We start from the raw sequence: 47990 nt of genomic DNA on the forward strand, positions 1-47990 counted from the left end.
GGGCCCGCGAAGGGTCCGCACGTGCTCCTGAAGCCGGCTCGCCTCGCCGCCGTCGTCCTCCTGCTCGGATGCGGCGCGGCGCGGTCGTCGGACGCCTGCCCGGCGCTGTTCGCCGACGACCGAGCGCCGGAGCTGACCAACCCGAAGCTCGCCTCCAGGACGCTGGCCCTATGCTTCGATGCCTACGCGGTGCTGCATTCCGGCGTGGCGCGAACGCCGCTCTACGCCGCGGAGCACCTGACGCGAGCGAGCGTCGCGGCGGCGCGGCTGGTGGAGCGGATCGACGCCTTCCACGACGAGGACCGCGTCCCGCCGGACGACCGCGCGCGGCTCGACGACTACGTCCGCAGCGGCTTCGACCGCGGCCACCTCGCGCCGGCCGGCGACATGCCGACCGGCGAGGCTCAGGCGCAATCCTTCAGCCTCGCCAACATCGTGCCGCAGGATCGCGTGCTGAACCGGAGCCTGTGGGCCGCGATCGAGGAGAGCACCCGCCGGCTCGCGACCCGGCGCGGGCAGCTCTTCGTCGTGACCGGGCCGGTCTACGCGGGCGATGGGCTCGCCTCGATCAACGGCCGGGTGCTGGTGCCGACGCAGATGTTCAAGGCGATCTACGATCCGGTGGCCGGGGAGGGCGGTGCCTGGCTCGCGCCGAACGACGGCAGCGGGACCTTCCAGTCGGTGTCCCTCGCCGCGCTCCGCACCATCGCCGGGATCGACGCCTTCCCGTCGCTGCCGCCGGGCCAGAAGGCCTCGGCGATGACCCTACCGGAGCCGCGCGCCTATTCCCGCGACGACATCGCCAACCATCGTCCCCGCGGACGGGAGCAGACCTGGCAGGACTGGCTCGGCCACGAGGCCGTGCGCGCGCTGCACCGTGCGCTGCGGCAACTGCTCCGCGCGATCTTCTGAGGATCAGCCATGAAGAAATCCAAGGACGGCGAGGCCGCCTTCGAACCCTTCGCCGACGGGGCCGCGGTGAGGACCATCGGGGCGCTCGCGTTCGAGAACGGCCCGGAGACGATCGCGCTCCACGGCTCCCTCGACCTGACGCGGGACGCGGCGGGCTTGGCCCAGGCGCGTGCGCTCAAGGCCACGGTCGACGCGATCGTCGCGTCGCTCGAGGCGGCGGACCTGCGGGGCGGGGTCGCCGAATCGAAGACGGAACCGACCATCGTGAAGAACCCGTTCGCCTGACGACGACGGCGATCCGCTCGCTCAGGCGATCCGCACGCTCGTCAGCGCCTCGGCAGCGCGACGGACCTCGGCGGCGATCAGCTCCTCGCTCGCCCCGTCGATCGGCATGTCGGCCAGGAGCACCGCGACGTCGCGCTTCACATCCTCTCGAACCTCGGGGTCCTCCTCCGACAGGCGCCCGATCAGCACGCCCATCACGATCTCCATCGCCAGCATCTTCGCGTAGAGGCGGGAGACGGCGTCGAGGGGCTCGTCGTCGGGTTCGGACATGGGGTTCCTGACTGTTGTGGATCGCGGTGGCACGAAGGCCCGGCAGTGCCGCGCCGTGCGCGTGATCGGCCGGAGCGGGAACGCCGCGCAAGCCCCGCCGGAGATCAACCCCTCGGTCTCGCCGGACGAGGCCCGATCGTCACGGGGCCTGCGTGGTGGGAGAGGGACCCGCCTCCGTCGCTTGCGGCTCGGCGCCCGGCGCTTTGCGCGACACGTAATACAGGTCGATCGCACGCCAGAAGGCGCCCTGCTCGTCCGACGTGCGACGCGCGAGCGCCGCGTCGAGAAGCGACATCGCTGCACGGGCGGGCGCGTTGCCCTTCACGTCTTCCAGAAGGCTGGCGAAGGTCAGCATGGGGGCGCCTCTCCCGGACGAATGTTTCGAGGAAACGCTCAAGCTCGCGGAACGATCCGGCATGACGGTTCGGCGAGGGCGACGCTTCGGCGAGCGGCTTCGTTCTTGCCTCGTAGGACGGCCGGCCTACCATGCGGCCGGCACGCCGCGCCGCGGCGGTCATGACGAAGGATTGTCGATGCTGTCTGTCAGATCCAGCCGGTGTGCCGCGGTCGCGGCCGTTCTCCTGGCGAGCCTGTCGCTGCCGGGGGCGGCAATCGCGCGCGAGATGCCCGACGCGGCGGTCGAGGCGAAGGTCGGCAAGACCAACGTGGTGATCCTGGCCACCGGCGGCACCATCGCCGGCGCCGGCGCGGATGCGGCCAACAGCGCGACCTACCAGGCGGCCAAGGTCGGCGTCGAGAAGCTGATCGCGGCGGTGCCGCAGATGTCGGCCATCGCCAATGTCCGCGGCGAGCAGGTCTTCCAGATCGCCTCCGAGAGCTTCACCGACGCGCAGCTGGTGCAGCTGGCCAAGCGCGTCTCGCAGCTCGTCAAGCAGAGCGACGTGGACGGCGTGGTCGTCACCCACGGCACGGACACGCTGGAGGAGACGTCGCTGTTCCTCAACCTCGTGGTGAAGACCGACAAGCCGATCGTCGTCGTCGGCTCGATGCGCCCGTCCACCGCCATCTCCGCCGACGGCGCGCTCAACCTGCTCGACGCGGTCGCGGTCGCCGGCAGCAAGGAGGCGATCGGCAAGGGCGTGACGGTGACGATGAACGACCAGATCCAGTCCGGTCGCGACGCCACCAAGCGCACCAACATCGTGCCGAGCGCGTTCTTCAGCCAGTGGGGCTCGCTCGGCATGGTGGTCGAGGGCAAGACCTACTTCTTCCGCAGCCTCGACAAGCGCCACGGCACCAGCTCCGAGTTCGACATCGACACGATCGACAGCCTGCCGCTGGTGGCGATCGTCTACGGCTCGGGCAACATGTTCCCCGGCGCCTACAAGGCCGCGGTCGATGCCGGCGCCAAGGCGATTGTCAATGCCGGCACCGGAAACGGCTCGGTGCCGGGCTATCTCGTCGACACGCTGAAGGACATCCGCGCCAAGGGCACGCTGATCATCCGCTCGTCGCGGGTGCCCGACGGGTTCGTGCTGCGCAACGCCGAGCAGCCCGACGACACCTACGACTGGGTCGTCGCGCACGACCTGAACCCGCAGAAGGCGAAGATCCTCGCGGCGGTCGCGCTGACCAAGACCAGCGACACCAAGGAACTGCAGCGGATCTTCTGGCAGTACTGAGGCTCGACGCTCCGGCTTCCCCTGCCGTCTTGCCCGTCGCCGCCATCTTACGGTCGGGCAGCGGGCCTAGACGTTCGCATCACGGTCGGCTCACCCGAGCCCGACCACGGACAGGACGGTCTCGGAGCGCTTCGGCTCCGAGCCGTCGAGAGGGCATGCGATGACAGAGATTCATCCGGTGGTCGCGGCGGTGACGGCCCGCATCGTCGAGCGCTCGCGCGACTCGCGGGCCGCCTATCTCGACCTCATCCGGCGCGAGCGGGATTCGGGCGTGCACCGGCCGACGCTGGCCTGCGGCAACCTCGCCCACGGCTTCGCGGCCTCCGGCGAGGACAAGGCCGCGATCCGCTCCGGCCGCGCGATGAACATCGGCATCGTCACCGCCTACAACGACATGCTGTCGGCGCATCAGCCCTACGGACGCTACCCCGAGCAGATCAAGCTGTTCGCCCGCGAGGTCGGCGCGACGGCGCAGGTCGCGGGCGGCACGCCGGCGATGTGCGACGGCGTCACCCAAGGCCAGCGCGGCATGGAGCTGTCGCTGTTCTCGCGCGACGCCATCGCCCTGTCGACGGCGGTCGCGCTCAGCCACGGCATGTTCGACGGGGCCGCCCTGCTCGGCATCTGCGACAAGATCGTGCCGGGCCTGATCATCGGCGCGCTGCGCTTCGGCCACCTGCCGACGATCCTGATCCCGGCCGGGCCGATGCCGACGGGGATCGCCAACAAGGAGAAGCAGCGCATCCGCCAGCTCTACGCCGAGAACAAGGTCGGGCGCGAGGAGCTGCTGGAATCGGAATCCGCCTCCTATCACGGGGCCGGCACCTGCACGTTCTACGGCACCGCGAACTCCAATCAGATGATGATGGACGTGATGGGCCTGCACATGCCCGGCGCCTCGTTCATCAATCCGGGCACCAAGCTGCGACAGGCCGTGACCCGCGCCGCGATCCACCAGCTGTCGGAGATCGGCGCGTCGGGCAACGACTACCGGCCGCTCGGGCGCTGCATCGACGAGAAGGCGATCGTCAACGCGGTGGTCGGGCTGCTCGCCACCGGCGGCTCGACCAACCACGCGATCCACCTGCCGGCGATGGCGCGTGCCGCCGGCATCGTTCTCGACTGGGAGGATTTCGACCGGCTGTCCGGTGTGGTGCCGCTGATCGCCCGGGTCTATCCGAACGGCTCCGGCGACGTGAACCACTTCCACGCCGCCGGCGGGATGAGCTTCGTGATGGCGAGCCTGATCGACGCCGGCCTGCTGCACGACGACATCCTCACCGTGTCCGGTTCGCGCCTTCGCGACCACGCCCGCGACCCGAAGCTGTCGGGCGACGCGCTGACCTTCGAGGAGGCGGTGCCCGAGAGCCTCGACGACACGATGCTGCGCAAGCCCGCCGCGCCGTTCCAGGCCGATGGCGGGATGCGCCTGGTGAAGGGAAACCTCGGCCGCGCCACCTTCAAGACCAGCGCCGTGGACGAGCACCGTCGCACGATCGAGGCGCCGGCCCGCGTCTTCGACGACCAGGACGACGTGCTGAAGGCGTTCAAGGCGGGCGAGCTCGAGCGCGACGTCGTCGTTGTGGTTCGTTTCCAGGGCCCCCGCGCCAACGGGATGCCGGAACTGCACAAGCTCACGCCGCAGCTCGGCGTGCTGCAGGACCGCGGCCACAAGGTCGCGCTGGTCACGGACGGCCGGATGTCGGGCGCGTCGGGCAAGGTGCCGGCGGCGATCCATCTCAGCCCGGAGGCGCTCGGCGGCGGCCTCATCGCGAAGATCCGCGACGGCGACATCGTGCGGCTCAGCGCGGAGGAAGGGCTGCTGCAGGTGCTCGTCGACGACGCGGAACTCGCCGCCCGCGACGAGGCCGCGGTGCCGCCGGCGGCCACCGGGACCGGGCGGGAGCTGTTCGCCTTCATGCGCCACGGCGCCGACGGGGCCGAGCAGGGCGCCTCGGCGATGCTCGCGGCCGCCGGCCTCTGATCACGAAACGGGAGATCCAACCATGACCGGCATCGACGCGCTGATGCGCTCCGTCCCCGTGATCCCCGTCCTCGTGATCGAGGACGTCGAGCATGCCGAGCCGATCGCACGAGCCCTGGTCGAGGGCGGCCTGACCGCACTCGAGGTCACGCTCCGCACGCCGGCCGCCCTCGACGTGATCCGCGCGATGTCGCGGGTGGAGGGCGCGGTGGTGGGGGCGGGAACGGTCCTCAACGATCGCGACCTCGACGCGGCGATCGAAGCCGGCGCGACGTTCATCGTCAGCCCCGGCCTCACCGCGCCGCTCACCGAGGCGGCGTTGAAGCGCGGCATCCCCTACCTGCCGGGGGTGGCGAATGCCGCCGACATCATGCGCGGGCTCGACCACGGGCTCGACCGGTTCAAATTCTTCCCGGCGGAAGCGTCCGGCGGGATCAAGGCGCTGAAGGCGCTGGCCGCCCCGTTCGGGCAGGTCCGGTTCTGCCCGACCGGCGGCATCTCCGAGGCGACGGCGCCGGACTGGCTCGCGCTCGACGCCGTTCTCTGCGTCGGCGGAAGCTGGGTCGTGAAGCCCGGCGCGCCGGACGTGGACGCGATCCGCAAGGCCGCCCTGGCGGCGACCGGCCTGCGGCGCTAGGCGCACGAAAACGCCCGCCCCGGTTTCCCGGAGCGGGCGCAACGTCTCGGATCGGATCGATGCCGATCCGCTATACTGAATCAGCAATCGTTCTTGGCAGCCTGCGCGGCGGTCGGGTTGCCCTTATCCTGAGCGTTGACGTCCGCCGGCGAGGTGGCTCCGGCGGCGGAACCGGCCTTGTTCATCGCGCCGACGGTGCCGGGCGACTCGCCCTTGGCGCCGGGGCTGGTGTTGGCGGTGGCCTTCGGATCGACCGTCGAGGCCTTGCTGGCGTCCTTGTCGGGGGTGACGGTGGTTCCGGTCGAGCACGGCGCGGCGAACGCGGCCGACGACATCAGAACGAGGGCGGCGGCACCGGCGAAAGTGGTGATCTTGGTCATGCGTTTCTCCGCAGTTTCTTAAGGCGGGTATCAAACGTCAGGACTGCCGGAGGGTTCCTTTATTATTTCAACCTGGCAATGCGGACGGGTGAACCCTCCCGCATTGCTGTACGGCGACTTCAGGCGACGACGATGAGCCGTCTAACGTCGGTGTCTTACGTTTTGGAGTCGGGACTATTCCGCTGGCGCAGCGGCGCGAAGCTCGCGCGGGCTGAACCGGCCGTCCCCCGTGCTCTGCATGTCGACCCGGCGCTGATGGTGCTCGTGCAAGGTCGAGCGATGGCCGATCGAGACGATCGTGGTGTTGGGCAGGGTCTCGCGCAGCATCCGGTAGATGCCGGCCTCGCTCGGCTCGTCGAGGGCGGCGGTGGATTCGTCGAGGAACAGCCATTCGGGCTTGGCCAGCACCGCGCGAGCGATCGCCAGGCGCTGCTGCTCGCCGCCGGACAGGCGCTGGTCCCAGGCGTCGACCTCGTCCAGGCGATCGACCAGGGCCGGCAGTTGCGCCGCGACCAGCGCCTCGCGGATCGCCGCGTCCGGAAACTGGTCGGTGGTGTTCGGGTAGCACACGGCACCGCGCAGCGTGCCGAGGGGAATGTAGGGCCGCTGCGGCAGCACCAGGGCCGATTGGCCGGCGGGCACGTCGATCCGGCCCTTGCCGAACGGCCAGATCCCGGCGATCGCGCGGAACAGGGTCGACTTGCCGGAGCCCGAGGGGCCGGTGACGAGCGTCGACGCGCCCTTCGTCATCGCAAGGCTGTCGGCGGTGACGATCGTCCGCCCGTCGGGCAGGGCGAGCGTCAGCCCGGTCGCGGTCACGTCGGACCCGGTGGCGTTGCCGTGGCCGAGCCCGTCGGAGGCGGCGGAATAAGCCTCGGCCAGCGTCATCGCGCGCTTGAACGAGGCGAGACGGTTGGTGTTGGCCTTGTAGGCCGCGATCGTGACGTAGGAGTTGATGAAGAACGACAGCGACGACTGCACGCTGGAGAAGGCGTCGCCGGTCTGCTGGAACTGTCCGAGGGTGATCTTCTTGAGGAAGTAGCTCGGCGCGGCGAGGATGTAGGGAAACACCACGCTGATCTGGCTGTAGGACAGCGTGAAGCTGCCGAGCTTGATCCGGCGGTAGATGATGCCGAGGTAGTTGTCGATGATCTCGCCGAACAGGCTCTTCAGCCTGACGTTCTCCGCGCGCTCGCCGCGCAGGAGCGCGATCTGCTCGGAGTAGATCCGCGAGCGGGCGAGCGAGAAGCGGAAGTCGGCCTCGACCTTCTCCTGCCGGAAGTCGAGCCCGATCAGCGGGCGTCCGATCAGGTGCGTCAGCCAGGTGCCGACCAGCGCGTAGCCGACGACGAGCCAGACCAGGAAGCCCGGGACCACGGTGTCGGTGAACGGCAAGACGAAATCGCGCGACAGGCCCCACAAGATGACCATGAACGAGACCAGGGTCGCCGCCTGTGACAGCAGGCGGATCGAGAGCGTCGTCGTCTGCGAGATGAACAGGTTGACGTCGCTCTGGATGCGCTGGTCCGGGTTGTCCGCGTGCTCGCCGGTGAAGGGGATGCGGTAATGCGTGCCGCCGTCGAGCCACCGCTCGTAGAAGCTCCGGGTCAGCCAGGTCCGCCAGCGCAGGTGGAGCGACGCGTCGACGAAGGTGTCGAACATGCCGACCACGACCCAGATCGTGGCGAGCGGGGCGAAGATCCAGACGAGCTGGTACCAGAACGCGTCGGCATTGTACTCCTGCAGCGCATTGAACAGGTCGCGGAACCAGAAGTTCAGGCGCAGCTGCAGCGCCACCTGGGCGAAGGTGATGAAGATCGACAGCGCCACCAGCCGCTGCCCGACCTTGCCCTCGGTGTTGCCGAAGAAGCGGAACGGGCCGATCTCCCGGGTCGGCGCCTCGCGGCTGGCGAAGTACGGATCGGCGATCAGGGTGATCGCGCGGATCGGCTTCAGGTAGGAGATCGCCAGGACCAACCCGCCGAACACCACGGCGCCCGTGGCCGCGAAGTCCGGCGGGAGCAGGGCGGCGAGCGTCGGCGGCAGCGCTCCCATCGCGGCCAGCGTCTTGCCGCCGGCGAGGACGAGGTAGCCGATCCCGTAGACCGAGACGAAGACCTTCAGGTAGGCGGAGAGGTTGGCCGAGGCGAGCAGGATGCCGGCCATGGCGAAGCCCGCGAGCGAGACGTAGAGCGGCGGGGAGGGGACGCCGGGTGCCGCCAGCAGCGCGAGGGCGGCGAGCGCCGTGAGGACGGCCTGCAGGCCGAGCCCGCTTCGAAGTGCGGCCACGCGCGTCTCCCGGAAATCTTGACGATCGGCTCCGTTCGCGAAGCCCTTCCCGGCGGCAGTGACCGCGGGTCGTGGCGAGATCGTGGCACCGGCCAGGGCGCGACGCTCAACCGCGCGTGAGCCGGCCGCCTACCAGTTCCATTCCTCGAAGCCCGGCTCGCGACAGCGATAGCCGATCGGGCATTGCGGGTTGTCGCGGGTGGGCACGAGGCGAAGCTCGGCGATCTCGGACAGGTCGCAGAAGCTGCGGTCGCGCACGATGCGCTCGGGCTGCGCGCCGCCGACCGCGATCGTCACGTCGCCGCCGCGCTTGACCATCTCCATCGCGTCCGCGCAGGCGATGCGCGGTGTCGCCTGCCGCGTCTGCGCCGAGGCCGGCCCCGACGCGAGGGCGATCACAAGAGCCGTGGCGAAGCATCTCATCGCTGGGAATCGGGCGCCTCGTTGGCTCGCCCTAAAGGGAGCGGCGCGCGAGCATGGCAGTGAATCGGCGCACCCGCCATTGCACCGATGCAACGCCGGAAGTGTCGCGTCGAAGACCCACCTGCGATCCGTCGCCGCCGCAGCGCCGTATTCGCGCGTTTAGGGATTTCGCGCCGCGCAAGACTTGTTAAGATTTCGTCGCCCGCGGTGCGCAGTCTGCGAATCGCTGGATCTTCGAGGCGGCGTCCCGGCGGACCTTCGGCATCTCCATCGCTCCCGCGTCGCGACGGACGGGCGCACGGAAGATTTCGGCGTCGGATGCGTGCGGCCCACGAAGGGGAGGGCGGGATGACGATGGCGGCGGGGCTCGAGGCGTACCCGACGGAACAGAGCAGCGGAGCGGGCCGTCCCGTTTCGAAGCGCTGGGTCGCGCTGTTCGTCGCGCTCGCCGCCGGCTGGGGCACCCTGTTCGGGTACAGCGTGACGTTCCTCAGCGAAGATCTCCCGTTCAGGCCGGCCGCAGCCGCCCCGCCGGAGGTGCCCGCCTTCGGCTTCCCCCCTTGCCGCAGACCATCGCGGTCGCGGCCGCGACGCCGGTGCCCGAGGTACAGGTGCCGCGCGTCGTCGAAGCGCCGGCTCCGGTCGTCGCGGCGGTCTCGGCACCGGCCGCTGCTCCGGTGCCCGCATCGCCGCCGCGCGTGGAGCGCGCCGAGTACGTCGGAACCTGGGGCCCGACCGAGGCCGCCTGCGGCAAGCGCTCGCGCCGACGCGGCTACATCCCCGCGACGATCACGCCCGAGCGCGCCAGCGCCGGGCGGACGATCTGCAGCTTCCACGACGGCCGACGCATCGGGAACGCCTGGACCATGGCCGCGGACTGCGCCGAGCGCGGCCGGCGCTGGTCCTCCCAGGTCCGCCTCGTCGTCGACGGCGACCGCCTGACCTGGACGAGCGGCAAGGGCACCGCATCCTACGTCCGCTGCGGAAAGCGGGCGGGCTGACACGGCGCGTCGTCGATCGCTCCTGTCGTCCTTTTTGCAGTATCGCCGCCGCGGCTCTCGTCGACTTCCCGGTTAGAAGGCCTGAAGCGCGTCGCGTCAGAGCCTCCCGCTTAGGATGTCCGCGGGGCGCCGCGCGCGCGCGCGGCCAACGTTCGAGACAGATCTGCTGCAGGCTTCACCGAAGCCGCCCGAGCCCGCTCTTCGTCCAAGCGTCCGATCGCCGATCGTCGCGCAGGCCTCGGAAAGACGGCGCCGACCCGGGCCCAAGCGCAACGAAAAAAGGGGCCGCCTCGCGGCGACCCCCTTCCAACGTTGCAATGATGGCTTGGACTTAGAAATCCATCCCGCCGCCCATGCCGCCCATGCCGCCGCCGCCGCCCATGGGGGCGCCGCTGTCCTTCTTCGGAGAGTCGGCGATCATGGCTTCGGTGGTGACGAGCAGGCCGGCGACCGAGGCCGCGTCCTGCAGGGCGGTACGCACGACCTTGGCCGGGTCGATGATGCCGGCCTGGATCATGTCGACGTACTCTTCCGTCTGGGCGTTGAAGCCGTAGGACTCGGAGCTGGTGTTGTCGGTGATCTTGCCGACGACGATGGAGCCCTCGACGCCCGAGTTCTGGGCGATCTGACGGATCGGGGCCTCGAGCGCCTTCAGCACGATCTTGATGCCGGCCTGGACGTCGGGGTTGTCGCTCGAGAGGGCGGCGACCGCCTTCTTGGCGCGGAGCAGGGCGGTGCCGCCGCCGGGGACGATGCCCTCTTCCACCGCAGCGCGGGTGGCGTTGAGCGCGTCGTCGACGCGGTCCTTCTTCTCCTTGACCTCGACCTCGGTCGCGCCGCCGACGCGGATGACCGCGACGCCGCCGGCGAGCTTGGCCAGGCGCTCCTGGAGCTTCTCACGGTCGTAGTCCGAGGTGGTCTCCTCGATCTGCGCCTTGATCTGCCCGACGCGCGCCTCGATGTCGGCCTTCTCGCCCGAACCGTCGATGATCGTCGTGGTCTCCTTCTCGATGCGGATCCGCTTGGCGCGGCCGAGCATCGGCAGGGTGACGTTCTCGAGCTTGATGCCGAGATCCTCGGCGATCATCTGGCCCTGCGTGAGGATCGCGATGTCCTCGAGCATCGCCTTGCGGCGATCGCCGAAGCCCGGCGCCTTCACGGCCGCGACCTTCAGGCCGCCGCGCAGCTTGTTGACCACGAGGGTGGCGAGCGCCTCGCCCTCGATGTCCTCGGCGATGATGACCAGCGGCTTGCCGGTCTGCACCACGGCCTCGAGCACCGGCAGCATCGCCTGGAGCGACGACAGCTTCTTCTCGTGGATGAGGATGTAGGGGTCCTCGAGCTCGGCGACCATCTTCTCCGCGTTCGTGATGAAGTACGGGGACAGGTAGCCGCGGTCGAACTGCATGCCCTCGACGACGTCGAGCTCGGTCTCGGCGGTCTTGGCTTCCTCGACGGTGATGACACCCTCGTTGCCGACCTTCTGCATCGCGTGGGCGATCATCTCGCCGATTTCCTTGTCGCCGTTCGACGAGATCGTGCCGACCTGGGCGACCTCCTCGGACGAGGCGACCTTCTTGGAGCGCGCGATGATGTCCTTGACCGCGGCGGCCGTGGCGAGGTCGATGCCGCGCTTCAGGTCCATCGGGTTCATGCCGGCGGCGACGTACTTGGCGCCTTCGCGGACGATCGCCTGGGCGAGAACGGTCGCGGTGGTGGTGCCGTCACCGGCGATGTCGTTGGTCTTCGAGGCCACTTCGCGCACCATCTGGGCGCCCATGTTCTCGAACTTGTCGGAGAGCTCGATCTCCTTGGCGACGGTGACGCCGTCCTTGGTGATGCGCGGCGCGCCGAAGCTCTTCTCGATCACGACGTTGCGGCCCTTGGGGCCGAGCGTCACCTTGACGGCATCCGCGAGGATGTCGACGCCGCGGAGCATCTTGTCGCGCGCGTCGGAGGAGAAACGAACGTCTTTCGCTGCCATGTGCAGGATTCCTTTTCGTTGGTGGAGAAGCCCCAAGACCCGGGCGGGCCTCGAAGGGCGGTTACGTCAGGTGTCCGAAGACCTCAGGCGACGACGCCCATGATGTCGGATTCCTTCATGATCAGGAGATCCTGACCGTCGATCTTGACCTCGGTGCCCGACCACTTGCCGAACAGGACGCGGTCGCCGGCCTTGACGTCGAGCGCGTTGATGCGGCCGGCCTCGTCGCGGGCGCCCGGGCCGACGGCGACGATCTCGCCTTCCTGCGGCTTCTCCTTGGCGGTGTCGGGGATGATGATGCCGCCCTTGGTCTTCTCTTCGCCTTCGATGCGGCGGACGACGACCCGGTCGTGCAGCGGACGGAACTTCATGAGCTGCCCTCTTGTTTGAATTCGCAAATCGGCGTTGATGCCGCGGAGACCCGCGTCCAACCCTGGCCGTTAGCACTCGTGGAAGATGAGTGCCAAGGCTGCGGGCGAGATAGCGGCGGCCCCTTGGCGAGTCAAGTCTGTCGCACCCCGCGGCGGCCGTCGCGCGCCGGGTTTCTCCCCCTCATCGCAAGCGCCGACGGAATTCCCTTTCATGCTCAGCCTGCACGGCCCCGAGGGCGCGCTCGCGCCGAGCGACACCGGCGGCCGCGCGGCCGTCCCGACCCAGACCGTGTGGATCGACCTCAACGATCCGACCCCCGAGGAGGCCCGGGCGGTGGAGGAGGCCACCGGCATCCGCGTGCCCTCGCGCAAGGCGCTGTCCGAGGTCGAGAGCTCCAGCCGCCTGCGCCGGCTGAAGAACGGCCTGTCGCTCTCGACGCCGATGGTGACCTTCGAGAGCACCGACTCGCTGCTCAAGCCGCTCGGCTTCGTCCTGACGCCGGACCACCTCGTCACCGTGCGCTTCCACGAGCTCCGCGCCTTCACCGAGGTGCGCAAGCGGATCGACGAGGGGGAGGTCGCCAAGACCGGGATCGAGGTCTTCCTGCTGCTGATGGAGGAGCTGGTCGACAGCCTCGCCGATGCGCTCGAGGACATGGGCGCCGAGCTCGACGGCCTCTCGACGCGGATCTTCGACTTCGACGTGCGCGCCCGACCGTCGAAATCCGACGAGAAGGCTCCGCCGCGCCGCCGCGACCTGGCGCTGAAGCGCATCCTGCGGGGCATCGCCCGCCGCGGGAAGGTGCTCGGCAAGATCCGGGCGAGCCTGCTCGGCCTCGAGCGCATCGTGCCCTTCGTCGCTGGAGCCTGCGAGCAGGTGCTGGCCCAGGAGGAGACCGATGCGCGCTTCGAGACGATCCGCCGGGACATCGAATCCCTCGACGAGTTCGAGACCCGGCTCTCGGAGAACGTCCAGTTCCTCCTCGACGCGGCCTTGGGCCTGATCAACATCGAGCAGAACAACGTCTTCCGCGTCCTCACCGTCGTCTCGGTGGTCGGCGTCCCGCCGACGCTGATCGCCTCGATGTACGGGATGAACTTCAAGCACATGCCCGAGCTGGATTGGGCCTACGGCTACCCCTACGCGCTCAGCCTGATCCTCGCGAGCGCGATCATCCCGATCGTGGTGTTCCGTATCAAGGGTTGGTTCTGAGGCGGCGCGTCAGAGGACATCGCGCCGCTCGATCACGGCGAGGATCGTCTCGCGGACGCCGTCGAGGTTTTCGTCGATCTCGGCGTTGGCGATGCGGACGACCTCGAACCCGCATCGTCCGAGCCATTCGGTCCGATCGGCATCGGACGCGATCGCGGCCTGCGATCTATGCGTCGCACCCACGACCTCGACGACGAGCTTCGCCTCGATGCAGGCGAAATCGACGACGTAGCGATCGATCGGCCATTGCCGCCGGAACTTGCGCCCGTTCAGCTGCCGATTGCGGAGGACGCGCCAGAGCCGTGCCTCCGCACCGGTCTCCGCCGCCCGCAAATTCTTCGCACGCTGCGTCGGGTTCGGCATGCCATGACCTTACCTCACACGCCGACGCGACCTCGCGGATGCGCGACGCACTCCCTTTCCCGTTCGGGAGAGGGTTGGGGTGAGGGGACAGGTTCATCCGGAGAAGTCGCAACCCTCACCCTGTCCCTCTCCCGGACGGGAGAGGGGACCCGCGCTTCATCCTATCGGAAGTGTAGATCGTCCTGCCCTTCTCCCCCTGGGAGAAGGGACCCGCGGTTCACCCCACGATCGCTGAGAAGTCTGCGACTTCGCGGGTTGCGGCGCGCAGCGCATTGAGGAGGGCGAGGCGGTTCTCGCGAAGCGCCGCGTCGTCGGCGTTGACGGTGACGTGCTCGAAGAAGGCGTCCACCGGGGCGCGCAGGTGCGAGAGCGCCCGCATCGCGCCGGCAAAATCCTCCTTCGCGACCGCCGCCGAGGCCTCGGCCCGCGCCGTCGCCAAAGCCTCGGCCAGCGCCCGCTCCTCGGGCTGGCCGGCGGCGGCGAGCGCCGCATCGGGCTCGGCATCGTAGGCGCGGCCGTCCTTCTTTTCCTCGATGCGCAGGATGTTCGAGGCGCGCTTCACGCCGGCGAGCAGGTTCCTGCCGTCCTCGGTGTCGAGGAAGGCGCCGAGCGCCTCGACCCGGCGGACCACCATCAGCAGGTCGTCCTGGCCGGGCAGCGCGAAGACCGCATCGATCAGGTCGTGGCGGGCGCCCTTGTCGCGCAGGTAGACCTTGAAGCGATCGGCGAAGAAGGCCAGCAGGTCGGCGACGCGCTGGGCCGACGGGCTTCGGTCGGCCTCGCCTTCGGTCTCGACGATTGCGGAGAAATGGAAGCCGGCCGAGCCGAGATCGTCCTCGCGGATGCTTGCGGGCTCGGCGGAGGCGGCCGGCGCGCCACGGGTTTCCGCGATGGCGAACTGTCGGTTGGCGACGCTCGAAAGCGGCAGCCGCAGGGACCGCTCCAGCGTGGTCCGGATCACCCCCAAAGCCGCCCGCCGCAGCGCGTACGGGTCCTTGCTCCCGGTGGGCTTCTCGTCGATCGCCCAGAAGCCCACCAGCGTGTCGAGCTTGTCGGCGAGCGCCACCGCCACCGAGACCGGATCGGTCGGCACGCGGTCGCTCGGCCCGACCGGCTTGTAGTGCTCCTCGATCGCGGCACAGACGCTCGGGTTCTCGCCCTGGAGCGCGGCGTAGCGGGCGCCCATCAAGCCCTGCAGCTCGGGAAACTCGCCGACCATCTCGGTGACGAGGTCCGCCTTGGCGAGCCGCGCGGCGCGCTCGGCGAGGTCGGCATCGGCGCCGACGAGGGAGGCAAGCTCACGCGCGAGCGCCGCGATGCGCTGCACCCGCTCGCCCTGCGTCCCGAGCTTTTCGTGAAACACGATGGTGTCAAGCTTCGGCAGGCGGTCCGCGAGGCGGATCGCCTTGTCGGTCTCCCAGAAGAACTTCGCGTCCGAGAGCCGGGCGCGGACCACGCGCTCGTTGCCCGCGGTGATCGCGGCGCCGCCGTCCGTGGCGACGAGGTTCGAGACCAGGATGAAGGCCGGCGCCAGCGCGCCGCCGGCGTCGCGCACGACGAAGCATTTCTGGTTGGCGCGGATGGTGGCGCGCACCGCCTCGCCCGGGATGTCGAGGAAGCTTTGGTCGAAGGTGCCCATCAGCACCACCGGCCATTCGACGAGGCCTGCGACCTCCTCCAGCAGGCCCTCGTCCTCCACGAGCTCGAGGCCGCGGGCGAAGGCGAGGTCGCGGGCGTCGTGCAGGATGATGTCCTTGCGGCGATCCGCATCGAGCACGACCTTTGCGCGCTCCAGGCTCCGGACGTAGTCGTCGAAGCGACGGACCTCGATCGCGCCGGGCGCCAGGAAGCGGTGGCCGTAGGTGGTGGTGCCCGACGTGATGCCGCCGACCTCGAACGGCACCAGGTCCGGCGTCTCGGTCTCCGGGCCGAAGGTCGCGACGATCGATTGCAGCGGGCGCACCCAGCGCAGGGCGCCCGCCTGCGCCGAGGCCGCCCCCCAGCGCATGGATTTCGGCCAGGGGAAGCTCTTGATGATCGCCGGCAGGATCTCGGCCAGCACGTCCAGCGTCTCGCGGCCGGGCTTTTCGATCACCGCGAGGTAGAACTCGCCCTTCTTCGGGTCGATAATCGTCCGCGCCTGGTCGAGGCTCGTCAGCCCGGCGCCGCGCAGGAAGCCCTGCACCGCGGCGTCCGGCGCGCCGACCTTCGGTCCGCGCCGCTCCTCGCGCAAAGCCTCGCCGCGCGCGGGCAAGCCGGCGACGTGGAGCGCCAACCGGCGCGGGGTCGCGAAGGCCTTCGCGCCGTCGTAGAGGAAGCCGCGCTCCACAAGCGCGTCGGTGACGAGCTTCTTCAGATCCTCGGCCGCGCGCCGCTGCATGCGGGCCGGGATTTCTTCGGAGCGGAGTTCGAGCAGCAAATCGGGCATGGCCGCGGGAATAGACGCCCGCTCCGCGTCCGTCGAGACGGAGCGTGGGGAGAGGCGCGGGATGCCGCCGCTGATCTGCGCGTCGCGCTCGGGCTAGGGCAGCTTCGCAGAAAGGATCGTCACGAGATCCCAGGTTTGCGCCGTCGTCGAGCGCACGTCGGCGATCAGCCAGCGCCCGTTCTCGCGCACGAGATCGTAGCGCAGGTCCTGCGGCGTGCCGTTGTGGAAGGTCGCCTGCACCTCCGCACGCGCGTCGTCGGATGCGAGCATGGTGAGCTTCAGGGTCTTCTCCCAGTTCACCTCCGTGTCCTGCCCGTTCACGTAGAAGGCGAAATCCAGTCGGCCGACCTCGTTTCCGGCCTCGCGCCGGTCCCGCTCGTAGAGCGAGCGCAGGCCCGCGGCATAGAAGCCGACCGCGCCGATATCGTCCTTGGCGTAGAACGCGCGCACGGTCTCGACCGGGTCGGTGGCGGACTGGGCGAAGGCCGGAGCAGCGCCGAGGGCGAGCAAGGCCAGGGCGGCGAACGCGAACCGGTTCATGCCGCCGCCGGCGCGCCGCCAGCCTCCGTGAGCAGCCAGGCCGCGCCGCAGGCCTTGGCCAGCTCGCGCACCCGCAGGATGTAGCTCTGGCGCTCGGTCACCGAGATCACGCCGCGGGCGTCGAGCAGGTTGAAGACGTGGCTCGCCTTGATGCACTGGTCGTAGGCCGGCTGAACCATGCGGTGGCGCGCGCCCGCGCGCTCGGGCGCGCCGGCGTCGAGGTAGAGGCGGCAGGCCTTCTCGGAATCGGCGAACTGGCGGAACAGCATCGCCGTGTCGGCCGCCTCGAAGTTGTGCTGCGAATACTCCTGCTCGGCCTGCAGGAACACGTCGCCATAGGTGACCTTCTCCGCGCCCGCCCCGCCGTTGAAGTTCAGATCGTAGACGTTCTCCACGCCCTGCACGTACATCGCCAGGCGCTCCAGCCCGTAGGTCAGCTCGCCCGCGACCGGTGCGCATTCGAGGCCGGCGACCTGCTGGAAGTAGGTGAACTGGCTCACCTCCATGCCGTCGCACCAGCATTCCCAGCCGAGACCCCAGGCACCCAGCGTGGGGCTTTCCCAGTCGTCCTCGACGAAGCGGATGTCGTGCAGGGCGAGATCGACGCCGATCGCGGCGAGCGATTCGAGGTAGAGCTCCTGCAGGTTCTCGGGGTTCGGCTTCAGGATGACCTGGAACTGGTAGTAGTGCTGCAGCCGGTTCGGGTTCTCGCCGTAGCGCCCGTCCTTCGGCCGGCGCGAGGGCTGGACGTAGGCGGCCTTCCAAGGCTTCGGGCCGAGCGCGCGCAGCGTCGTCGCCGGGTGGAACGTGCCCGCCCCGACCTCCATGTCGTAGGGCTGCAGGATCACGCAGCCCTTGGCGGCCCAGAAGCGCTGCAGGGTCAGGATCAGGCCCTGGAACGACATTTTCGGGCTGAGATCGGCATCGCTCGGCATGGGCGCTTCTTCGTCGTCGGGCAGGGGAGGCGGCAGCGTTTAAGCGCGGGCGACCGCATTGGGCAACCGCGACGCCGGCGCGGGTCCGGGCGCACACCGATTGCGGCGCAATTTCGGCAGACAAGCGGAACCGTATCGCGACGGCCAAGTTTATTGCCCAACACTGGGATATCGGCCGCCCGCCCCGGCCGAACGCGATGGAACAACAGTCATGCGCAGCCTCGCCAAGAAGAACGTCACCGTCTTCGCGGTCCTCGTCGCCGCCTCGCTCGTCGCGACGCCGCTGGTGATGAGCGCCAGCAGCGCACTGGCAACCGTGGACGACGTCTCGGCGGTGGCCGTGCCGGTCGCGGTGGTGCCGGTCGAGGTGGCGCCCGTCGCCGCGCCGGCCGTCAAGGCCGAGGGCTGCACCCGCAAGGTGCGGGTGGTCTACAGCGGGTACGGCACGCCGGACGCCGCCTGCCTCGCGCGCTGAGCGCGCCGTCGTGTGGCGGCCTTGCGGCCTCCGCGCGACATCGCCTCACAGGCCGTAACGCGCCCAGGCCGCACGCTCCTCGATCGCGGCGATGGCCTCGTCGGCCACGCCGATCCCGCCCGGCGCCCCGCGGCGCAGCAGGCGGGCGACGAACGACCCCTTCGCCTCGGCGATCAACCTCAGGTCGACGCCCTCCCCGAATCGGGCGCGCAGCGTCGAGCGGATGTCGCCGATCGCGTCGACGAGCCCGAGCTCGAGAGCCTGCCGTCCCGTCCAGATCGCCCCCGTGAACAGGTTCTCGCCGGACCTCAACGTCGGGCGACGCGTCGTGACGAGACCGGTGAACAGGTCCTGCACGTCGGCCTGGATGCGCAGCAGGCGCTCGACGTCGGCCGGGTCCTCCGGCCGGAACGGATCGAGCATCGCCTTGGCGTCGCCCTGGGTGTGGACGCGGCGCTCGACGCCGATGCGTGCGAGCAGCTTGTCGAACCCGAAGCCGGCCGAGACGACACCGATCGAGCCGACCACCGAGGTCGGGTCGGCGACGATGGTGTCGGCCGCGCAGGCGATCATGTAGCCGCCCGACGCCGCCACGTCCTCGACGAAGGCGTAGACCGGCAGGTTCTTCTCCACGGCGAGATCTCGGATGCGCCGGTGGATCAGGTGGGATTGCGCCGGCGCGCCGCCCGGCGAGTTGATCACGATCGCCACGGCGACCGCGCCCGGCACCGCGAAGGCACGCTCCAGGCTGCCCGCCACCGTGGCGATCGAAAGGCCCGGGCGCAGCGGCGAGACCGCGCCGATCGCGCCGTTCAGGCGCACCACGGCGACGCGCGGCCGCGTCTTGCGAAAGCGCGCCGGCAGGAGCGCACGCACGAAATCCGGAACGGCGAAGGACATGGAGATCCGATGGTGGGAGAAGGCCCGCGTCGTGGGAGGTGGTCATCGCCGGCCCCGCGGCAAGGCTTGCGGAGCAGGGCGCGTCGTTTCGCGGCCTGCCGATCGAACCGAATCGCGCCGGCCACCGTTTCCGGCGCGGCGGAGCGTTCTCCGCCCGGGCGGGGCCCGACCCCTCGCCCGTCCCACAGGCAAGGAGAGGACGTCTCGATGCGATCCTGGAGATTTCTGATGGTCGTGCTCGCGCTGCTCGGCGGCGCGACGGGCCTGAGCCTCTCGGCGAAGGCCGCCCCGATGACGGTGCCGATCACCGCCGCGCAGAACGATGCCGCGCCGCTGGTGCAGAATGCCCGCTGGCACGGCCGCCGCCATTGGCACCGCCACCATCGCTGGCACCGGCATCACCGCTGGCACCGTCACCATCACTGGCGCCGGCATCATCACCACCACCATCACGGTCATCATCGCCGGCTGCGGTTCTACTGAGGTTTTGCGAGGGGGGCGTCCGGGACGCCCCCCTCTTTTCATGCGTCGCGGATGATTTGCGCCGCATGCACCTTCACGCCGGCCAGGGCCGGCCACGGTGCAGGGCGTCCGCCTCGGCGGTGAAGCCGCCGTCCGCCCCCTGCAGGACGAGCGGCGGATGCAATTCGAGCGCGGCACGGCTTCCCTTGGTCGCGCGCACGAGGATGCGGATCGCCGGACGCTCGGCGCGGGCGTGGACCGGACGGATCGCGACGCCGCCGAACCGGTTGCGCAGGGCTTCGAGGCAAAGCGGCAGGGCGTCGGCCCGGTGGATCAACCCGAGCCGACCGTCCGGTCGAAGCAGGTCGGTGCAGGTCCGGATCCAGCGCTCCAACCCGCCCACAGGGAAGTCGTGGGCGGCGGCCTTGCCCGCGTCCGGCGACGGGCGGTGACGTCCCGCCTCGAAGAACGGCGGGTTGGTGAGCACGATGTCGGCGCAACCCGTTGCGAGGCCGGCGCTGCGGCGATCGGCACCGGAGGCGAGCACGTCGGCCTCGACCACCGTCACCCGAAGGGCCATCGCGTTCAGCTCGGCGTTCCGGCGCGCCAGCGCGGCGATCTCGGGCGCGCGCTCGACCAGCACGATGCGGCTGCCGGGTGCGCGGATGCCGACCGCGAGCCCGACCGCCCCCGTCCCGGCCCCGACGTCGCAGACGACGTCACCCGGCTTCGGCTCGATCCACCGCGCCAGCAGGACCGCGTCGGTTCCGGCTCGATGGCTGCCGCGCGGCGGCTGCAGCAGGCGCAGGGTTCCGCCGAGAAAGTCGACCGGCACCTCGGCCATGATCAGGGCTTCGCATCGCGAAGCTCGTGCGCGAGCCCGGCGTCGCGCAGGAGCCGGCGCGCCTGCGCGGCATGATCGCCGGGCACCAGCAGGCGCCGGGGGAAGGCGCCGATCGAGCCCTCCATCAGGCTCATGTGGTTGTCGGCGACGAGCACCGGGATGTTGGCGCCTTCGAGCAGCGATTGCGCGAAGCCGATCAGGACAATGTCGTTGGTGCGGATCAGCTCGGTCATCACAACCCTGTTCGCGGTGGAGGGCGCTTTCGTCGCGTGCGCGCTGGCGTGCGCCGGCACCATATCCGGTTTCGCGGACGCATGTTGCGGTGCCCTCAAGCGCATGCGAAGGGGTGGCGCATCGCGCGCTGCAGTCGAAATCGGTCTGGAGGCATCGGACCTTGGGTGTCGTCGTTTCCATCGAAGAAGGCCGCCCCGACGCGGAAGCGAGCCTCGCCGACCTCGTGGCCCTGGTGTCGGGCGGCATGGAGCGGGTGAACGCCCAGATCCTGTCGCGCACCGGTTCCGACGTGGCGATGATCCCCGAGGTCGCCAACCACCTGATCGATTCCGGCGGCAAGCGCCTGCGCCCGATCCTCACCCTGGCGAGCGCCGACCTCTGCGGCTATTCCGGCCACGACGGGGACGTGAAGCTCGCTGCCAGCGTCGAGTTCATGCACACCGCGACCCTGCTGCACGACGACGTGGTGGACGGCAGCGACATGCGCCGCGGCCGAGTCGCGGCACGGATCAAGTGGGGCAACGAGGCGAGCGTGCTCGTCGGCGACTTCCTGCTTGGGCAAGCGTTCCGGATGATGGTCGAGGTCGGCTCCCTGCGCGCCCTCGACATCCTCTCGGCCGCCGCCACGGTGATCGCCGAGGGCGAGGTCATGCAGCTCACCGCCGCCAAGAACACCGGCACCTCGGAGGACGCGTACCTCGCGGTGATCCGTGCCAAGACCGCGGAGCTGTTCGCCGCCGCCTGCGAGGTCGGTCCGGTGCTCGCCGGGCGCCCGGTCGCCGAGCAGGAGGCCTGCCGCGCCTACGGCATGAACCTCGGCATCGCCTTTCAGCTCATCGACGACGTGCTCGACTACGGCGGCACCAGCGCAGCGCTCGGCAAGAACGTCGGCGACGATTTTCGCGAAGGCAAGATCACCCTGCCGATCGTGCTCGCCGTCCGCCGCGGCACCGAGGAGGAGCGCGCCTTCTGGCGCCGGACTCTGGAGCAGGGTGCGCTGGAAGACGGCGATCTCGAGACCGCGCACGCGATCCTGCGGCGCCACCACGCCCTCGAGGAGACGGTCGCCCGCGCGCGCGACTACGGCACGCTCGCACGGGATGCGCTCGATCCCTTCCCCGAAAGCCCGATGAAGTCGGCGCTGCTGCAGGTCGTGGATTTCTGCGTTTCGCGCGTCCACTGATCCGCACGCGGCGGCCCTCGAACCACTCCACAGATCCTCTCGACGCTTCCGCCCGTCCGTCAGCGCAGGTAGGTCGCGACCGTCCACCACGTCGGCTGCGTCGAACCGATCGCGCGCGCGGCCCGCGACGCCGAATGACGATCGGCGAAGACCGCGAACACCGTCGCGCCCGAACCCGACATCCGCGCAAGCCGGCAGCCCGCCTGGGTGCGGAGCGCCGCGAGCGCGGTGCCGATCGCCGGCGCCACGGTCAGCGCCGGGGCTTCGAGGTCGTTGCGCGCCGGCCCGATCGCCGCGACCAGAGCCTCGACCCCGGATCCCGGGCCGATCTCAGGATGGGGCACGCCGTTCAAGGCATCGCCGACCCGGAGGCCGAGCGCCTTGAACACCGGTGCCGTCGGCACCGGCACGCCGGGGTTGATCAGCACCGCCGGGAACGGCTGCATCCCGAGCGCCGGGCCGATCTCCTCGCCGGCGCCGCGCATCATGCGGGCCCGCGGATCGAGGCAGACCGGCACGTCGGCCCCGGTGGCCCGCGCGGCGGCGACCACCGCCGGATGGTCGAGGGGCAGGCCGTTCAGCTCCGCGAGCAGGCGCAGCGCCGCGGCCGCATCCGACGACCCTCCGCCGATCCCCGCCGCCACCGGCAGCCGCTTGACGAGATCGAACGCGCCGAGCCTGAGATCGGGCAACGCCTCCGCGAGGTGCCGGGCCGCCCGCACGACGAGGTTGTCGCCGGTCGGGCCGGCCGGTCCCGCGGTGGGGCCGCTCACAGAGAGCGACAGCTCCGGGCCGGGATCCAGCGTCAGCGCATCGCCGACGCCGGCGAACGCCACGAGGCTTTCCAGCACGTGGTAGCCGTCGCCGGGGCGACGACCGAGCACGTGCAGGGTCAGGTTGATCTTCGCCGGGGCGCGGGTGGTGAGCAGGGGCACGGGCTCTCGTCGGGGCGATGACTTGGAGCGGCAGGCCATACGAGGCGGGCGCCAGCGCGGCAACCCGCAGGCGTTCGGCCCGCATTGTCGGCCCGCCGAGGCCGGCCTAGGATCGCACGGTGTCCCGATCCGAATACGCCGATCCGCTGCCGGACGACCTCGCCACGTTGATCGCGGCGATCCGCACCCGCATGCGACCGCGGGCGATCTGGCTGTTCGGGAGCAGGGCCCGCGGCGATCATCGTGCCGACAGCGATTGGGACCTCGTTGTCGCGGTGCCGGACGATGTTTCCGACGATGCGCTCGATCCCATCATCGGGTGGTCGATCGGCCGCGAAGCCGGCATCTCCGCCACGATTCTCGCCGCCCGCGAAAGCGAGCTGGCCGAAAGCTGGGGCGTCCCGAATACCCTGAGCTATGCCCTCGCCCGCGAAGGCCTGAGACTCGATGTCCAAGGGGCGTAGGATCGCGACCTGCCTCGAGCTTGCCCGCGATTGTGCGAAGGATGCTCGCATCCTGCTCAAGGCCGAGTCGCGGAACGCTGCCTACTTGGCGTCGCAGGCCGCCGAGCACCTGATCACAGCCGTCGCCACGGCTGAGGGCATCCACATCGAGCGGAAGGACGCCCACCAGCTCGATACCATCGTTCGGAAGATCCCGGAGGAAAACCCGGATCGCCGGGCGCTCGCAGCGATTACGTTCCTGGAAGCCTACGCGACCAGCTATCGCTACGGGACACCGACAGGGCGTGTTCCGACGACTCCGTCGTCCGACCGCGTCGAGGACGCACTGGCAGTGATCGATGGGCTGATCGTATCCCTCGAAGAGCATTTCACGATCGAAGCCGAAGTCGGCGGGACCGCGTCGAACCCGGTCCCGCGTCGATAAGCCTGCTTCAGCCGCCGCTCTTCTTGTCGGCCGAGCCCGGCGCCTCGCTCGGGGCCGGGGCGCCCTTCGGCAGTTCCGGGTTCTCGGCGTTGTGCGGTGCGGCCACCGGAGCCGGCGGGTTCTCCGCCGTGGCGGTCGGCTTGTCGGTATCGGGCAGGCCGTTCTTCAGCTTCTCGTTGATCTGCACGAGGTCGTCGGGCTCGGGGTTCAGGTCCTTGGCGTGCTGCCACTGGAACTTGCCTTCGAGGCGCCGGCCGGAGCGCCAGTAGGCGTCGCCGAGGTGGTCGTTGATGGTCGGGTCGCCCGGCTTCAGTTCCACGGCCTTCTCGAGCTCGCGCACCGCGTCGTCCCAGCGCCCGAGGCGGAAATAGGCCCAGCCGAGGCTGTCGACGATCATGCCGTCGCGCGGGCTGGCGTCGGCCGCCTGCTTCAGCAGCTTGAAGGCGTCGTCGATGTTGATCTTCTGGTCGACCCAGGAATAGCCGAGATAGTTCAGGACCTGCGCCTTCGCGGCCGGCTGGCTCGCCGGCACGAGCTCCAGGGCCTTCTTCAGGTCGGCCTCGGCCTTCGGCCATTGCTTGGCGCGCTCGTAGGCGGTGCCGCGGAAATAGTAGGTCGTCCAGAAGTTCGCCTGCGGCCGGTCGCCGATGAGCGCGATCGCGCGGCTGTAGGTCTCGGCCGCCTCCTCGTACTTCTTACGCGAGCGCTGCACGTTGCCGAGCGCGGTGATGACGTCGATGTCGTCGGGATGCGCCTTCATCGCGGCGTCGAGGTACTGCAGCGCCTCATCGCCCTTGCCGGCCTGCTCGAGGTTGAGGCCGATCTGGATGTCGGCGTTGAGCTTCAGCGGCGAGGTCGCCGGGATCTGGGCGTAGGCCTCGTTCGCCTTCTCCGGCTGCTTCATCCGGTCGAGGGTGTCGGCGAGCGTCAGGCGCGCCAGCGCATGCTCGGGGGCGAGGTAGAGGGCGAGCCGGAGGTAGACCACCGCCGGCAGCTCGTCGCCCTGCGTCGAGCCGGCCGAGCCGAGCCCGTACAGCACCTCGCCGGCGCCTTCCTGCGCCGTGGTGACGAGGCGGGCGAGCGGCTTGCCGGCCTTCAGCTTGTCGAGGGCGTCGCGCACGATCGGGTGGCGCGGCATCAGCGCGTCGAAGTCGGTATAGGCCTGGATCGCGAGGTCGGTGCGGCCGGCATTGGCCTCGAACCGTGCGTAGGCGTCGACGATGCGCAGGGTGTTCTTGTCGGCGTCGTAGGCCGCCTTGAGGCGGCGCTCCGCCTCGGCCTGGTCGCCGGTGACGCTGGCGATCAGACCGGCATGATAGTCGCGGAAGGTGTTGTAGTAGCGCTCGCCCTTGAGCTTGCTCACGGTCTCGAGGGCGCGCTTGCCGTCGCCGGCACCCGCATAGGCCCAGGCGGTGAGGAGCGTCGCGGTGAGGTCGGCGGCGGCCCCGCGCCCGCTGCGCGAAAAATTCTGGCGGGCGGCGGCCCACTGGCCGGCCTTGATCTGGCGCACGCCGAGCGACAGCTGCGCCAGCCCGTTGGTCGAGTCGCGGTTGACGAGGCGCTCGGCCGCGCGGAACGCGTCGGGCAGGGCGCCGTCGGCGAGCAGCGAGACGAAGGCCCGCTCGAGCAGATCGGTGTTGCGCGGATCGGCCTTCACCGCCTCGCGGTAGAAGCTCGCCGCCGCCGCGGTGTCGCGGGAGGCCCCGGCGATGTAGGCCGAGAGGAAGTTGCCCTCAAGCGACTCCGCCGGCTCGTACTCCGACATCGGGCTGGATTCGCGCGGCTGCATCGCGAACGCTTGCCCGCCGAGCGAGACGCTCGCGGCGAGCGTCAGGGCGAGCACCGTGCGGGTGCGGCGGGGACGGACATCGGTCATGGGCACCGTTCACGGCTCCTGCGGGCGCCTGCCCATCGCGGCCGGGCGGCGCCGAATTCGGCGGGGACACTGGACTCTTCCCGCCATGCCCGCAAGGCGAAAGGATGGCGCGGGCCTGACCGCCGGACGCCGCCGGACCCGCCGCGATTCGATCGTTCCAGGCCCCGACGGACGACCCTTTCGGCTCGCGCGTCCGGTTCCCGCGAAGCGGGTTCGCCGAGCGAATCCGCTCCGCGCGACGTGAATCGCGCGGAGCGGACGAGGCGGATCGATCCGATCACATGTTGGGGTAGTTCGGCCCGCCAGGCCCCTCCGGCGTCACCCAGTTGATGTTCTGGTTGGGGTCCTTGATATCGCAGGTCTTGCAGTGGACGCAGTTCTGCGCGTTGATCTGGTAGCGCACGCCGTCGCCGGCGGCCGCATCCTCGACCCACTCGTAGACGCCCGCCGGGCAGTAGCGCGCGGAGGGCCCGCCGAACACGTCGTGCTCGGAGGTCTTCTGCAGGCCCATGTCCTTGACCTGAAGGTGGGCCGGCTGGTCCTCCTCGTGGTTGGTGTTCGAGAGGTAGACCGAGGACAGCCGGTCGAAGGTGAGCTTGCCGTCGGGCTTCGGGTAGACGATCGGCGTCACCTCGGAGATCGGCTTGGTGCAGGCGTGGTCGGGCTTGCCGTGCTTCAGCGTGCCGAAGATCGAGGCGTTCAGCAGGGTGTTGGACCACATGTCGAGGCCGCCCAAGCCCACGCCCGCGAGCGTGCCGTAGCGCGACCACAGCGGCTTGACGTTGCGGACCGCCTTGAGGTCGGTGCCGATCGCACTGTCGCGCCAGCCGGCATCGTAGGCGGTGAGCTCGTCGCCCTGGCGCCCGGCCTTCAGCGCGGCGGCGATGGCGTCGGCTGCCTGCATCCCAGAGAGCACCGCGTTGTGCGAGCCCTTGATGCGCGGCACGTTCACGAAGCCGGCGGAATCGCCGACGAGGCAGCCGCCGGGGAAGACGAGCTTCGGCACCGATTGCCAGCCGCCTTCCATGATCGCGCGGGCGCCGTAGCCGATGCGCTTGGCGCCCTCGAACACCTCGCGGATCATCGGGTGGGTCTTGAAGCGCTGGAACTCCTCGAACGGCGACAGGGTTGGGTTCTCGTAGTTCAGGTGCGTGACGAAGCCGACCGAGAGCAGGTGGTCGTCGAAGTGGTAGAGCCACGAGCCGCCGCCGGCCTTGTTCGGCAGCGGCCAGCCCATCGAGTGCCGCACCAGGCCCGGCTCGAATTTGCCGGGGGCGAGCTGCCACAGCTCCTTCACGCCGAGCCCGTACTTCTGGTGGTCGCTGTGCCGGTTGAGCTGGAACCGGTCGATCACCGTCTTGGTCAGCGAGCCGCGCGCCCCCTCGCCGAAGATCACGTACTTGCCGCGCAGCTCCATGCCGCGAGTGTAGTCGTCGCGCGGCTCGCCCGACTTGGCGATGCCGAGGTCGCCGGTGGCGACGCCGACGACGACGCCCCGGTCATCGTAGAGCACCTCGGAGGCCGGGAAGCCGGGATAGATCTCGACGCCGAGCGCCTCGGCCTTCGCGCCTAGGTACTTGGTCACGTTCGAGAGCGAGCCGACGAAGTTGCCGTGGTTCGACATGAACTTGGGGAAGAACAGGTTCGGCAGGGTGACGCCGCTGTTCTTGGTCAGGAACAGGAACTCGTCGCGCTCCACCGCGGTCTTCAGCGGCCGCTCGGGATCGTCGCGCCAGTCCGGCACGAGGACGTCGAGGCCCGACGGGTCGATCACGGCGCCCGACAGGATGTGGGCGCCGACCTCGGAGCCCTTCTCCACGACGACCACGTTGACCTCGTCGCCGCTTTCGAGCGCGTGCTGCTTCAGGCGGATGGCGGCGGCGAGCCCGGCCGGCCCCGCGCCGACGACGACCACGTCGAAATCCATGCCCTCGCGTTCGGGATGCGCCATGCCTGTCGTCTCCTGCCGTGTCTCGTTCGTGCGCGCGGACCGTGCGTCTCCGCCGTCCGACCGTTCGATGCGCCGTTGCCGTCGTTCTGAACCCGTTCCAATGTAGGTTGGCAAGCCGCTGCTGGCAGGGGATCGGGCGCGAGAGCGGCCAAGTTGCGCAGCGTCCCGGCCTGACGCCGACCGGAATGCCGCGTTGTCCACAGGCGTGCGAAGCCCCACATGATGCTCATGACCTCGTCGGCGGACGCACAGCGCGACCTGATCGCGTACCTCGATTTCCATGTGGAGAGCGGCGTCGACCTCGCCCTCGACGAGGCGCCGCACGATCGCTTCCGGGAAGCCGACACCCCGGCGCCGACCCTGCGCCGCAGCGCGCCCGTGCGCGAGGCGCAGGTGGACGCGCCGCGCCTGGAACAGCCGGAAGCGCCGCGCCGCGAGCTGCCGCCGCGGGTCGATCCGCCGCCGGCGCCCGAGAAGGCTCCGCCGCGTACCTACGGGCAGTCGGCATCGGCAAAGCCCGAGGATGCGGCGATCGATGCGCGGGCACGGGCGAAGGATGTCGGGACGCTCGAGGAGCTCGAGGCGTTGATGGCGACCTTCGACGCCTGCCCGCTGAAGTTCACCGCCAAGAACCTCGTCTTCGCCGACGGCAATCCGGCCGCGAAGCTGATGTTCATCGGCGAGGCGCCCGGCGCCGACGAGGACCGCATCGGCAAGCCGTTCATGGGCCGCTCGGGCCAGCTGCTCGACCGGATGATGGCGGCGATCGGCCTCGACCGGACCAAGGCCTACGTCGCCAACGTGGTGCCCTGGCGGCCGCCGGGCAACCGCGAGCCGACGATCCAGGAATTGGCCGTGTGCCGGCCGTTCCTGGAGCGCCAGATCGAGCTGGCCAACCCCGACATCATCGTCTGCCTCGGCAGCCCGGCGACGAAGGCGATCACCGGCACCAAGGACGGCATCCTGAAGGCGCGCGGGCGGTTCTACCCCTACGCGATGCCTCACCGCACCGTGCGGGCCCTCGCCACCCTGCACCCGGCCTACCTGCTGCGGCAGCCGATGCAGAAGCGGCTCGCCTGGCGCGATTTCCGGCTGCTGCGCACCGCGCTCGACGGAAAAGCTTGACCGTTCCCTCGGAACCGTCCTTCGACCTGTGTCATTACCCTGCGACTCGCGATAACGGCGTCGTGAGAACGAGTGGCGGTCGAGACCATGCGCTGGGACGATTTTCGGAGTTCGGACAACGTCGAGGATCGTCGCGGCGAGGGCGGCGGTGGCGGGATGGGCTTCCCGGGCGGCGGCGCCGGCGGCCTCGGCATCGGCGCGATCGTCGTCATCCTGATCATCAGCTGGGTCACGGGCATCAACCCGGCGATCCTGATGGGGGGCGCCGAGCAGATCACCCGTGGCGGCGGCAGCCAGCGCGAGGAGCCGGCCGATCCGCAGACCCAGACGCGCCGCAAGACCGCGCCGACCGACGACAGCGGCCGCTTCGCCTCCAAGATCCTCGGCAACACCGAGGACGTATGGAGCCAGATCCTGCCGAACCAGACCGGCAAGCAGTACACCCCGACGACGATGGTGCTCTACACCGGCGGCACCCGCAGCGGCTGCGGCTCGGCCCAGGCCGCGATGGGCCCGTTCTACTGCCCGCTCGACAAGAAGGTCTATCTCGACACGGGCTTCTTCAAGGAGATGGAGCAGAAGTTCGGCGTGAAGGGCGACTTCGCCTACGCCTACGTCATCGCCCACGAGGTCGGCCACCACGTGCAGGACGTCCTCGGCATTCTCGGCAAGGTTCAGGCCCGGCAGCAGCAGGCGTCCTCGAAGCGCGACGCCAACGCGCTTTCCGTGCGGATCGAGCTGATGGCCGACTGCCTTGCCGGCGTCTGGGCCAAGAACTCCAACGACAAGTACAACGCGCTCGAGCAGGGCGACATCGACGAGGCGATGAACGCGGCGAGCGCGATCGGCGACGACAAGCTGCAGAAGCAGAGCCAAGGCTACGCCGTGCCGGATTCGTTCACCCACGGCTCGTCCGAGCAGCGCCAGCGCTGGTTCATGAGCGGCTACAAGAGCGGCCAGACGAAGTCCTGCGACACGTTCCGGACCGCGAACAACTGATCTTGGCTAGCTTGCTCCCTCCTCTGCGGGGGGAGCGATGCGGCTCACGCCGATTCCGAGCGCTCGGGCTGGCACGCACGAGCGCTCTCCGCGCGTCGAACGATGCCGTGACGGCGATGCGGGAGAGAATGGTGGACGGTGCAGGGATCGAACCTGCGACCTTTCCCGTGTGAAGGGAACGCACTACCGCTGTGCTAACCGTCCGTACCGCGCGGCGACACGCCGTCGCCGCGACCGGGGCGACCGGCGCTGGCGCCTTCGATCCCGGGACGAGGGCCTTCTAGGGCGGGGTAGGCGGCGGCGTCAAGCTGCAGAACCGGCGCAACCGCCCACCAATGTCGACGGCCGCGCCGGCTCCGATCGGAAAACCGCCTCGCGACCTACTGGCCGCCGGCGTTGCCGCCGCCGCCGCGGCCCATCTGGGGAACGCCGCGCTCGGGCTGGTCGGCGTTGCCGCCCGCCGCGGAATCCGTCGTGACCGTCGCCGCGCCGGTGCCGGTCGGCGCGACCACGGCGCCGGCCCCGGAGCCGCTGTTCGTGGCGCCACCCGGAACCGCGACGGTGCCCGGCGGCGTGCCCGGCGCGACCTGCTGAGGCGGGTTCGGCTGGCGGATCGGTGCCGGCGCGTTGCTCTGGGCGAAGGCCGGCGTCGCCGCGGCGACGAGGGTGGCGAGGAGGATCGATCGCATCGGAGGGTGATCTCCCTGGATAGTGGACGCCGCGCTGCGCGCAGCCGGTCGAACGACACAGGTCTTCAACCGCGAAACCCGGCGCGCGTTTCCGTCGGTCCTCGCGGGGCGTGCGGCTCCCTCCGTCCGACAGGCTGTGGCCGAGCGGGTCGATTGGGGGTTATGAGCCCAGCATGGCTCCTCTCGTCCGCTTCGCGCCGTCTCCGACCGGCTTCCTTCACATCGGCAATGCGCGCCCGGCGCTGCTGAACGCGCTGTTAGCCCGCGCGCGCGGCGGCCGCTTCCTGCTCCGGCTGGACGACACCGACCGCGAACGCTCGACCGAGGCCTTCGCCGAGGCGATCGAGACCGACCTCGCCTGGCTCGGCATCGTGCCGGATCTACGCGCCCGCCAATCCGATCGGACCGCGATCTACGACGCGGCCGCCGACAGGTTGAAGGCGCTCGGCCGGCTCTATCCCTGCTACGAGACGTCGGAGGAGCTGGAGCGGCGGCGCAAGCGCCAGCTCGGCCGCGGCCTGCCGCCGATCTACGACCGCGCCGCGCTCGCCCTCACCGCCAACGAGCGGGCGGCGATGGAGGCCGAGGGCCGCATCCCGCATTGGCGCTTCAAGCTCGAGCCGCGCGTCGTCGCCTGGGACGACCTCGTCCGCGGCGAGGCCCATGTCGACTGCGCCTCGCTCTCGGACCCGGTGCTGGTGCGGGCCGACGGCAGCTACCTCTACACGCTGCCCTCGGTGGTCGACGACGCCGACCTCGGCGTCACCCACGTGATCCGCGGCGAAGACCACGTCACCAACACCGGCGTTCAGGTGCAGATCTTCGAGGCGCTGGCGGCGACGCTGCCGATCTTCGGCCACCACAACCTGCTGACCACGGCGGACGGGGAGGGGCTTTCCAAGCGCCTCGGCCACCTCTCGCTGCGGTCCTTGCGCGAGGCGGGCTACGAGCCGGCCGCCGTCCGCTCGCTCGCCGTGCTGACCGGATCGGCGGAGGCGGTCCGCGCCGTCGCGACGCTGGACGAGCTCGCCGGCCTCGTCGACCTCGCCCACATCTCGCGGGCGCCGGCCAAGTTCGACCCGCACGAGCTCGACGGGCTCAACGCCCGCATCCTGCACGCGATGCCCTTCGCCGACGCCGCCGAGCGCCTGGACGCGCTCGGCATCCCGGCCGCGGCCGCCGAGCCGCTGTGGCTCGCGGTGCGGGCCAACCTGCACAGGATCGACGAGGTCCGGGACTGGTGGGGGGTGGTGGCCGGGCCGGTGACACCGGTGATCGCAGACGCCGCCGTGACGGCGGCGGCCCTCGACACCCTTCCGCCCGAACCCTACGGACCCGAAACCTGGAAGGCCTGGACGACGACGATCCGCGAGCGGACCGGCGCCAAGGGCAAGGCGCTGTTCATGCCGCTGCGCCTGGCGCTCACGGGGCTGGAGCACGGGCCCGACCTTGCGGGCCTGCTGCCGCTGATCGGCCGGGACCGCACCGGGCGACGGCTCGCCGGAGAGACCGCCTGAGACGCCGCCTCCCGGGCGGATCCTGGAAAAAACGTCGGCCTGCTCTACTCGGCGAGATCGAGGAGATGGCGGCCCTCGCGATCGTCGATCTCGATGATCCACAGGTCGGAATCGAACCGGATCTCCTTGGTCAGGCGCTCCTCCGCATCAAGCGGCGTGCCCTCCGGAACCATCGCCACGAAGCGACGCCCGCCGGTATCCTCGTCCTCGAACAGCGCTTGCGGCGCCGGCCCGTAGAGGTCGGCGCGGCCGTCGAGGCGATCGACCTTGACGAAGATCGCGCCGGCCTCCGCCGCGCCCCGGCGGCGCTGCACCGCGGAGATCCCCTCGACGGCCAGTCGCCGCAGATGGGCCGAAACCCAGAAATCGGAGCGCAGGCGCGGCATGGACCCTCCCGGTGCGGATGCGCGCCGGGCATGCGCCGCGCCGGACCGCGATGCAATCAGGCCGGGGGCAGGGCCGCGCGGGCGGCGAGCTCGCGAAGCGTGCGGCCGGCGGCCTCGCCCTTCACCGGCAGCTTGCGGTCGCGCTCGAACTTCTCGATCGCCGCGCGGGTGGTCGCTCCCATCAGCCCGTCGGCCTTGAGCGGGCCGTAGCCGAGCTTCGACAAGGCCTTCTGCGCCTGCATCACCGCCGGCTGCGGCTTGGGCGGCTCGACGGCACTCTTGGGCGTCACCGAAGCGGTCGTCTCGTCGGATCGGATCAGGTCGGCGATCGGATCGCGGGCGGCGGCCCTAGCGGCCTCTGCTGCCTTGAGAGGCGTGCGCGCCGTCTCGGCCGGCCGGTCGGCATCGGCGACCTTCTCAGGCACCGACCTCGCGGCGGGGTCCTTTCTCGCGGCATCCTTGCTCGCCGCATCCTTGCTCATCGCATCTTGGCGGATCGCGATCTTCGGCAGGATCGGGGCCGGGTGGCGCCCGTTCTGGTAGCCGAGGGCGTTCATCGAGACGACCACCACCGCGCCGAACGCGACCACGCCGCCGAACAGCGCGCCGGGATTGCGCCGGCACATCCGGAACGTCCCGCTGGCGACGGCGCCGACCCGGACGCTCGACCTGCCCAAGGACAAGCGCAACGACGCGCGCGCTGCGAACGACGGCGCGCGCCGCATCCGCCGCGAGGAGATCGACGGCGAGCCCACCAGCGGCGGGTCGTCGGGCGGCATGACGCCGTCCCTGACGCCCGGCGGCAGCGTCGGCCTCGGCGGCAAGTTCTGATCGTCAGGCCGCTTTCGGGCCGCGACCGTAATAGTCGTCGAGCCGGCCGCCATAAGCCGGATCGGCGAAGCCGTCCTCGCCGGCGCCGTGGCTCGGCGCGCCGGCGAGCGTCGCCGGGTCGATGTCCACCACGTAGCCGCCGAGCTCGACGCTGTAGGTCAGCGCCTTCCACGGCAGCGGGTGGTGGTTCTCGCCGAGCCCCAGGAACCCGCCGAAGGCGAGCACCGCGTAGGCGACCTGGCCCGAGACCTTGTCGACCATGAAGTTGTGCACCGCGCCGAGGTGCTTGCCGGCGGCATCGTAGACCGCCGTGCCCTCGACCTTGTTGGAGGCGATCAGCCGGACGGTCTCGTCGATGGCGACGCCCTCGGCCGAGGGGTCGAGCTCCATCGAGCCGGCCTTGCGGATGCTGCGCTCGTTGGGAAGATCTGTCGGCATCGCGATACCCTTTCGCAGGACTGCACGGACCCGGCATCCCGGGCGTTCGCAGGGGAAAGCTCGGACCCGCGATGGGTTCCGCGGGCCCCTTCAGCCTTCCGGGCCGGCTTCCGCCTCAGCGCGCCGCAGGGCGACACGGTTGCGCACGCCGCGGCTCGCGAACAGCATCTCGGTCCCGAAGGCGACCAGCGCCAGGAGCGTGCACAGGATCGCCGTGCCGAACAACGCGAACAGCACGCCGGCCACGGTGGCGTCGCGCAGCGCGCCGACGAACAGCGTCAGGACGGCGCCGCAGGTCGAGACCCCCGAAAGCGCCGCGAGCACCACGGCCGCGTCGAGCAGCAGCGCCCGCAGCCGCAGGCGGTCGAGCCGGTGGCCGAGGCGGCGGCGCTCCGCCTCGCTCGCGCCCGCGAGCAGGCTCGACGCCCGCTCCGCCTGATCCGACACGCGGGCGAGGCGCGCGCCGAAGACGTTGAGCAGGGTCGCCACCCCGGACAGCAGGAACACCGGCGTCAGCGCCACCTGGATGATGTGCGCGATGCCGTCGAGGGTGTTCGGCTCGAGGCTCGACATGGGCAGAGGTTTCCGCGGCGCGAGGAGGAAGGCGGGAGGGCCGTCCTCCGACGCCGCCAACGTCCGGGCGGCCGGACGGTTCGCGAGGATCCGGCGTCCGCTCCGGCCTTCGCGCCCTCAGATCAATCCGCCGCCATGCGGGTGATCGCAAGCATTCGGCTCAGCGGCGATGCCGATGCCGAGCCCGAGGACCACGGCGAACGCGGAGACGAAAGCGAGGGCGAGGGCGGTGCTGACCATGCCCGGATCTGTCCTCCGGTTGGGTGAAGAAAGGGTTTCGCGGCGCGAAAACCGGTGCCGAACCCGCCCGCCGGCGCCACACCCTGTGGATGATGAAGGGAACTGTTCCAGTTTTCCCTTGGAACGGCTGCGCTAGCCCTTAGTTCTTGCTGCTATGCTCACCCCTGCTGCGGGGATGTCACGTTCACGCTCGCAGCGAGAACCGGAGGAACCCCATGGCAACCAAGACGACGGAAAAGGCCGCCCCGAAGGCTGCGAAGGAGACCAAGGACGCCAAGCCCGCGAAGGCTGCAGCCCCCAAGGCGACCAAGGCCGCCGCCGGCGCCAAGCCGAACGCCCTGCAGCAGCCGCTGAAGCCCTCGGCCGATCTCGGCGCCATCGTCGGCACCAGCCCGATCCCGCGCGGCGAGGTCGTCAGCAAGGTCTGGGAATACATCAAGAAGCACAACCTCCAGAACCCGGAGAACAAGCGCGAGATTCTCGCCGACGACAAGCTCAAGAAGGTGTTCGGCAAGGACAAGTGCAGCATGTTCGAAATGAACAAGCACCTCGCCGCCCACCTCAAGGCCTGAGCCGCGCCGGACCCGTCGTCGGGTCGATCCGGAGACGCGGTTCCCGGATCGTCCTGCTTCGACGGTGCGCTCGAACGGGGCGGCGCCACGCCGCCCCGCGCGACCCGATCAGGCGTCAGGCGATGTTGCGCAGGACGCCGCCATCCACCCGAAGCGCCGCGCCGCTGGTCGCGCTCGCCGCCGGGCTGCAGACATAGGCCACCATGTTGGCCACTTCCTCGACGCTGGCCAGCCGTCCGATCAGCGATGTCGGGCGGTGCTCGGCGACGAACTGGCGGCCGAGGGCGTCGAGATCGGCCTCGCCCGATCCGCCGGCCATCTGCTTCATGAAATCGGCGACGCCCTCAGACAGGGTCGGCCCCGGCAGCACGCTGTTGACCGTGACGCCGGTGCCCGAGACCGTCTCGGCGAGCCCGCGCGAGACCGCGAGTTGCGCCGTCTTCGTCATCCCGTAATGGACCATCTCGACCGGGATGTTGATGCCCGACTCGCTGGCGATGAAGACCACGCGGCCCCAGCCCCGCGCCACCATCCCCGGCGCGTAGGCGCGCGACAGCCGCACGCCGCTCATCACGTTGACGTCGAAGAAGCGCTGCCAGTCGCCATCGGGGATGTCGAAGAACGGCTTCGGCTCGAAGATCCCCGTGTTGTTGACCAGGATGTCCACGTCCGGCAGCGCCGCGACAAGCGCGGCGACCCCGTCGGCCGTCGCCACGTCGCCGACCGCCGCGAAGGCCTCGCCGGCCTGGGGCTTCCCGCGCAGGGCCGCGATGGCCGCCTCGACCCGTTCCGCGGTGCGCCCGTTGATGCCGACGCTGGCGCCGAGGTCGAGGAGCGCCTGGGCGATCCCGAAGCCGATGCCGCCGGTGGAGCCGGTGACGAGGGCGCGGCGGCCCTTCAGGTTCATGTCCATTTCGGTCGATCCCTGGTTGCCGCGATGTCTCGCGATGCCGATCAACGCGCCGGTCCGGCCCCGGGTGGCATGCAGCCTATCCGGCTCTGCCCCGCCGCAGAACGCTGGCGCAGCCGCCGAACACGGCGAGCGCCACCGCGGACCACAGCGCCAGCGACACCGCCCGCTCCGGCCCGGCGCCCTGGGTCATCCCGAAGATCACCGCCACCATCGCCGCGCCGAGGGACTGGCCGGTGAGCCGCGCCGTCGACTGCATGCCGCTCGCCCCGCCGCTGCGCTCGCGCGGGGCGGCGGTGATGATGACCTTGTTGTTCGGCGTCTGGAACAGGCCGAAGCCGAGGCCGCTCAGCGTCAGCCGCCAGACGATGTCGAGGGTCGCCGGGTGCGCCGGCAGCAGCGCCATCGCGGCGATGCCCGACGCCATCAGCGCGAGGCCGATGCCGCCGAGCAGCCCCGGCGGGTAGCGGTCGGCGAGCCGCCCGGCGACCGGCGCCATCGCCGCGATCGCGATCGGCCAGGGCGTCATCAGGAAGCCGGTCTGCGTGCCCGAGAGGTGCAGCACGTCCTGGAAATAGAAGGGCAGGGCGATGTAGGCGCTCATCTGCGCCGCGAACGAGGCGATCGAGGTCGCCATCGACAGCGCGAAGGCCGGGATCCGCAGGAGGTCCACCGGCAGCAGCGGAGCCCGCAGGCGCAGCTGGTACAGCACGAACACCGCGCCGACCGCGACGGCGCCCGCGATCTCGGCGAAGGCGATCGCCCGCCCGTCGGCGTCGCCGAGGCGGTCGACGCCGACGATCAGCAGGCCGAAGGTCAGCGCGTTCAGCACCGCGCTCAATGCGTCGAAGCGCGCGCCGCTGCGCGGCGTCGCCGGCAGCGTCCGCGAGGCGACGAGGAAGGCGAGGCCGCCCACCGGCAGGTTGACCAGGAACAGCCACGGCCAGGACGCCACCGAGAGGATCGCGGCGGCGACCGTCGGGCCGGCCGCGGAGGCGACGGCGACGACGAGCGCCACGTTGCCAACGCCGCGGCCGATCATCCGGTGGGGATAGATGAAGCGCACCAGCGCGATGTTGACGCTCATCACGCCGGCGGCGCCGAGCCCCTGCGCCAGGCGCCCGGCGATCAGGAAGCCGAGGCTCGGCGCGAAGGCGCAGGCGAGCGAGGCCGCGACGAACGCCGCCAGCCCGGCGAGGTACACGCGCTTGTAGCCGAGGATGTCGCCGAGGGAGGCGAAGGGCAGGAGCGCCGCCGTCACCGCGATCTGGTAGCCGTTGACCACGAAGATCGCCGCGGCCGGATCGACCGCGAGGTCCTTGGCCATCACCGGCAGCGCCACGTTGACGATCGCCCCGTCGAGCACCGCCATGGTCATGGCGAGCGACACCGCCGCCATCGCCAGCAGGCGCTCGCGCGGGGGAAGCCCGTCGGCCGGCCTCGCGGCGGCCGGGCTCCCGTCGCCGAGGCCGCTTGCCGCCTGCGCTTCCTCCTCCGCCCCGCGGATCGCGCGTCGTCCGGACGATCCGGCCGTCTCGGTCATCGTCGAAAACCTCGTTCTGGGCCGACCCCGGCCGGGCCCGCCGCCGTGGGTTCGCCTGGCGCTTGCGCCCGCACATAGCGGCTTCACGCAGGCTTGAGCAGCGCGCCGGTGACATGGCCGCGGGATCCTTCGCCCGTGCGCCGCTTTTCCGCCTTCGCGACGCGCCATCGCGTCGTCGCCTCGATCCGACGGATGACGCCCCGATGCCGACGATGACGCGGACCACCGCCCTGCTGCTCGCCCTATTGCCGCTGATGCCGATGGCGACGCCGGCGCAGGAGGCACCGCCGCTCGGGATCGGCCTGGAAGGCTTCGCCTACCCGTATCCGGTGCGCTTCCTCGCGCTGTCGCGCGACGGCGAGGCCCAGCGCCTCGCCTACATGGACGTGGCGCCGACCGGCACGGCCAACGGCCGCACGGCGCTGCTGCTGCACGGCCGCAACTTCCCGGCGAGCTACTGGGCGCCGGTCGTCGCGGCGCTGACGGGCGCGGGCTACCGCGTGGTCGCGCCCGACCAGCTCGGCTTCGGCAAGTCCTCGAAGCCCATCGGCCCGTTCACCTTCGACGCGATGGCCGCCGACACCGTCGCGCTGCTCGATCACCTGGCCCTACGCCGGGTCGACGTGGTCGCCCACTCGATGGGCGGGATGCTGGCCGTGCGGTTGGCACGCAACGCCCCCGACCGGGTCAACAGCCTCGTCCTCGAGGCGCCGCTCGGCCTGGAGGATTACCGCTTCAGCGTGCCGCCCGTCGCCAACGACATCCTGCTCAAGCGCGAGGGCGAGCTCACGGCGGCCGCCTACCGCCGGCAGCTGATGACCAGCTACGCGCTCTCGCTGCCGGAATCGGCGATCGAGCCGTTCGTCGAGGTGCGCGAGCGGGTGAAGGGAGCGGGCGAGTATCCGCGCTGGCTGCAATCGTTCGTGAACTCCTACACCATGATCTGGGGCCAGCCGGTGGTGCACGAGATCCCGCTGCTCCCGATGCCGACCCTGTTCGTCATGGGCGGCGCCGACCACAACGCGCCGGGCAAGCCCTACGCCCCGCCGGACCTCGCCGCGAGGATGGGCCGCAACGCCGACAACGCGACGGCGCTGGCCGCGAAGATGCCGAACGGCCGGGCGATCGTGTTCGCGGGCATCGGCCACCTCGTCCACATGGAGGCGACCGACCGCTTCGACGCCGCGATGCTGGAGTTCCTCGACGGGCATTGACCGCCCGGTGTCGCGGCGGAGGCCCGCGAACGGAGGAAGGCCGGGCACGATGCCCGGCCTCGGAGCCGCCCCGGAAAGCCCGGCGGCTCAGGCGGCACGAACGGTGGCGAGGAAGCGGGTGACCTCCGCGCCCAGATGCTCCGACTGACGCGACAGTTCGGACGCCGAGGCCAGCACCTGCGCGGCCGCGGCGCCGGTCTCCTCCGAAGCCTGCGCGACGCCGGCGATGTTGCCGGTGACCTCGCTCGTGCCGGCGGAGGCCTGCGCGACGTTGCGCACGATCTCCTGGGTCGCCGCACCCTGCTCCTCCACCGCCGCCGCGATCGACGCGGCGACCGCGTCGATCTCACGGATGCGCGTCGAGATGGTCCCGATCGCCTGCACCGCCCCTTGCGTCGAGGTCTGGATCTGCGCGATCTGGCTTCCGATCTCGGCGGTGGCGCTGGCCGTCTGGTTGGCAAGCTCCTTCACCTCGGCGGCGACCACCGCGAAGCCGCGCCCGGCCTCGCCGGCGCGCGCCGCCTCGATGGTGGCGTTGAGCGCCAGCAGGTTGGTCTGCCCGGCGATGTTCGAGATCAGCCCCACCACGTCGCCGATCTTGGCGGCCGCCTGGCTCAGTTCGTGAACCAGGCGTCCGGTCTGCTCCGCTTCGGAGACCGCCGTCTGCGCGAGGTCGGCCGAGCCGGAGACCTGCCGCCCGATCTCCTGGACCGACGAGCCGAGCTCTTCCGCCGCCGCCGCCACGGTATTCACGTTGGAGGCCGCCTCCTCGGCGGCGGCCGCCACGGTGGACGATTGGCTGGCCGTCTCCCGGGCGGTCGCGGTCATCGTCTGGGCGGTGGCCTGCAGCTCGGTGGCGGAGGAGGACACCATGCCGACGATGCCGCCGACCGCCCGTTCGAACCCGTCGGCCAGCTCCGTCATGACGCGCTTGCGCTCGGAGGCCGCCGCCGCGTCGGCGATGCCCTTGATCTCCGCCTGCTCGGCGGCCTTCCGGGCAACCATGGCCGTGATGCCTTCGACGGCCCGGCCGACGGAGCCGACCTCGTCGCCGCGGCGCGCCTCGGCGATCTGCGCATCGATCTCGCCGTTTTCCATACGCCGGAGGACGACGACCAGCCGACCCAGCGGACGCGTGATGCCGACGATCGACACCAGGGTCGCGGCGACGAGGCCGACCAGGAGGCCGAGAGCGGCCAGCGCCGTCAGGGTGTAGCGCGTCGCATTCGTCTGATCGGTCAGAACGTCGGACTGATGCTCCATATAGGCGGCAATGTCGTGCGCGAGCCTGCTGCCTTCGTCCGTCATGGTGGCGAAGGTCGGATCGATGGCGCGGTGCACGAGGGCTATGGCGTCCGCGTTCTCGTTCGCGGTCCCGAGCCTGCGCACCTCGGTCACGTCCTTGAGGAACCGGTCGACCCGGGCGTTCTGCGCCTCGACGCGCGCGCCGAAGGCAGGCGCCTGCTCGCGGAGGTCGGCCAGCGCCTGCCGCATGTTGGGCAGCACCGCCTCGAAGCCCGCATTGGCGCTCTTGATCTGGGCCTCGTCGGTCTCGGCGATGATGCGGTAGACCCAGTAGTTGAGCTCGAACATCAGGCCGTTTGCCCGGCGCACGCTCGCGACGCCTTTCGCCTCGTGGACGATCAGGAGGCTGTAGGCGTCGTCGATCGTGGTCATGCGCGCCTGCGCATACCAGACGCACCCACCGACGACGACGGCGATCGATGCGATCACGGCAATGAGCTTCGGCAGGATTTTGATGTTTGAAAGACGGAGCATCGATCTATCCGATCACGTTGGACAGCCGAAGATCGCCCGAGATCGCTTAAATCGCGGTTAACCAATACTTCTGCAGATCTTGAGGCGGGCTTACGAATGCTCACGGGTTCGTGAGAAGATGCACGATCGACGCGATCGATGTCCGCATCGGCTCGATGCCGCCCGGCGCGGTCGACCGATCAGCCGGCTCCGAGGCGGCCCCGCCTGAGCAGGAACACCCCCTGCGCGCCGATCAGGTTCCAGAACCACCACGGCATCGAGAAGCGCATCGGCCGTCCGCGCGCGTCGAGCGCCGCCGCCTTCTCGATGTGGGCGTCGACCGCCCGGCACAGCTCGACGAAGTCGCGCATGGTGCAGTGGTGGATGTTCGGCGTCTCGTACCAGGCTTCCGGCAGGATCTCGGTGATCGGCATCCGCCCGCGGAAGGCGAGCTCGGCCCGCACCCGCCAATGACCGAAGTTCGGGAACGAGATCACCACCTGCCGGCCGATGCGAAGCAGGTGCTCCAGCACGATGCGCGGGTTGCGCGTCGCCTGGATGGTCTGGGACAGGACCACCACGTCGAACGCGTCGTCGGGGTAGTTCTCGAGGTCGGTGTCGGCGTCGCCCTGGATCACCGGCAGGCCGCGGGCGAGGCAGGCGTTCACGCCCTCGCGCGACAGCTCGATGCCGCGTCCGTCGACGCCGCGCCGGTCGCGCAGCAGCGCCAGCAGCGAGCCGTCGCCGCAGCCGATGTCGAGGACGCGCGCGCCGGGCGGCACCAGCCCGAGGACCACGAGGTGGTCGACGCGGGCGCCGCCGGATTCAGGCGTGCGCGGCAGGTCGTCCGCCGCCTCCCAGGGCGTGCCGGAGGCGGCGTCGCCGAAGGACAGGTCCTCGCGCCCGCTCACAGCCCGCGCGCCCGGGCGGCCGCGTCGATGAACCCGCGGGCCGCCGAGAACAGCGTCGGCTCGTCGAGGAGGAACGCGTCGTGGCCCTTGTCGCTCTCGACCTCGACGAAGGCGACCGGGGCCGAGGCTGCGTTCAGCGCGTGTACGATCGCCCGGGAATCGGCCGTGGGGAACAGCCAGTCGGAGGTGAACGAGATCACGCAGAACCGCGTCTTCGTGCCCTTGAAGGCGTTGGCGAGCACGCCGCCGTGGTCGGCGGCGAGGTCGAAGTAGTCCATCGCCCGCGTCAGGTAGAGGTAGGCGTTGGCGTCGAACCGCTCGACGAAGCTCAGGCCCTGGTGGCGCAGGTAGCTCTCGATCTGGAAGTCGGCGTTGAACGAGAAGGTCGGCGCCGAGCCGCCCTGGAAGCGCCGCCCGAACTTCCGGTGCAAGGCCGGCTCGGACAGGTAGGTGATGTGCGCGCCCATCCGCGCGACGCCGAGGCCCTTCGAGGGGCGCGTGCCGGCCTCGAGATAGCGACCGTCGGCCCAGGCGGGGTCGGCCATGATCGCCTGCCGGCCGACCTCGTGAAAGGCGATGTTCTGCGCCGAATGGCGCGCGCCCGTGGCGATCGGCATCGCCGCGAACACGCGCTCAGGGTAGAGCGAGGCCCATTGCAGCACCTGCATCCCGCCCATCGAGCCGCCGATGCACAGGAACAGGTCCGCGATGCCGAGATGGTCGAGCAGCATCGCCTGGGCGCGGACCATGTCGCGGATCGTGACCAGCGGGAAGTCGAGCCCGTAGGCCGAGCCCGTCGCGGGGTCGATCGAGGCCGGGCCGGTCGAGCCCATGCACGAGCCGATCACGTTGGAGCAGACGACGAAGTAGCGGTCGGTGTCGATCGGCTTGCCCGGGCCGACCAGCGTCGTCCACCAGCCGGGCTTGCCGGTGACGGGATGGGGGTGGGCGAAGTGCTGGTCGCCGGTGAGCGCGTGGCAGATCAGCACCGCGTTGGTGCGCGCGGCGTTGAGGGTGCCGGCGGTCTGGTAGGCGACCTGGAACGGCGCGAGCGCGGCGCCCGAATCCATGGTCAGCGGCTGCCCGGCCTCGAACCGCGCGACGAGCCCCGCCGGGTCGCGCGCCTGCGACGGCTCGCGGCTGCGGATCTCGGGCTCCGTCGCGGAGGCGGCCGTGACGGCCGTATCGAGGGGATTGTCCATGAGGCGTCTGGAAACGGCTTCTCGCGCGCCGAAGGGGCCGAAGGAATCGCGAGGCCGCCCGCTTCCCGCGCCCGCCGCTGCACCGGACGTAGTGTGCCCGCCGCCGAGCGTCAACGAAAGGGGCCGCCGGAAGGCCGTTCATCCGCCCTCCGTTGTCGATCGCACGGCCCTGCTGCGCTGGCCCTTCGGCGCGGCGGGCCGTAAACACGCGCGAGCAGCCCCGTCCTCAGCTTGTCGAACCATGCGCTTCCCCAAACGAGCCGCGCCGCCGATGGAAGACCTCGCCGCCCTCCGGGCCGAGATCGATCGGATCGACGCCGAGATGCACGCGCTGCTGATCCAGCGCGGCGGGATCATCGACCGGCTGATCGCGGTGAAGGGCACCTCGGCCTCGGGCTCCGCCTTCCGTCCCGGTCGCGAGGCCGCGATGATGCGGCGCGTCGCCGAGCGCCACCGCGGGCTGCTGCCGCTCGACACCGTCGAGGGGATCTGGCGGGTCATCATCGCGACGTTCACCTACGTCCAGGCGCCGTTCTCGGTGCATGCCGACATCTCCGCCGGCGATCCGGCGATGCGCGACTCCGCCCGCTTCCACTTCGGCTTCACCGTGCCCTACCGGCCCCACCCGACCTGCGCGGCGGTGATCGAGGCGGTGGCGGCCTCGCGCGGCGACCTCGGCATCTTCCGCTTCGACCCGCGCGCCGCCCAGGTGCCCGCGAAGGGGGCGGCGAAGGGAGAGGCCTGGTGGGAGGGCCTGATCGGCGCGGGCCGGCCGAAGGTGATCGCCCGGCTGCCCTTCATCGAGCGGCCGGCCCACCCGGCCGGCACGCCGGTCTTCGTGGTGGCCAAGCCCCTCGACGATCCGGCGGCGGCGCAGCGCGACTGGGTGCTGTGGGCGGTGCGTTGCGGCGCCTGGACGGAGGAGGCCGAGCGCGCCGTGCAGGGGCTCTACGGCGAGGTGGTGGCGCGGGCCAAGCCCAAGGGCGAGGTCGAGCGCCTGCTGCTGGCGGTGCCGGGCGGCGTCGGCACGCGCCAGCTCGCCGAGGCCCTGGATGGGGCGGGCGCGGCGGTATCGAGCCTCGACGAGACCGGCAGCCACGCGGCGCGGTTCCGGGTGTGAGGGCCGCCGGGCGCCCGATCCGGTCGTGCCCCGCTTCATCGCGGCGCGAAATGCTGTAGACGGGCGCCACCCGCGTTTCTTCTGCAGGCTGCGAACACCAATGTCCGCCTCTCCCCGTCTCCGCCCGGTGCCCCGTCCGGGCGTCCTGGCGATCGACCCCTACGTGCCCGGCAAGAGCGGGGCGCCGGGTCACGCCAAGATCCACAAGCTGTCGTCGAACGAGACGCCGCTCGGCCCGAGCCCGGCGGCGATGGCGGCGATGCAGGCGGCCACGGCCAAGCTCGAGAACTATCCCGACGGCACCTCCACGCTGCTGCGGACCGCCATCGCGGCGCGCTACGGCATCGACGCGGGCCGCGTCGTCTGCGGCGCGGGCTCGGACGAGCTGCTCTCGCTGCTCGCCTACGCCTATATCGGCCCCGGTGACGAGGGCGTCTTCTGCGAGCACGGGTTCCTGGTCTACCGCATCGCCATCCTGGCGGCGGGCGGCACCGCCGTGGTCGCTCCCGAGCGCGACCTCACCGCCGACGTCGACGCGATCCTCGCCGCCGTGACCCCGCGGACGAAGATCGTCTACGTCGCCAACCCCAACAACCCGACCGGCACCTACCTGCCGCTGGCCGAGGTGCGGCGCCTGCATGCCGGCCTGCCGGGCGACGTGCTGCTGGTCCTCGACGGCGCCTACGCCGAGTACGTCCAGGCGGACGACTACGCGGCCGGGCTCGAGCTCGCGCGCGACGCCGACAACGTCGTGATGACCCGCACCTTCTCGAAGATCCACGGGCTCGCCGCCCTGCGCGTCGGCTGGATGGTCGGGCCGGCCCACGTGATGGACGCGGTCAACCGCATCCGCGGGCCGTTCAACCTGTCCACCGCCGGCATGGCGGCCGGGGCGGCGGCGCTCGCCGACGAGGCGCACGCCGCGACGGCCGCCGCCCACAACGCCGAATGGCTGCCGCGGATGATCGCGGGCGCCCGCGCGCTCGGCCTGACCGTGACGCCGAGCGTGGCGAACTTCATGCTCGTGCACTTTCCCGACGTGCCCGGCCGCACGGCGGCCGACGCCGACGCCTTCCTGACCGGGCGCGGGGTGATCGTGCGCCGGGTGGCGGCCTACGGGCTGCCGAATGCGCTCCGCGTGACGATCGGCAGCATCGAGAGCAACGAGGCCTTCCTCGGCGCGCTCGGCGCCTTCGTCCGAGGCGACCATGCCTGAGGCCGCGCCGCTCGACTGCCTCGCCATCGTCGGCCTCGGCCTGATCGGCTCGTCGATCGCCCGCGGCGCCCGCCGCTACGGGCTGGCCGAGCGCATCGTCGCGATCGACGCGGACGCCGCCGTCCGCGCGCGGGTGCTCGATCTCGGCATCGCCGACGACGTCACCGGCGATGCCGCCGCGGGCGCGGCGCTGGCCGACCTCGTAATCCTGTGCGTGCCCGTCGGCGCCATCGGCCCGGTCGCCGCCGCGATGGCACCGCACCTGAAGCCGGGTGCCGTCGTCTCGGACGTCGGCTCGGTGAAGGCGTCGGTCGTCGCGGCCGTCACCCCGCACCTGCCCGACGGCATCGTGTTCGTGCCCGGCCATCCGGTGGCCGGCACCGAGTATTCCGGGCCGGATGCCGGGTTCTCGACGCTGTTCTCCGGCCGCTGGTGCATCCTGACCCCGCCGGAGGACGCGCCCGAGGCCGCCGTCGCGCGGGTGCGCGCGCTGTGGCAGGGGCTCGGCGCCGTCGTCGAGACGATGACGCCGGAGCACCACGACCTCGTGCTCGCCATCACCAGCCACGTGCCGCACCTGATCGCCTACAACATCGTCGGCACCGCCGCCGACCTCGAGCAGGTGACGCAGTCCGAGGTGATGAAGTTCTCGGCTGGCGGCTTCCGCGACTTCACCCGCATCGCCTCCTCGGACCCGACGATGTGGCGCGACATCTTCCTGAGCAACCGCGAGGCGGTGCTGGAGATGCTCGGGCGCTTCAGCGAGGACCTCTCGGTGCTGACCCGCGCGATCCGCTACGGCGACGGCGCGGCCCTGCACGACCTGTTCACCCGCACCCGCGCGATCCGCCGGGGCATCGTCGCGCAGGGGCAGGAGACGGCCGAGGCCGATTTCGGCCGCGCGCGCGCGGCCGAGGGCGTTCCCAAGGCGGGGTGACCCGCGATCCCGGTCGCCCGCCTTGCCGCCGGCGCGCCGCCATGCTGGAACGGCCGTCATGACCGTGATGACGCTTGCCGAGACCCGCGACTTCCTCGACCGGGAGTTCCCGCAGATGCAGGCGGGCGGGCGCGCCTACTGCCTGGAGGCCGTCGGCCCGCTGACCGCGCGGATGCGGCTCGACGGCGACGCGCGCTTCCTGCGCCCGGGCGGCACGCTGTCCGGCCCGTCGATGATGGCGCTGGCCGACTATGCGTTCTACGCGGCCATCCTCGCCCAGATCGGCCCGGTGGCGCTCGCGGTGACCACGAGCCTGACCTTCAACTTCCTGCGCAAGCCCGCGGGGCTGGTGCTGATCGCCGACGTGACGCTGCTGAAGCTCGGCCGGCGCCTCGCCGTCGGCGAGGTGCGGATCACGGCGCCGGGCTCGGACGACCTCGTCGCCCAGGCGAACGGCACGTACTCGATCCCGCCGCGGTGAGGGCCTACCGATCCGCGTAGCGGGACCACAGCATGACGCCGAAGCCGACGGCGACCGCCATCAGCGGCGCGACGACGAAGGCCACGATCTGAATGTCGGCCATGGCTGCAGCCTTCCACGAATGATGCGCGCGCACCCGTGGAGGGCGATGCTCGCAAGGAAGAAGATCGCGATGCCTCCCGACAGCGTCAACGCCGACAGGTTGGACCGTCCCGAAACCCCGAAGACGGTCGCAACGAGCGCCGCGACCACGCCCGCGGTGAACAGGCCGCCCGCGGCGGTGTTCAGGTAGGCGGCGGAGAGCTTGATCCGCTCGTTCGGAACGAGGCTTACGCCGCGCTTTCGCGGCCCTCCGCGAGCCGCGCCGCGTAGCGCGCGATCAGGTCGACCTCGAGGTTCAGCCGGTCGCCGGCGCGGCGCTCGCCCCAGGTGGTGACCTCCAGCGTGTGCGGGATCAGCAGGACCGAGAAGGTGTCGCCCTCGACCGCGTTGACGGTCAGCGACGTGCCGTCGAGGCAGACCGAGCCCTTCTTGGCGATGAAGTGGGCGACCCCGGCGGGCGCCCGCAGGGTGAACCGTTCGCTCGCGCCCCAGGCGCCGGCGGTGACGGTCTCGCGGGCGAGGATCTCGGCGACGCCGTCGACGTGGCCGGTGACGAGGTGGCCGCCGAGCTCGTCGCCGATCTTCAGCGAGCGCTCCAGGTTGATTCGGGTGCCGGCCTCCCACCCGCCGACCGTGGTCAGCGCCAGCGTCTCGGCGGCGGCGTCCACCGCGAAGACGCAGCCGCCCTCGGCCGGCTCGATCAACACCGCCGTGAGGCAAGGGCCGGAGCAGGCGATCGAGGCGCCGAGCGCGATCGTGGCCGCATCGTAGGCGGCGCGGATCGTGAGGCGGCGCATCCGTGCATCGCCCGAGACCGAGAGCACCGTTCCGACGTCGCTGACGAGACCCGTGAACATCGCTTAAGCCTCACTCCGTTCGTAGGTCACGGCCCGGTCCGCCCCGAGGTCGAGGGACTGGGCGATCCGGAACCGTCCGCTCTCCAGCGCCTGCCCGAGATGCGGGCCGACCGCCGGCAGGCCGCCCTGCGGACCGCAGGTGCCGGGCCCGGTGATCAGGGTGCAGGAATCCACGAGATCGGCCTCGGTCAGCGCGTCGGCAAGGTGAGGGCCGCCCTCGCTGCAGAGCCGCGTCAATCCGCGCTCGCCGAGCATCGCCAGCGCCGCGTGCAGGTCGACCCGCCCGCGCGCGTCGGCGGCGACGCGCACCACCGCGACGCCGAGCGATTCGAGCATCCGCTTGGCATGGGCCGGGGCGCTCCGCGTCGTCACGACCAGCGTCGGGACGTCGTGGGCGCCGCGCACGAGCACGCTCGACGGCGACAGCCGCAGCTGCGAATCCAGCACCACCCGCAGCGGCGAGCGACCGCCGAGGCCGGGCAGGCGCACGGTGAGCGAAGGGTCGTCGGCGCGCGCCGTGCCGATGCCGATCAGGATCGCGTCGGCATGGGCCCGCCACAGGTGCACCGCGCCGTCGGCGATCGCGCCGGTGATGCGCAGGCGCGCCGTGTCGGAGGCGGCGGCGAACCCGTCCCGCGTCCGGGCGAGCTTGAGGTGGAGGTGGGGCCGCCCGTGGGTGATCCGCGCCACGTGCCCGGCATGGTCGCGCCGGGCCTCGGTGCCCAGCAGCCCGGTCTCGACCCGGATGCCGGCCGCCCGCAGGAGCGCGTGGCCGCGGCCGGAGACCCGCGTGTCGGGATCCTCCATCGCGCTAACGACCCGCGCGATGCCTGCCGCGACGATCGCGTCGGTGCAGGGCGGCGTGCGGCCGTGATGCGAGCACGGCTCCAGCGTGACGTAGAGGGTCGCGCCCCGGGCCGCCGCGCCGGCATCGGCGAGCGCCAGGGGCTCGCCGATGCCGGC

The 47990-nt window shown here is 70.8% G+C and carries 52 protein-coding genes and 1 tRNA gene; 22 read left to right on the forward strand and 31 right to left on the reverse strand.

What is annotated here, in order from left to right:
- Nucleotides 1-60: 60 nt before the first annotated feature.
- Both FV230_RS03535 and FV230_RS03540 read left to right on the forward strand, forming a co-directional pair.
- Nucleotides 61-912 (forward strand): DNA/RNA non-specific endonuclease, encoded by an 852-nt coding sequence (locus FV230_RS03535; RefSeq protein ID WP_246694720.1) that lies wholly within the window; start codon nucleotides 61-63, stop codon nucleotides 910-912.
- Nucleotides 913-921: 9 nt separating this feature from the next.
- On the forward strand, nucleotides 922-1197 hold the full coding sequence (locus FV230_RS03540; RefSeq protein ID WP_147841284.1) for a hypothetical protein: 276 nt from the start codon (nucleotides 922-924) through the stop codon (nucleotides 1195-1197).
- A 21-nt stretch (nucleotides 1198-1218) separates the two neighbouring features.
- On the opposite strand, the gene FV230_RS03545 is transcribed toward FV230_RS03540, so the two are convergent.
- The gene (locus tag FV230_RS03545; protein ID WP_147725393.1) at nucleotides 1219-1467 is read right to left on the reverse strand and encodes a hypothetical protein; all 249 of its coding nucleotides are present in this window, start codon (nucleotides 1465-1467) and stop codon (nucleotides 1219-1221) included.
- 139 nt (nucleotides 1468-1606) lie between these two features.
- Entirely contained in the window at nucleotides 1607-1822 is a 216-nt protein-coding gene (locus FV230_RS03550; protein ID WP_147725394.1) for a hypothetical protein, read from the reverse strand.
- A 178-nt stretch (nucleotides 1823-2000) separates the two neighbouring features.
- On the opposite strand from FV230_RS03550, the gene FV230_RS03555 reads away from it, so the two are divergent.
- The 3 genes from FV230_RS03555 (at nucleotide 2001) to eda (ending at nucleotide 5731) form a co-directional block, all read left to right on the forward strand.
- Nucleotides 2001-3110, forward strand: coding sequence for a type II asparaginase (locus FV230_RS03555; protein WP_147841285.1), 1110 nt, complete (start codon nucleotides 2001-2003; stop codon nucleotides 3108-3110).
- A 160-nt stretch (nucleotides 3111-3270) separates the two neighbouring features.
- The gene (gene edd, locus FV230_RS03560) at nucleotides 3271-5094 is read left to right on the forward strand and encodes a phosphogluconate dehydratase (RefSeq protein WP_147841286.1); all 1824 of its coding nucleotides are present in this window, start codon (nucleotides 3271-3273) and stop codon (nucleotides 5092-5094) included.
- 22 nt (nucleotides 5095-5116) lie between these two features.
- Entirely contained in the window at nucleotides 5117-5731 is a 615-nt protein-coding gene (gene eda / locus FV230_RS03565) for a bifunctional 4-hydroxy-2-oxoglutarate aldolase/2-dehydro-3-deoxy-phosphogluconate aldolase (protein ID WP_147841287.1), read from the forward strand.
- Nucleotides 5732-5811: 80 nt separating this feature from the next.
- Here eda and FV230_RS03570 read toward each other — a convergent pair whose 3' ends face one another.
- From FV230_RS03570 to FV230_RS03580, 3 genes are all read right to left on the reverse strand, one after another.
- The gene (locus tag FV230_RS03570) at nucleotides 5812-6111 is read right to left on the reverse strand and encodes a hypothetical protein (protein ID WP_147725398.1); all 300 of its coding nucleotides are present in this window, start codon (nucleotides 6109-6111) and stop codon (nucleotides 5812-5814) included.
- Nucleotides 6112-6285: 174 nt separating this feature from the next.
- Nucleotides 6286-8400: an ABC transporter ATP-binding protein/permease gene (locus tag FV230_RS03575; RefSeq protein WP_147841288.1), complete on the reverse strand. Its 2115-nt coding sequence runs from the start codon at nucleotides 8398-8400 to the stop codon at nucleotides 6286-6288.
- A gap of 129 nt (nucleotides 8401-8529) precedes the next feature.
- Nucleotides 8530-8823, reverse strand: a complete 294-nt coding sequence (locus FV230_RS03580) for a hypothetical protein (protein ID WP_147841289.1) — start codon at nucleotides 8821-8823, stop codon at nucleotides 8530-8532.
- 560 nt (nucleotides 8824-9383) lie between these two features.
- Between FV230_RS03580 and FV230_RS03585 the strand changes: the two genes are divergently transcribed.
- Nucleotides 9384-9824 (forward strand): hypothetical protein, encoded by a 441-nt coding sequence (locus FV230_RS03585; protein WP_246694717.1) that lies wholly within the window; start codon nucleotides 9384-9386, stop codon nucleotides 9822-9824.
- Between the two features lie 331 nt (nucleotides 9825-10155).
- On the opposite strand, the gene groL is transcribed toward FV230_RS03585, so the two are convergent.
- A complete protein-coding gene (gene groL / locus FV230_RS03590) occupies nucleotides 10156-11808 on the reverse strand; it encodes a chaperonin GroEL (RefSeq protein WP_147725401.1) in 1653 nt (550 codons plus the stop codon).
- Nucleotides 11809-11891: 83 nt separating this feature from the next.
- Nucleotides 11892-12179: a co-chaperone GroES gene (gene groES, locus FV230_RS03595; RefSeq protein ID WP_055886789.1), complete on the reverse strand. Its 288-nt coding sequence runs from the start codon at nucleotides 12177-12179 to the stop codon at nucleotides 11892-11894.
- 211 nt (nucleotides 12180-12390) lie between these two features.
- Here groES and FV230_RS03600 point away from each other — a divergent pair, with 211 nt between their 5' ends.
- A complete protein-coding gene (locus tag FV230_RS03600; protein ID WP_147841290.1) occupies nucleotides 12391-13392 on the forward strand; it encodes a magnesium transporter CorA family protein in 1002 nt (333 codons plus the stop codon).
- A 9-nt stretch (nucleotides 13393-13401) separates the two neighbouring features.
- On the opposite strand, the gene FV230_RS03605 is transcribed toward FV230_RS03600, so the two are convergent.
- The 4 genes from FV230_RS03605 to FV230_RS03620 form a co-directional block, all read right to left on the reverse strand.
- Nucleotides 13402-13755, reverse strand: a complete 354-nt coding sequence (locus FV230_RS03605; protein WP_147841291.1) for a DUF559 domain-containing protein — start codon at nucleotides 13753-13755, stop codon at nucleotides 13402-13404.
- A 217-nt stretch (nucleotides 13756-13972) separates the two neighbouring features.
- Entirely contained in the window at nucleotides 13973-16183 is a 2211-nt protein-coding gene (glyS, locus tag FV230_RS03610; RefSeq protein WP_147841292.1) for a glycine--tRNA ligase subunit beta, read from the reverse strand.
- 93 nt (nucleotides 16184-16276) lie between these two features.
- A complete protein-coding gene (locus FV230_RS03615; RefSeq protein WP_147841293.1) occupies nucleotides 16277-16723 on the reverse strand; it encodes a DUF3828 domain-containing protein in 447 nt (148 codons plus the stop codon).
- The gene (locus FV230_RS03620; RefSeq protein WP_147841294.1) at nucleotides 16720-17658 is read right to left on the reverse strand and encodes a glycine--tRNA ligase subunit alpha; all 939 of its coding nucleotides are present in this window, start codon (nucleotides 17656-17658) and stop codon (nucleotides 16720-16722) included. Before FV230_RS03620 ends, FV230_RS03615 begins: the two co-directional genes overlap by 4 nt.
- 211 nt (nucleotides 17659-17869) lie before the next feature.
- On the opposite strand from FV230_RS03620, the gene FV230_RS03625 reads away from it, so the two are divergent.
- Complete coding sequence (locus FV230_RS03625) at nucleotides 17870-18133, forward strand: hypothetical protein (RefSeq protein ID WP_147725407.1); 264 nt, start codon at nucleotides 17870-17872, stop codon at nucleotides 18131-18133.
- A gap of 45 nt (nucleotides 18134-18178) precedes the next feature.
- On the opposite strand, the gene FV230_RS03630 is transcribed toward FV230_RS03625, so the two are convergent.
- Nucleotides 18179-19033 carry a S49 family peptidase gene (locus tag FV230_RS03630; RefSeq protein ID WP_147841295.1) on the reverse strand — a complete coding sequence of 285 codons (855 nt, stop codon included), beginning with the start codon at nucleotides 19031-19033 and terminating at the stop codon, nucleotides 18179-18181.
- 228 nt (nucleotides 19034-19261) lie between these two features.
- On the opposite strand from FV230_RS03630, the gene FV230_RS03635 reads away from it, so the two are divergent.
- Nucleotides 19262-19516 carry a hypothetical protein gene (locus FV230_RS03635; RefSeq protein WP_187275371.1) on the forward strand — a complete coding sequence of 85 codons (255 nt, stop codon included), beginning with the start codon at nucleotides 19262-19264 and terminating at the stop codon, nucleotides 19514-19516.
- 73 nt (nucleotides 19517-19589) lie between these two features.
- Here the strand turns inward: FV230_RS03635 and FV230_RS03640 are convergent, their stop codons facing one another.
- Together FV230_RS03640 and FV230_RS03645 are read right to left on the reverse strand one after the other, a co-directional pair.
- Nucleotides 19590-20339, reverse strand: a complete 750-nt coding sequence (locus tag FV230_RS03640; RefSeq protein ID WP_147841297.1) for a methyltransferase — start codon at nucleotides 20337-20339, stop codon at nucleotides 19590-19592.
- A 2-nt stretch (nucleotides 20340-20341) separates the two neighbouring features.
- Nucleotides 20342-20572: a DUF2007 domain-containing protein gene (locus FV230_RS03645; RefSeq protein ID WP_147841298.1), complete on the reverse strand. Its 231-nt coding sequence runs from the start codon at nucleotides 20570-20572 to the stop codon at nucleotides 20342-20344.
- 161 nt (nucleotides 20573-20733) lie between these two features.
- Here FV230_RS03645 and FV230_RS03650 point away from each other — a divergent pair, with 161 nt between their 5' ends.
- Nucleotides 20734-21756, forward strand: a complete 1023-nt coding sequence (locus FV230_RS03650; RefSeq protein WP_147725412.1) for a polyprenyl synthetase family protein — start codon at nucleotides 20734-20736, stop codon at nucleotides 21754-21756.
- A gap of 59 nt (nucleotides 21757-21815) precedes the next feature.
- Here FV230_RS03650 and FV230_RS03655 read toward each other — a convergent pair whose 3' ends face one another.
- A complete protein-coding gene (locus tag FV230_RS03655; protein WP_147841299.1) occupies nucleotides 21816-22691 on the reverse strand; it encodes a 4-(cytidine 5'-diphospho)-2-C-methyl-D-erythritol kinase in 876 nt (291 codons plus the stop codon).
- Nucleotides 22692-22858: 167 nt separating this feature from the next.
- On the opposite strand from FV230_RS03655, the gene FV230_RS03660 reads away from it, so the two are divergent.
- Both FV230_RS03660 and FV230_RS03665 read left to right on the forward strand, forming a co-directional pair.
- Nucleotides 22859-23155 (forward strand): nucleotidyltransferase domain-containing protein, encoded by a 297-nt coding sequence (locus FV230_RS03660; RefSeq protein ID WP_147841300.1) that lies wholly within the window; start codon nucleotides 22859-22861, stop codon nucleotides 23153-23155.
- Nucleotides 23139-23579, forward strand: coding sequence for a HEPN domain-containing protein (locus FV230_RS03665; RefSeq protein WP_147841301.1), 441 nt, complete (start codon nucleotides 23139-23141; stop codon nucleotides 23577-23579). The genes FV230_RS03660 and FV230_RS03665 overlap by 17 nt, the downstream gene beginning before the upstream one ends.
- 7 nt (nucleotides 23580-23586) lie before the next feature.
- Here the strand turns inward: FV230_RS03665 and FV230_RS03670 are convergent, their stop codons facing one another.
- Complete coding sequence (locus FV230_RS03670) at nucleotides 23587-25455, reverse strand: tetratricopeptide repeat protein (protein ID WP_147841315.1); 1869 nt, start codon at nucleotides 25453-25455, stop codon at nucleotides 23587-23589.
- A 277-nt stretch (nucleotides 25456-25732) separates the two neighbouring features.
- Nucleotides 25733-27406, reverse strand: a complete 1674-nt coding sequence (locus FV230_RS03675; protein ID WP_147725416.1) for an electron transfer flavoprotein-ubiquinone oxidoreductase — start codon at nucleotides 27404-27406, stop codon at nucleotides 25733-25735.
- Between the two features lie 228 nt (nucleotides 27407-27634).
- Here FV230_RS03675 and FV230_RS03680 point away from each other — a divergent pair, with 228 nt between their 5' ends.
- On the forward strand, nucleotides 27635-28531 hold the full coding sequence (locus FV230_RS03680) for a uracil-DNA glycosylase (RefSeq protein ID WP_147841316.1): 897 nt from the start codon (nucleotides 27635-27637) through the stop codon (nucleotides 28529-28531).
- 87 nt (nucleotides 28532-28618) lie between these two features.
- Nucleotides 28619-29530: a neutral zinc metallopeptidase gene (locus tag FV230_RS03685; RefSeq protein WP_147841317.1), complete on the forward strand. Its 912-nt coding sequence runs from the start codon at nucleotides 28619-28621 to the stop codon at nucleotides 29528-29530.
- Between the two features lie 129 nt (nucleotides 29531-29659).
- On the opposite strand, the gene FV230_RS03690 is transcribed toward FV230_RS03685, so the two are convergent.
- Together FV230_RS03690 and FV230_RS03695 are read right to left on the reverse strand one after the other, a co-directional pair.
- A tRNA-Val gene (locus tag FV230_RS03690) sits at nucleotides 29660-29734 on the reverse strand.
- Nucleotides 29735-29910: 176 nt separating this feature from the next.
- A complete protein-coding gene (locus FV230_RS03695; RefSeq protein WP_147841302.1) occupies nucleotides 29911-30219 on the reverse strand; it encodes a hypothetical protein in 309 nt (102 codons plus the stop codon).
- Between the two features lie 173 nt (nucleotides 30220-30392).
- Here FV230_RS03695 and gltX point away from each other — a divergent pair, with 173 nt between their 5' ends.
- Nucleotides 30393-31736 carry a glutamate--tRNA ligase gene (gene gltX / locus FV230_RS03700; RefSeq protein ID WP_147841303.1) on the forward strand — a complete coding sequence of 448 codons (1344 nt, stop codon included), beginning with the start codon at nucleotides 30393-30395 and terminating at the stop codon, nucleotides 31734-31736.
- A gap of 44 nt (nucleotides 31737-31780) precedes the next feature.
- On the opposite strand, the gene FV230_RS03705 is transcribed toward gltX, so the two are convergent.
- Together FV230_RS03705 and FV230_RS03710 are read right to left on the reverse strand one after the other, a co-directional pair.
- Nucleotides 31781-32122 (reverse strand): DUF1491 family protein, encoded by a 342-nt coding sequence (locus tag FV230_RS03705; protein ID WP_147841304.1) that lies wholly within the window; start codon nucleotides 32120-32122, stop codon nucleotides 31781-31783.
- A gap of 56 nt (nucleotides 32123-32178) precedes the next feature.
- Complete coding sequence (locus FV230_RS03710) at nucleotides 32179-32748, reverse strand: peptidoglycan-binding domain-containing protein (RefSeq protein ID WP_246694718.1); 570 nt, start codon at nucleotides 32746-32748, stop codon at nucleotides 32179-32181.
- Between FV230_RS03710 and FV230_RS30500 the strand changes: the two genes are divergently transcribed.
- Nucleotides 32735-32953 carry a hypothetical protein gene (locus tag FV230_RS30500; protein WP_246694719.1) on the forward strand — a complete coding sequence of 73 codons (219 nt, stop codon included), beginning with the start codon at nucleotides 32735-32737 and terminating at the stop codon, nucleotides 32951-32953. The two genes, FV230_RS03710 and FV230_RS30500, sit on opposite strands and share 14 nt — an antisense overlap.
- A gap of 3 nt (nucleotides 32954-32956) precedes the next feature.
- Here the strand turns inward: FV230_RS30500 and FV230_RS03715 are convergent, their stop codons facing one another.
- From FV230_RS03715 to FV230_RS31180, 3 genes are all read right to left on the reverse strand, one after another.
- Nucleotides 32957-33391, reverse strand: coding sequence for a PRC-barrel domain-containing protein (locus FV230_RS03715; protein ID WP_147841306.1), 435 nt, complete (start codon nucleotides 33389-33391; stop codon nucleotides 32957-32959).
- 90 nt (nucleotides 33392-33481) lie between these two features.
- Nucleotides 33482-33964 carry a DUF2721 domain-containing protein gene (locus tag FV230_RS03720; protein ID WP_147841307.1) on the reverse strand — a complete coding sequence of 161 codons (483 nt, stop codon included), beginning with the start codon at nucleotides 33962-33964 and terminating at the stop codon, nucleotides 33482-33484.
- A gap of 117 nt (nucleotides 33965-34081) precedes the next feature.
- Nucleotides 34082-34204, reverse strand: coding sequence for a hypothetical protein (locus FV230_RS31180; protein WP_281408248.1), 123 nt, complete (start codon nucleotides 34202-34204; stop codon nucleotides 34082-34084).
- Between the two features lie 215 nt (nucleotides 34205-34419).
- Here FV230_RS31180 and FV230_RS03725 point away from each other — a divergent pair, with 215 nt between their 5' ends.
- Nucleotides 34420-34776: an SWIB/MDM2 domain-containing protein gene (locus tag FV230_RS03725; RefSeq protein ID WP_147727136.1), complete on the forward strand. Its 357-nt coding sequence runs from the start codon at nucleotides 34420-34422 to the stop codon at nucleotides 34774-34776.
- A gap of 115 nt (nucleotides 34777-34891) precedes the next feature.
- Here the strand turns inward: FV230_RS03725 and FV230_RS03730 are convergent, their stop codons facing one another.
- Together FV230_RS03730 and FV230_RS03735 are read right to left on the reverse strand one after the other, a co-directional pair.
- The gene (locus FV230_RS03730) at nucleotides 34892-35689 is read right to left on the reverse strand and encodes an SDR family NAD(P)-dependent oxidoreductase (protein WP_147841308.1); all 798 of its coding nucleotides are present in this window, start codon (nucleotides 35687-35689) and stop codon (nucleotides 34892-34894) included.
- 76 nt (nucleotides 35690-35765) lie between these two features.
- Complete coding sequence (locus tag FV230_RS03735) at nucleotides 35766-37085, reverse strand: MFS transporter (RefSeq protein ID WP_243932323.1); 1320 nt, start codon at nucleotides 37083-37085, stop codon at nucleotides 35766-35768.
- A gap of 356 nt (nucleotides 37086-37441) precedes the next feature.
- On the opposite strand from FV230_RS03735, the gene FV230_RS03740 reads away from it, so the two are divergent.
- Entirely contained in the window at nucleotides 37442-38443 is a 1002-nt protein-coding gene (locus FV230_RS03740; RefSeq protein ID WP_147841318.1) for an alpha/beta fold hydrolase, read from the forward strand.
- 87 nt (nucleotides 38444-38530) lie between these two features.
- Here the strand turns inward: FV230_RS03740 and FV230_RS03745 are convergent, their stop codons facing one another.
- The 3 genes from FV230_RS03745 to FV230_RS03755 form a co-directional block, all read right to left on the reverse strand.
- Nucleotides 38531-40222, reverse strand: coding sequence for a HAMP domain-containing methyl-accepting chemotaxis protein (locus tag FV230_RS03745; RefSeq protein ID WP_147841310.1), 1692 nt, complete (start codon nucleotides 40220-40222; stop codon nucleotides 38531-38533).
- Between the two features lie 179 nt (nucleotides 40223-40401).
- Nucleotides 40402-41112 (reverse strand): methionine biosynthesis protein MetW, encoded by a 711-nt coding sequence (gene metW / locus FV230_RS03750; protein WP_147727140.1) that lies wholly within the window; start codon nucleotides 41110-41112, stop codon nucleotides 40402-40404.
- Complete coding sequence (locus FV230_RS03755; RefSeq protein ID WP_187274668.1) at nucleotides 41109-42314, reverse strand: homoserine O-acetyltransferase; 1206 nt, start codon at nucleotides 42312-42314, stop codon at nucleotides 41109-41111. The genes metW and FV230_RS03755 overlap by 4 nt, the downstream gene beginning before the upstream one ends.
- A gap of 241 nt (nucleotides 42315-42555) precedes the next feature.
- On the opposite strand from FV230_RS03755, the gene FV230_RS03760 reads away from it, so the two are divergent.
- The 4 genes from FV230_RS03760 (at nucleotide 42556) to FV230_RS03775 (ending at nucleotide 46068) form a co-directional block, all read left to right on the forward strand.
- Complete coding sequence (locus FV230_RS03760) at nucleotides 42556-43434, forward strand: chorismate mutase (protein ID WP_147727141.1); 879 nt, start codon at nucleotides 42556-42558, stop codon at nucleotides 43432-43434.
- Nucleotides 43435-43534: 100 nt separating this feature from the next.
- Nucleotides 43535-44650 (forward strand): histidinol-phosphate transaminase, encoded by a 1116-nt coding sequence (locus FV230_RS03765; protein WP_147841311.1) that lies wholly within the window; start codon nucleotides 43535-43537, stop codon nucleotides 44648-44650.
- Nucleotides 44643-45587 carry a prephenate/arogenate dehydrogenase family protein gene (locus FV230_RS03770; protein ID WP_147841312.1) on the forward strand — a complete coding sequence of 315 codons (945 nt, stop codon included), beginning with the start codon at nucleotides 44643-44645 and terminating at the stop codon, nucleotides 45585-45587. The genes FV230_RS03765 and FV230_RS03770 overlap by 8 nt, the downstream gene beginning before the upstream one ends.
- A 58-nt stretch (nucleotides 45588-45645) precedes the next feature.
- A complete protein-coding gene (locus tag FV230_RS03775) occupies nucleotides 45646-46068 on the forward strand; it encodes a PaaI family thioesterase (RefSeq protein WP_147841313.1) in 423 nt (140 codons plus the stop codon).
- 329 nt (nucleotides 46069-46397) lie between these two features.
- Here FV230_RS03775 and FV230_RS03780 read toward each other — a convergent pair whose 3' ends face one another.
- Nucleotides 46398-47027 (reverse strand): riboflavin synthase, encoded by a 630-nt coding sequence (locus tag FV230_RS03780; protein ID WP_147841314.1) that lies wholly within the window; start codon nucleotides 47025-47027, stop codon nucleotides 46398-46400.
- Between the two features lie 3 nt (nucleotides 47028-47030).
- Nucleotides 47031-47990, reverse strand: a 960-nt coding sequence (gene ribD / locus FV230_RS03785) for a bifunctional diaminohydroxyphosphoribosylaminopyrimidine deaminase/5-amino-6-(5-phosphoribosylamino)uracil reductase RibD (RefSeq protein WP_281408249.1), incomplete at its 5' end; no start/stop codon positions are given.

It is taken from the genome of Methylobacterium sp. WL6 (genome assembly GCF_008040095.1).
GTDB lineage: Bacteria > Pseudomonadota > Alphaproteobacteria > Rhizobiales > Beijerinckiaceae > Methylobacterium.

Coding starts and splice junctions, on each gene's coding strand:
- FV230_RS03540 (WP_147841284.1), top strand. CDS start 922: ATGAAGAAATCCAAGGACGGCGAGGCCGCCTTCGAACCCTTCGCCGAC.
- FV230_RS03545 (WP_147725393.1), bottom strand. CDS start 1,467: ATGTCCGAACCCGACGACGAGCCCCTCGACGCCGTCTCCCGCCTCTAC.
- FV230_RS03550 (WP_147725394.1), bottom strand. CDS start 1,822: ATGCTGACCTTCGCCAGCCTTCTGGAAGACGTGAAGGGCAACGCGCCC.
- FV230_RS03555 (WP_147841285.1), top strand. CDS start 2,001: ATGCTGTCTGTCAGATCCAGCCGGTGTGCCGCGGTCGCGGCCGTTCTC.
- edd (WP_147841286.1), top strand. CDS start 3,271: ATGACAGAGATTCATCCGGTGGTCGCGGCGGTGACGGCCCGCATCGTC.
- eda (WP_147841287.1), top strand. CDS start 5,117: ATGACCGGCATCGACGCGCTGATGCGCTCCGTCCCCGTGATCCCCGTC.
- FV230_RS03570 (WP_147725398.1), bottom strand. CDS start 6,111: ATGACCAAGATCACCACTTTCGCCGGTGCCGCCGCCCTCGTTCTGATG.
- FV230_RS03580 (WP_147841289.1), bottom strand. CDS start 8,823: ATGAGATGCTTCGCCACGGCTCTTGTGATCGCCCTCGCGTCGGGGCCG.
- groL (WP_147725401.1), bottom strand. CDS start 11,808: ATGGCAGCGAAAGACGTTCGTTTCTCCTCCGACGCGCGCGACAAGATG.
- groES (WP_055886789.1), bottom strand. CDS start 12,179: ATGAAGTTCCGTCCGCTGCACGACCGGGTCGTCGTCCGCCGCATCGAA.
- FV230_RS03600 (WP_147841290.1), top strand. CDS start 12,391: ATGCTCAGCCTGCACGGCCCCGAGGGCGCGCTCGCGCCGAGCGACACC.
- FV230_RS03605 (WP_147841291.1), bottom strand. CDS start 13,755: ATGCCGAACCCGACGCAGCGTGCGAAGAATTTGCGGGCGGCGGAGACC.
- glyS (WP_147841292.1), bottom strand. CDS start 16,183: ATGCCCGATTTGCTGCTCGAACTCCGCTCCGAAGAAATCCCGGCCCGC.
- FV230_RS03615 (WP_147841293.1), bottom strand. CDS start 16,723: ATGAACCGGTTCGCGTTCGCCGCCCTGGCCTTGCTCGCCCTCGGCGCT.
- FV230_RS03620 (WP_147841294.1), bottom strand. CDS start 17,658: ATGCCGAGCGATGCCGATCTCAGCCCGAAAATGTCGTTCCAGGGCCTG.
- FV230_RS03625 (WP_147725407.1), top strand. CDS start 17,870: ATGCGCAGCCTCGCCAAGAAGAACGTCACCGTCTTCGCGGTCCTCGTC.
- FV230_RS03630 (WP_147841295.1), bottom strand. CDS start 19,033: ATGTCCTTCGCCGTTCCGGATTTCGTGCGTGCGCTCCTGCCGGCGCGC.
- FV230_RS03635 (WP_187275371.1), top strand. CDS start 19,262: ATGGTCGTGCTCGCGCTGCTCGGCGGCGCGACGGGCCTGAGCCTCTCG.
- FV230_RS03640 (WP_147841297.1), bottom strand. CDS start 20,339: ATGGCCGAGGTGCCGGTCGACTTTCTCGGCGGAACCCTGCGCCTGCTG.
- FV230_RS03645 (WP_147841298.1), bottom strand. CDS start 20,572: ATGACCGAGCTGATCCGCACCAACGACATTGTCCTGATCGGCTTCGCG.
- FV230_RS03665 (WP_147841301.1), top strand. CDS start 23,139: ATGTCCAAGGGGCGTAGGATCGCGACCTGCCTCGAGCTTGCCCGCGAT.
- FV230_RS03670 (WP_147841315.1), bottom strand. CDS start 25,455: ATGACCGATGTCCGTCCCCGCCGCACCCGCACGGTGCTCGCCCTGACG.
- FV230_RS03675 (WP_147725416.1), bottom strand. CDS start 27,406: ATGGCGCATCCCGAACGCGAGGGCATGGATTTCGACGTGGTCGTCGTC.
- FV230_RS03680 (WP_147841316.1), top strand. CDS start 27,635: ATGACCTCGTCGGCGGACGCACAGCGCGACCTGATCGCGTACCTCGAT.
- FV230_RS03685 (WP_147841317.1), top strand. CDS start 28,619: ATGCGCTGGGACGATTTTCGGAGTTCGGACAACGTCGAGGATCGTCGC.
- FV230_RS03695 (WP_147841302.1), bottom strand. CDS start 30,219: ATGCGATCGATCCTCCTCGCCACCCTCGTCGCCGCGGCGACGCCGGCC.
- gltX (WP_147841303.1), top strand. CDS start 30,393: ATGGCTCCTCTCGTCCGCTTCGCGCCGTCTCCGACCGGCTTCCTTCAC.
- FV230_RS03705 (WP_147841304.1), bottom strand. CDS start 32,122: ATGCCGCGCCTGCGCTCCGATTTCTGGGTTTCGGCCCATCTGCGGCGA.
- FV230_RS03710 (WP_246694718.1), bottom strand. CDS start 32,748: ATGTGCCGGCGCAATCCCGGCGCGCTGTTCGGCGGCGTGGTCGCGTTC.
- FV230_RS03715 (WP_147841306.1), bottom strand. CDS start 33,391: ATGCCGACAGATCTTCCCAACGAGCGCAGCATCCGCAAGGCCGGCTCG.
- FV230_RS03720 (WP_147841307.1), bottom strand. CDS start 33,964: ATGTCGAGCCTCGAGCCGAACACCCTCGACGGCATCGCGCACATCATC.
- FV230_RS31180 (WP_281408248.1), bottom strand. CDS start 34,204: ATGGTCAGCACCGCCCTCGCCCTCGCTTTCGTCTCCGCGTTCGCCGTG.
- FV230_RS03725 (WP_147727136.1), top strand. CDS start 34,420: ATGGCAACCAAGACGACGGAAAAGGCCGCCCCGAAGGCTGCGAAGGAG.
- FV230_RS03730 (WP_147841308.1), bottom strand. CDS start 35,689: ATGGACATGAACCTGAAGGGCCGCCGCGCCCTCGTCACCGGCTCCACC.
- FV230_RS03735 (WP_243932323.1), bottom strand. CDS start 37,085: ATGGCGGCGGTGTCGCTCGCCATGACCATGGCGGTGCTCGACGGGGCG.
- FV230_RS03740 (WP_147841318.1), top strand. CDS start 37,442: ATGACGCGGACCACCGCCCTGCTGCTCGCCCTATTGCCGCTGATGCCG.
- FV230_RS03745 (WP_147841310.1), bottom strand. CDS start 40,222: ATGCTCCGTCTTTCAAACATCAAAATCCTGCCGAAGCTCATTGCCGTG.
- FV230_RS03755 (WP_187274668.1), bottom strand. CDS start 42,314: ATGGACAATCCCCTCGATACGGCCGTCACGGCCGCCTCCGCGACGGAG.
- FV230_RS03760 (WP_147727141.1), top strand. CDS start 42,556: ATGCGCTTCCCCAAACGAGCCGCGCCGCCGATGGAAGACCTCGCCGCC.
- FV230_RS03765 (WP_147841311.1), top strand. CDS start 43,535: ATGTCCGCCTCTCCCCGTCTCCGCCCGGTGCCCCGTCCGGGCGTCCTG.
- FV230_RS03770 (WP_147841312.1), top strand. CDS start 44,643: ATGCCTGAGGCCGCGCCGCTCGACTGCCTCGCCATCGTCGGCCTCGGC.
- FV230_RS03775 (WP_147841313.1), top strand. CDS start 45,646: ATGACCGTGATGACGCTTGCCGAGACCCGCGACTTCCTCGACCGGGAG.
- FV230_RS03780 (WP_147841314.1), bottom strand. CDS start 47,027: ATGTTCACGGGTCTCGTCAGCGACGTCGGAACGGTGCTCTCGGTCTCG.